The 55,035-nt window shown below is 70.9% G+C and carries 46 protein-coding genes and 2 pseudogenes; 18 read left to right on the top strand and 30 right to left on the bottom strand.

The window, feature by feature from the left end; translation table 11 throughout:
- From AB0F62_RS31660 to AB0F62_RS31630, 7 genes and pseudogenes are all read right to left on the bottom strand, one after another.
- Positions 1-1,299 (bottom strand): annotated as a pseudogene (locus tag AB0F62_RS31660) (hypothetical protein); the annotation flags it as partial.
- Between the two features lie 255 nt (positions 1,300-1,554).
- Complete coding sequence (locus AB0F62_RS31655; RefSeq protein ID WP_361807039.1) at positions 1,555-3,411, bottom strand: HtaA domain-containing protein; 1,857 nt, start codon at positions 3,409-3,411, stop codon at positions 1,555-1,557.
- Positions 3,408-4,361, bottom strand: a complete 954-nt coding sequence (locus AB0F62_RS31650; RefSeq protein ID WP_361807036.1) for a hypothetical protein — start codon at positions 4,359-4,361, stop codon at positions 3,408-3,410. The genes AB0F62_RS31655 and AB0F62_RS31650 overlap by 4 nt, the downstream gene beginning before the upstream one ends.
- A complete protein-coding gene (locus tag AB0F62_RS31645) occupies positions 4,358-5,221 on the bottom strand; it encodes a heme ABC transporter ATP-binding protein (protein ID WP_361807033.1) in 864 nt (287 codons plus the stop codon). Before AB0F62_RS31645 ends, AB0F62_RS31650 begins: the two co-directional genes overlap by 4 nt.
- Positions 5,218-6,345: an iron ABC transporter permease gene (locus AB0F62_RS31640; RefSeq protein ID WP_361807030.1), complete on the bottom strand. Its 1,128-nt coding sequence runs from the start codon at positions 6,343-6,345 to the stop codon at positions 5,218-5,220. Before AB0F62_RS31640 ends, AB0F62_RS31645 begins: the two co-directional genes overlap by 4 nt.
- Positions 6,342-7,499 carry an ABC transporter substrate-binding protein gene (locus AB0F62_RS31635; protein ID WP_361807027.1) on the bottom strand — a complete coding sequence of 386 codons (1,158 nt, stop codon included), beginning with the start codon at positions 7,497-7,499 and terminating at the stop codon, positions 6,342-6,344. Before AB0F62_RS31635 ends, AB0F62_RS31640 begins: the two co-directional genes overlap by 4 nt.
- Positions 7,500-7,772: 273 nt before the next feature.
- Positions 7,773-8,456: a biliverdin-producing heme oxygenase gene (locus AB0F62_RS31630; protein ID WP_361807024.1), complete on the bottom strand. Its 684-nt coding sequence runs from the start codon at positions 8,454-8,456 to the stop codon at positions 7,773-7,775.
- 464 nt (positions 8,457-8,920) lie between these two features.
- Between AB0F62_RS31630 and AB0F62_RS31625 the strand changes: the two genes are divergently transcribed.
- Positions 8,921-11,776 carry a hypothetical protein gene (locus tag AB0F62_RS31625; protein ID WP_361807021.1) on the top strand — a complete coding sequence of 952 codons (2,856 nt, stop codon included), beginning with the start codon at positions 8,921-8,923 and terminating at the stop codon, positions 11,774-11,776.
- A gap of 215 nt (positions 11,777-11,991) precedes the next feature.
- Complete coding sequence (locus AB0F62_RS31620) at positions 11,992-12,567, top strand: GNAT family N-acetyltransferase (protein ID WP_361807018.1); 576 nt, start codon at positions 11,992-11,994, stop codon at positions 12,565-12,567.
- Between the two features lie 115 nt (positions 12,568-12,682).
- Here AB0F62_RS31620 and AB0F62_RS31615 read toward each other — a convergent pair whose 3' ends face one another.
- A complete protein-coding gene (locus AB0F62_RS31615; protein WP_361807015.1) occupies positions 12,683-13,150 on the bottom strand; it encodes an NUDIX hydrolase in 468 nt (155 codons plus the stop codon).
- Positions 13,151-13,210: 60 nt separating this feature from the next.
- Here AB0F62_RS31615 and AB0F62_RS31610 point away from each other — a divergent pair, with 60 nt between their 5' ends.
- Both AB0F62_RS31610 and AB0F62_RS31605 read left to right on the top strand, forming a co-directional pair.
- Positions 13,211-13,456 carry a ribbon-helix-helix protein, CopG family gene (locus AB0F62_RS31610; protein ID WP_361807012.1) on the top strand — a complete coding sequence of 82 codons (246 nt, stop codon included), beginning with the start codon at positions 13,211-13,213 and terminating at the stop codon, positions 13,454-13,456.
- Positions 13,453-13,827 (top strand): fic family toxin-antitoxin system, toxin component, encoded by a 375-nt coding sequence (locus AB0F62_RS31605; RefSeq protein WP_361807009.1) that lies wholly within the window; start codon positions 13,453-13,455, stop codon positions 13,825-13,827. Before AB0F62_RS31610 ends, AB0F62_RS31605 begins: the two co-directional genes overlap by 4 nt.
- A 157-nt stretch (positions 13,828-13,984) precedes the next feature.
- Here the strand turns inward: AB0F62_RS31605 and AB0F62_RS31600 are convergent, their stop codons facing one another.
- The 4 genes from AB0F62_RS31600 to AB0F62_RS31585 all read right to left on the bottom strand — a co-directional run bounded on the left by AB0F62_RS31600 (position 13,985) and on the right by AB0F62_RS31585 (position 19,615).
- Positions 13,985-14,428, bottom strand: coding sequence for a hypothetical protein (locus tag AB0F62_RS31600; protein WP_361807006.1), 444 nt, complete (start codon positions 14,426-14,428; stop codon positions 13,985-13,987).
- Between the two features lie 186 nt (positions 14,429-14,614).
- Positions 14,615-17,638, bottom strand: coding sequence for a family 16 glycoside hydrolase (locus AB0F62_RS31595; protein ID WP_361807003.1), 3,024 nt, complete (start codon positions 17,636-17,638; stop codon positions 14,615-14,617).
- Positions 17,639-18,079: 441 nt separating this feature from the next.
- The gene (locus tag AB0F62_RS31590; RefSeq protein ID WP_361807000.1) at positions 18,080-18,673 is read right to left on the bottom strand and encodes a GNAT family protein; all 594 of its coding nucleotides are present in this window, start codon (positions 18,671-18,673) and stop codon (positions 18,080-18,082) included.
- Between the two features lie 342 nt (positions 18,674-19,015).
- The gene (locus AB0F62_RS31585) at positions 19,016-19,615 is read right to left on the bottom strand and encodes a hypothetical protein (RefSeq protein ID WP_361806997.1); all 600 of its coding nucleotides are present in this window, start codon (positions 19,613-19,615) and stop codon (positions 19,016-19,018) included.
- A 668-nt stretch (positions 19,616-20,283) separates the two neighbouring features.
- Between AB0F62_RS31585 and AB0F62_RS31580 the strand changes: the two genes are divergently transcribed.
- The 6 genes from AB0F62_RS31580 (at position 20,284) to AB0F62_RS31555 (ending at position 25,651) form a co-directional block, all read left to right on the top strand.
- Positions 20,284-20,625, top strand: coding sequence for a DUF5713 family protein (locus AB0F62_RS31580; RefSeq protein WP_361806994.1), 342 nt, complete (start codon positions 20,284-20,286; stop codon positions 20,623-20,625).
- A gap of 276 nt (positions 20,626-20,901) precedes the next feature.
- On the top strand, positions 20,902-21,519 hold the full coding sequence (locus AB0F62_RS31575; protein WP_361806991.1) for a hypothetical protein: 618 nt from the start codon (positions 20,902-20,904) through the stop codon (positions 21,517-21,519).
- Between the two features lie 219 nt (positions 21,520-21,738).
- A complete protein-coding gene (locus AB0F62_RS31570; protein WP_361806988.1) occupies positions 21,739-22,890 on the top strand; it encodes an SMI1/KNR4 family protein in 1,152 nt (383 codons plus the stop codon).
- Positions 22,891-23,142: 252 nt separating this feature from the next.
- A complete protein-coding gene (locus AB0F62_RS31565; protein WP_361806985.1) occupies positions 23,143-24,516 on the top strand; it encodes an MFS transporter in 1,374 nt (457 codons plus the stop codon).
- A gap of 92 nt (positions 24,517-24,608) precedes the next feature.
- A complete protein-coding gene (locus AB0F62_RS31560; RefSeq protein WP_361806982.1) occupies positions 24,609-25,169 on the top strand; it encodes a sigma-70 family RNA polymerase sigma factor in 561 nt (186 codons plus the stop codon).
- Positions 25,166-25,651, top strand: coding sequence for a transmembrane transport protein (locus AB0F62_RS31555; RefSeq protein WP_361806979.1), 486 nt, complete (start codon positions 25,166-25,168; stop codon positions 25,649-25,651). The genes AB0F62_RS31560 and AB0F62_RS31555 overlap by 4 nt, the downstream gene beginning before the upstream one ends.
- A 139-nt stretch (positions 25,652-25,790) precedes the next feature.
- On the opposite strand, the gene AB0F62_RS31550 is transcribed toward AB0F62_RS31555, so the two are convergent.
- The 7 genes from AB0F62_RS31550 to AB0F62_RS31520 form a co-directional block, all read right to left on the bottom strand.
- Positions 25,791-26,645, bottom strand: a complete 855-nt coding sequence (locus AB0F62_RS31550) for an enoyl-CoA hydratase/isomerase family protein (RefSeq protein WP_361806976.1) — start codon at positions 26,643-26,645, stop codon at positions 25,791-25,793.
- Positions 26,642-27,904: a cytochrome P450 gene (locus AB0F62_RS31545; RefSeq protein ID WP_361806973.1), complete on the bottom strand. Its 1,263-nt coding sequence runs from the start codon at positions 27,902-27,904 to the stop codon at positions 26,642-26,644. The genes AB0F62_RS31550 and AB0F62_RS31545 overlap by 4 nt, the downstream gene beginning before the upstream one ends.
- Before the next feature lie 100 nt (positions 27,905-28,004).
- Positions 28,005-29,357, bottom strand: coding sequence for a cytochrome P450 (locus AB0F62_RS31540; RefSeq protein WP_361806970.1), 1,353 nt, complete (start codon positions 29,355-29,357; stop codon positions 28,005-28,007).
- Between the two features lie 59 nt (positions 29,358-29,416).
- On the bottom strand, positions 29,417-30,007 hold the full coding sequence (locus tag AB0F62_RS31535) for an ATP/GTP-binding protein (protein WP_361806967.1): 591 nt from the start codon (positions 30,005-30,007) through the stop codon (positions 29,417-29,419).
- On the bottom strand, positions 29,982-30,356 hold the full coding sequence (locus AB0F62_RS31530; RefSeq protein WP_361806964.1) for a DUF742 domain-containing protein: 375 nt from the start codon (positions 30,354-30,356) through the stop codon (positions 29,982-29,984). Before AB0F62_RS31530 ends, AB0F62_RS31535 begins: the two co-directional genes overlap by 26 nt.
- Positions 30,353-30,754, bottom strand: coding sequence for a roadblock/LC7 domain-containing protein (locus AB0F62_RS31525; RefSeq protein ID WP_319659444.1), 402 nt, complete (start codon positions 30,752-30,754; stop codon positions 30,353-30,355). The genes AB0F62_RS31530 and AB0F62_RS31525 overlap by 4 nt, the downstream gene beginning before the upstream one ends.
- Positions 30,751-31,968: an ATP-binding protein gene (locus AB0F62_RS31520; RefSeq protein WP_361806961.1), complete on the bottom strand. Its 1,218-nt coding sequence runs from the start codon at positions 31,966-31,968 to the stop codon at positions 30,751-30,753. Before AB0F62_RS31520 ends, AB0F62_RS31525 begins: the two co-directional genes overlap by 4 nt.
- Before the next feature lie 517 nt (positions 31,969-32,485).
- Here AB0F62_RS31520 and AB0F62_RS31515 point away from each other — a divergent pair.
- From AB0F62_RS31515 to AB0F62_RS31505, 3 genes are all read left to right on the top strand, one after another.
- The gene (locus AB0F62_RS31515) at positions 32,486-32,845 is read left to right on the top strand and encodes a hypothetical protein (protein WP_361806958.1); all 360 of its coding nucleotides are present in this window, start codon (positions 32,486-32,488) and stop codon (positions 32,843-32,845) included.
- 585 nt (positions 32,846-33,430) lie between these two features.
- Positions 33,431-36,238, top strand: a complete 2,808-nt coding sequence (locus tag AB0F62_RS31510) for an AAA family ATPase (RefSeq protein ID WP_361806955.1) — start codon at positions 33,431-33,433, stop codon at positions 36,236-36,238.
- Positions 36,239-36,382: 144 nt separating this feature from the next.
- On the top strand, positions 36,383-36,973 hold the full coding sequence (locus tag AB0F62_RS31505; protein WP_361806952.1) for a sigma factor-like helix-turn-helix DNA-binding protein: 591 nt from the start codon (positions 36,383-36,385) through the stop codon (positions 36,971-36,973).
- Between the two features lie 545 nt (positions 36,974-37,518).
- Here the strand turns inward: AB0F62_RS31505 and AB0F62_RS31500 are convergent.
- A complete protein-coding gene (locus AB0F62_RS31500; RefSeq protein WP_361806949.1) occupies positions 37,519-38,106 on the bottom strand; it encodes a PadR family transcriptional regulator in 588 nt (195 codons plus the stop codon).
- A gap of 182 nt (positions 38,107-38,288) precedes the next feature.
- Between AB0F62_RS31500 and AB0F62_RS31495 the strand changes: the two genes are divergently transcribed.
- Both AB0F62_RS31495 and AB0F62_RS31490 read left to right on the top strand, forming a co-directional pair.
- Positions 38,289-39,350 carry an NADH:flavin oxidoreductase/NADH oxidase gene (locus AB0F62_RS31495; protein WP_361806946.1) on the top strand — a complete coding sequence of 354 codons (1,062 nt, stop codon included), beginning with the start codon at positions 38,289-38,291 and terminating at the stop codon, positions 39,348-39,350.
- A gap of 212 nt (positions 39,351-39,562) precedes the next feature.
- Positions 39,563-40,795, top strand: a complete 1,233-nt coding sequence (locus AB0F62_RS31490) for an alkene reductase (RefSeq protein WP_361806943.1) — start codon at positions 39,563-39,565, stop codon at positions 40,793-40,795.
- 31 nt (positions 40,796-40,826) lie between these two features.
- On the opposite strand, the gene AB0F62_RS31485 is transcribed toward AB0F62_RS31490, so the two are convergent.
- Complete coding sequence (locus AB0F62_RS31485) at positions 40,827-41,540, bottom strand: hypothetical protein (RefSeq protein ID WP_361806940.1); 714 nt, start codon at positions 41,538-41,540, stop codon at positions 40,827-40,829.
- A gap of 247 nt (positions 41,541-41,787) precedes the next feature.
- Here AB0F62_RS31485 and AB0F62_RS31480 point away from each other — a divergent pair, with 247 nt between their 5' ends.
- Positions 41,788-42,171: a hypothetical protein gene (locus tag AB0F62_RS31480; protein ID WP_361806937.1), complete on the top strand. Its 384-nt coding sequence runs from the start codon at positions 41,788-41,790 to the stop codon at positions 42,169-42,171.
- Between the two features lie 69 nt (positions 42,172-42,240).
- Here AB0F62_RS31480 and AB0F62_RS31475 read toward each other — a convergent pair whose 3' ends face one another.
- From AB0F62_RS31475 to AB0F62_RS31465, 3 genes are all read right to left on the bottom strand, one after another.
- On the bottom strand, positions 42,241-43,116 hold the full coding sequence (locus AB0F62_RS31475; RefSeq protein WP_361806933.1) for an alpha/beta hydrolase: 876 nt from the start codon (positions 43,114-43,116) through the stop codon (positions 42,241-42,243).
- A 223-nt stretch (positions 43,117-43,339) separates the two neighbouring features.
- A complete protein-coding gene (locus AB0F62_RS31470; RefSeq protein WP_361806930.1) occupies positions 43,340-44,704 on the bottom strand; it encodes a carotenoid oxygenase family protein in 1,365 nt (454 codons plus the stop codon).
- A complete protein-coding gene (locus tag AB0F62_RS31465) occupies positions 44,701-47,172 on the bottom strand; it encodes a SpoIIE family protein phosphatase (protein WP_361806927.1) in 2,472 nt (823 codons plus the stop codon). The genes AB0F62_RS31470 and AB0F62_RS31465 overlap by 4 nt, the downstream gene beginning before the upstream one ends.
- 228 nt (positions 47,173-47,400) lie before the next feature.
- Here AB0F62_RS31465 and AB0F62_RS31460 point away from each other — a divergent pair, with 228 nt between their 5' ends.
- The gene (locus AB0F62_RS31460) at positions 47,401-48,144 is read left to right on the top strand and encodes an SOS response-associated peptidase (protein ID WP_361806924.1); all 744 of its coding nucleotides are present in this window, start codon (positions 47,401-47,403) and stop codon (positions 48,142-48,144) included.
- 180 nt (positions 48,145-48,324) lie between these two features.
- On the opposite strand, the gene AB0F62_RS31455 is transcribed toward AB0F62_RS31460, so the two are convergent.
- Both AB0F62_RS31455 and sigJ read right to left on the bottom strand, forming a co-directional pair.
- A complete protein-coding gene (locus AB0F62_RS31455; protein WP_361806921.1) occupies positions 48,325-49,005 on the bottom strand; it encodes an alpha/beta hydrolase-fold protein in 681 nt (226 codons plus the stop codon).
- A gap of 342 nt (positions 49,006-49,347) precedes the next feature.
- Entirely contained in the window at positions 49,348-50,265 is a 918-nt protein-coding gene (sigJ, locus tag AB0F62_RS31450; protein WP_361806918.1) for an RNA polymerase sigma factor SigJ, read from the bottom strand.
- A 587-nt stretch (positions 50,266-50,852) separates the two neighbouring features.
- Here sigJ and AB0F62_RS31445 point away from each other — a divergent pair.
- A complete protein-coding gene (locus AB0F62_RS31445; protein WP_361806915.1) occupies positions 50,853-51,710 on the top strand; it encodes an arylamine N-acetyltransferase in 858 nt (285 codons plus the stop codon).
- Between the two features lie 63 nt (positions 51,711-51,773).
- Here AB0F62_RS31445 and AB0F62_RS31440 read toward each other — a convergent pair whose 3' ends face one another.
- The 4 genes and pseudogenes from AB0F62_RS31440 to AB0F62_RS31425 all read right to left on the bottom strand — a co-directional run.
- A complete protein-coding gene (locus AB0F62_RS31440) occupies positions 51,774-52,250 on the bottom strand; it encodes a VOC family protein (protein WP_361806912.1) in 477 nt (158 codons plus the stop codon).
- 115 nt (positions 52,251-52,365) lie between these two features.
- A complete protein-coding gene (locus AB0F62_RS31435) occupies positions 52,366-52,788 on the bottom strand; it encodes an Ohr family peroxiredoxin (protein WP_361806909.1) in 423 nt (140 codons plus the stop codon).
- 237 nt (positions 52,789-53,025) lie between these two features.
- A complete protein-coding gene (locus AB0F62_RS31430) occupies positions 53,026-53,706 on the bottom strand; it encodes an alpha/beta hydrolase-fold protein (RefSeq protein WP_361806906.1) in 681 nt (226 codons plus the stop codon).
- Positions 53,707-54,835: 1,129 nt separating this feature from the next.
- Positions 54,836-55,035 (bottom strand): annotated as a pseudogene (locus AB0F62_RS31425) (PepSY domain-containing protein); the annotation flags it as partial.

The raw sequence follows: 55,035 nt of genomic DNA, 5'->3' as shown, positions 1-55,035 counted from the left end.
GGTGGTGGGCAGGCGGAGGTCGAGGGCGGCGCCGAGGGTGCCGGTGCCCTTGGTGTGGCCGGTGGTGGCGGAGCCGAGGGTGGCGGAGGTGGTCAGTCCGTCGCCGCCGTCGATGCCGGGGGCTACGGCGGTGCCGGCCTGGGCTCCGGCGCCGTCGGTCAGGACGGAGGGGGTCCAGCCGAGGTACCTGCCGGACAGGCCGCCGGTGAAGTCGCCGACCTGGCCGGAGACCGACCAGGCGGGGGCGCCGGCGCGGGTGTCGGTGACCTTGACGGGCTTGAGGTCACCGGTCGACTGCAGATAGGCGCCCTTGTTGACCGCGTCGGACAGGGTGACGGCGCGGTCACCGGCGTCGATGGTCCAGGTGAACTCACCGGCCTGCTCCGGCACCGTCGCCGTGATCGTCTGCTCGTCCTCCGACGCCGGCGGATCCGTCGGCCCGGAGTCCTCGGTCGTGTAGGTGAGGGTGAGGGGGGTGGCGGGCTTGGCGGCGTCGCGGGCGCCGCCGGAGGTGAACCAGTAGGAGGACTGGCCGGTCAGTTGCTGGAAGTCGACGAAGTCCTGGGGGAAGGATCCCCAGTGGGCCTGGTTGGTGGGGGACTTGGCGGGCTGGCCGGTGGTGCCGGAGGGCACGGTCACGGATTGTCCGAGGTAGTCGGGGGTCACTGTGACCCCGTTGGCGCCCAGGTCGATGTTGTTGAACGTGGCGAGGGTGATGGTGGTGGTGGGGAGGGGGACCCATTTGCCGGGGTCGTTCATGTCGGCGCCGTAGCCGGTGGCGGTGGCGGTGAGGGTGCCGGTTCCGTCGGGGTTGACGGTCAGGGTGGGGTCGGTGGCCGACCAGTAGGTCAGGCCGCCGTAGAAGACGGAGGTGAAGGAGCCGGTCCAGTGGATCGACGCGGTGTGGGCGGCGGTGTCGATGGTGCCGGTGCCGTTGCTGAAGACCACCCGGTTGCGGGTCAGGGAGTTGGTCGAACCGGCTGAGACCGCGGTGCCGTTGGGGTCTTGGCACTTGGTGGCCCAGGTGGGTTCGGTGTAGTCGCCGGAGGTGTTGGGCTTTTCGACGGTGACGTTGCCGGAGTGGGTGGAGTAGAGGCCGTCGGCCTGGGTCCACAGTCGGGACGAGCCGGTGTTGCCGGCCTTGCCCGCGGACAGGAAGTTGCAGCCGCCGAAGAAGGCGCCGCCTCCCTGTTCCCCGCTCAGGCCCCAGGCGAAGGTGGCGTCCGTTACGGAGACGGAGGCCGCCGAGGCCGGAGCGCCGCCCGCGACCATCATGCCCGCCGCCGACACCACACCCACCGCGACAGCGGCAATGCCGCGCGATCTGAAAGCGGAGGTACGGGGGCGGGCCGCCGGGCCGGTTCGGCGCGCGGTGATTCGATACATTTGCTTCTTCTCTCCTGTAGAGAAATCGGTGGGACACGTCGTGTCCCGCTGGTCAGGGGGCTGGGCGGGCAGGCCCGGCCCCTTTGGCTCGTGTGGGCGTCCAGCCCTCGCGGACGGCCTCACCCCCCCTTGTGTCCGAGATGCCTGCGGCTGCTGCGGGGAGGAAGGTCAGCGCTGGACGCCGGTGGTGCGCCCGCGGCGTCGGGCCAGGAGGACCAGGGCCGCGCCTGCGCCGGTCGCGGCGGCGGCCAGGGCTCCGGTGGCGTGGGCGCCGATACCGGTGCTGGCCAGCGCGTCAGGCCGGAACCGGGTGTCGGGGACGAGCGCGGAGTCGTCGCCCGCGCCGCCGGTGTCCTGTCCGCCGGTGGTCTCGTCCGGGCCGGTGGTGGGCGCAGCTCCGGTGCCGGTGCAGCCGGACAGCAGGACGGTGGCGTCGTCGAGCTGCTGGCCCTTCTGGTAGAAGCTGCTCCCGTTGAAGGTGAAGGCCTTGGTGTCCTGGATCGCGGTGTGCACGGTGCGGGTGATGCCCGAGGCGCCGGTCTCCGCGGTGCCGCCGGACAGGTCGAGGGAGGCCAGGGCGACGTCGTTCCGCGCGTCGGTCGTGGGCTTGGTGTCCGGGGCGTTGACGGTCAGGCTGACGTCCGCGTACAGGGTGCCGGACGTGCCGTGGACGACGAGGCGGGGCTCGGCGATCACGATCTTGAAGTAGTGGGCCGGGTACGCGTAGGTGACGCGTCCGCCGTACTGGACGGTGAAGTCCTCGGGTGACGTGTAGGCGGAGCTGGACTCGAAGGGCCACTGGTAGGTGCCGGTGGTGTTCTTGCCCGCGACGGCCAGGTCCTGGGCGAGGATCTTCAGGCCCTTGTCCGCTGTGATGCTGTTGCCGGACGGGCCGCCGACGTACGAGCGGAAGCTCTTCTTGAAACCCCAGGTCAGGTTGCCCCCCTTGACGGCGTCGGTGACCTCGCAGCCCTCGGCGGTGCTCGTCGTGCCATCCGTCGGTGACGCACTGTCCGTGCCTGCGGGGGACGCCGGCGTGGCGGAGGCCGTGGGCGTGGTCCCGGCACCGCTGGGTGTGGGGGTGGCGGTGCCGTCCGGCCGGGTCGTGTAGGTGAGGGTGAGGGGGGTGGCGGGCTTGGCCGCGTCGCGGGCGCCGCCGGAGGTGAACCAGTAGGAGGACTGGCCGGTCAGTTGCTGGAAGTCGACGAAGTCCTGGGGGAAGGATCCCCAGTGGGCCTGGTTGGTGGGGGACTTGGCGGGCTGGCCGGTGGTGCCGGAGGGCACGGTCACGGATTGTCCGAGGTAGTCGGGGGTCACTGTGACCCCGTTCGGGCCCAGGTCGATGTTGTTGAACGTGGCGAGGGTGATGGTGGTTGTGGGGAGGGGGACCCATTTGCCGGGGTCGTTCATGTCGGCGCCGTAGCCGGTGGCGGTGGCGGTGAGGGTGCCGGTTCCGTCGGGGTTGACGGTCAGGGTGGGGTCGGTGGCGGACCAGTAGGTCAGGCCGCCGTAGAAGACGGAGGTGAAGGAGCCGGTCCAGTGGATCGACGCGGTGTGGGCGGTGGTGTCGATGGTGCCGGTGCCCTTGCTGAAGACCACCCGGTTGCGCGTCAGCGAACTCGTCGAACCCGCCGAGACGGGGGTGCCGTTGGGGTCCTGGCACTTGGTGGCCCAGGTCGGTTCGGTGTAGTCGCCGGAGTTGTTGGGCTTTTCGACGGTGACGTTGCCCGAGTGGGTGGAGTAGAGGCCGTCGGCCTGGGTCCACAGGCGGGACGAGCCGGTGTTGCCGGCCTTGCCCGCGGACAGGAAGTTGCAGCCGCCGAAGAAGGCGCCGCCTCCCTGTTCCCCGCTCAGGCCCCAGGCGAAGGTGGCGTCCGTCACGGAGACGGAGGCCGCCGAGGCCGGAGCGGCGCCCGCGACCATCATGCCCGCCGCCGACACCACACCCACCGCAAGAACGGCGAGAGCACGCCGGGGGATGGCGGTGCGGGTGCGCGCGCGGTTGCTGGATATCCGGGTTGTCACTTCTCTCCCGTTCCTGTGGACGTTGCGCTGCGCTTGCGTCGGCGCAGCAGAAGGAAGCTCGCCAGGATGACGACGGCGACGGCGGCGCCGAGCACCGCCAGACGGCCCGCCCCCGAGGTCGAGGTGGCGCTGACGACGGGGTCCGCCGCGACGGCGGTGGCCGGGGCGCCGGTCGCCGCCGGTGAGGCGGCGGGCGAAGCCGTGCTTCCCTGTACGGCCGCGGACGAGGGGTCCGCGGGGACGGGGCTCGCGGCGGGAGCGCTGCTCGGCGACTGCGACACGGCGGGCCGGGCGGACTTCGTGGCCGGAGCCTGCTTGCCCGGGGTGGTGAAGCGGACGGGCGTGAACGTCTCGTTGCTCGGGTTCGCCACGCCGTGCGCGCCGATGGTGATCACGCCGCACTGGACCTTGCGGCAGTCGATCCGGCGGATGCCGCCGTCGCGGCCCTTGGCCGGGAAGACCGCGCCGGGGATGACCAGGGTGGCGTCCCAGGTGCCGTCGGCCTTCACGGTGCCGCCGTTGGCGGCGTAGGCCGTCGGGTCTCCGGGGAAGGCCACGAACCGCTGGTAGCCGCGGTTGTCCTTGGTCTCGGAGTCCTGGACGTAGACGTAGTCCTCGCCGCTGGTGCCGCCCTGGCTGGGCCGCCAGCTGCCGCTGACGGTGCCGAACAGTACGTAGACGCCGCCGAATCCGTTCTTCACGGACTGGAAGCCGGCGCCGTGCAGACGCAGTTTGGTCGCGTAGTCGGGGTCGGCCGTGCCCGGGGACAGCGTGACCCGGGCGGCGGCGGTGGCCGGGGGCGCGGGCACCAGGAGCGTCGCGGCCACCGTCAGGGCGGCGGTGACGAGGGTCCACAGCAGGTGCCGTCCGCCGCTTTGCCGGGCGCCGCGCGGCCGGTGCTTTCCCGGTGGGGCGGGCGGTGCCGTGACGAGGGGGAGGGGTGTGGTCATGGTGTGGGTGTTCCTTTGCTGTGCCGTCGGGGTCCGACCATCACCGCGCCGGTGACGGGGTGCCGGTACACCTCGATGGGAAGCTGATAGACCTCTTCGAGCAGCGGCTCGGTGAGTACCGTCGCGGGCTCGCCCCGTTCGACCAGCCGGCCCGCGTGGAGCACCGCGATCTCGTCGGCGTAGGCGGCGGCCAGTTGCAGGTCGTGCAGGACGGCCAGCACCGCCACTCCGCTGTCGGCGCAGGCCCGGGCGGTCCGCATGAGCTGCTCCTGGTGACGCAGGTCGAGGGCGGCGGTCGGTTCGTCGAGCAGCAGCACCGAGGTGTCCTGGGCGAGGACCCGGGCGAAGGACGCGCGTGCCTGTTCCCCGCCCGACAGCGTCGGGTAGCGGCGCTGCGTGAAGCCGGTCATGCCGGCGGCGGTCAGCGCATGGGCGATCGCGTCCTCGTCGTCGTCCTCGGCGTCGGTGCCGCCCCACGGCGCCCGGCCCATCGCCACGACGTCGGCCACGGTGAACGGGAAGGACAGTACGGCGCGTTGGGGCAGGACCGCGCGGCGGCGCGCGAGGTCGGCCGGATGGGCCGTGGCGACGGAGAGACCGTCGACGCGGACGGTCCCGGTCGTGGGCGGCTGGTCACCGGCCAGCAGGGACAGCAGGGTCGACTTGCCCGCGCCGTTGGGGCCGACGACCGCCAGCAGGGAGCCCGCGGCCAGGTCGAGATCCACGTCCTTCAGCAGCCAGGTGCCGCCGATGCGCAGGCCCAGTTCCCGGGCGGACAGCGCCACCGTTCCCGGCGCCGGCGGCTGGGGCAGGGGAGCCCTGCGACCGGTGAGCCTTCCCAGCGCGGTGCGCGCGCTCATGTCCAACCTCCCGCTCGTGCGCGGGTGGTGCGCAGCAGCCAGAAGAAGAAGGGTCCGCCCACCAGGGCGGTGAGCATGCCGATCGGGAGGTCCGCGTAGGCGATGGCGGTCCTGGCGACGACGTCGGCGGTGGCGAGGAGAACGGCTCCGCCGAGCATGCTGGCGGGGATCAGGACCCGGTGGCCCGGACCGACCGCCATCCGCACCAGGTGCGGGACGACGAGCCCGACGAAGCCGATGATGCCGCTGAAGGCGACGGCTGCGGCGACCATGACGGCGATGAGCACGATCGAGATCACGCGGAGGCGTTCGACGTTGACCCCCAGGTGCCGGGCGGCCCGGTCGCCGAGGGAGAGCAGGTCGAGCCGGCGCGCCAGCAGGCAGGCGCCGAGCAGGCCGATCACGGCGAACGGCGCCACGCTGCCGACGTACGCCCAGCGGCTGCCGTTGAGGCTGCCGAGCTGCCAGAAGACGATCTGGTCGCGGGCGGTCTGGCTGCCGAAGAACATGCAGAACGCCAGTCCGGCGCCGGCCACCGCGTTGATGGCGATGCCGGTCAGCACCAGGGTGACCACCTCGGTGCGGCCGCCGGCCCGGGACAGCAGGTAGACCAGCAGCACCGCCACGAGCCCGGCCAGGAAGGCCGCCGCCGGGACGGTGAACTGGCCCAGGACGTTGAGGCCGGTGACGATGACCAAAGCGGCGCCGAACGCCGAGCCGGCCGACACTCCGACCACGCCGGGCTCGGCGAGCGGATTGCCGAAGACGCCCTGCATGAGCGCTCCGGCGGTCGCCAGGACGGCGCCCACGACGAGGGACATCACGACGCGCGGCATGCGGATCTGCCACAGGGTCGATTCGGCGAAGGGGTCGCCGATCGGGTGCCCGAGGCCGAGCGGGCCGGACAGGCGGTGCAGCACCGAGCCGGCGACGTCCCCGAACCCGATCCCGTACTGCCCCAGCGCGGCCGAACCGAGTCCGACCAGGACCAGGGCGACGCCGAGCGCGGTGAACAGGGCCACCCGCGCGGTGCGCCCCGCGGGGGCTGCCGTCTCCGCCGCGCCGGAGGGCTCCACCGCGGCGGGGCCGCTCTTGGCGTGGGTGGCCGTGCCGAGCGCGGTCATGACGCCGCTCCCGCGGGGGACGACGGGGCGAGCGAGTCGGGTGCGTAGACGGCGCGAGCGAGCGCGTCCAGCACCTGGGCGGTCAACGGCCCGAAGGACAGGACCTGGTAGTCGCTCATGTCCACGATCCGGCGGTGCTGCCCGGCCGGGGTCTGGGCGACGCCCGGCAGGCGCAGCGCCCCCTCGACGCCGCCGACGGAGCGCAGTCCCTCGCTCATCATCATGATGACGTCGGGCTTGGCCTTGGCCATCGCCTCGGCGTTCAGCGGTGTGAATCCGTTGATGCCGGCCTCACTGGCCACGTCGACGGCGCGCAGCGCCCTGATGAGGGAGTCGGCCCCGGACCCCTTGCCGAACAGGTAGTAGACACCGGCCTGACCGCGTGCGTAGAGGAACATCACGCGCGGTCGGCGCGCCGCCTCGGCCGGGGCGATCTTCGCGATCTGCGCCTGCTCGGCGGCGATCTCCTTGTCCAGCCGGTCGCGGAGCTCGCGGCCCTCGGCCTTCACCCCCAGCGCGGCGGAGACCTCGTCGACGAGGGCACCGACGGTGTCCAGGGAGCGCTTGGCGTCGACCACGACCACCGGCACGCCGGAGTCGCGCAATTGGAGGACGACGTCCCAGGGGCCCAGGGTGGTGTCGGTGATCAGCACGGTGGGGTGCAGCGCGAGGATCGCCTCGGCGTTCAGCTGGTGTCCGCCGCTGGTGACCAGCGGCAGCTTCGCGGCCGCCGGGAAGCCCGTCGACTGGTCCCGGCCGACCAGGCGGTCGCCCAGGCCGAGGCCGTACACCGTGGCGGCGAGGCTTCCGTACAGGTCCAGTGCCAGGATGCGGTCGGTGCTCTCGACGGTCACCTTGGTGCCCTGCACGTCGGTCACCGAGGCGGGGAGCACGGGGGCGGCCGAGCTGGTCACCGGGGTGATGTCCGCGTCCGCGACGGTGGCCGTCGTGGGACCGCTGTGGGAGCGGGGGTCGGACAGCGGGCGCACCTGGTCCCAGGGGACGGTGCGGCTCGCGCCCGGCTGTCCGGGACGACTCGCGCTCGTCGGCGAGCCGCAGCCGCCGATGAGCATCGGCACCACCAACAGCACCCCGAGCAGGGCCCGTTGGACGGTGCCCCGCCCGGATGCCATGAGGCGGGTCGCCCCGGACATCGGTTCGGGATACGGGGACTGGGGCCTTCTGTTGCCCGTCACAGGGCTGCCTCCAATGTGACGACGGGGCCGCCCGGGCCGCCGTCGGTATCGCCCCGCGGTCGGCCCGCGGACGAGGTTGTGCATCATCCGGGCATACGTGAACACCCGGGACCACCGGAATCGCTAGTTAGGTAAGCCTAACCTAAGTTTGATGCCGTCAGGGCTGGGGGTAGTGCGGGAGATTCCCCGCGGCTCACGGCGGAGAGGGGGCGTGTCCCCGGTGCCGGACGATCAGGCGCTGAGCGGGAAGAGGCCGCCGAGCTCGGCGAAGACCTCGCCGTTGAGGGCGAAGGCGTTCCGGCACTCCTCCACGACGCGCTGCTTCTCCAGTTCGCCCACGGGCAGGGCGTCCAGGAGGGCGCGGTACTGGCGCTTGAAGGCGGCGGGGTTGTCGATGCCGTCGAAAACGTAGAGACGGACACCGTCGCCCTTGTGCTCCAGGCCCCACGTCCGCTCCGCGATGCTCCGGATGACCTGACCGCCCGAGAGGTCGCCGAGGTAGCGGGTGTAGTGGTGCGCCACGTATCCGGCCGGCCAGGTCGCGGCCACCTCGGCGATCCGCTCCGTGTACCGGCGGGTCGCGGGCAGTGGTGCGACGCGGTCGCGCCACTCGTCGCCCAGCAGGTGGCGCAGGTCGCGTTCGAGGGCGTCGACCCTCATCAGTTCGGGCTTCAGGAAGGGGCCGGCGACCGGGTCCCGGGTCAGTTGCTCGGCGGCCTCTTCCAGGGCCCGGTACGCGAAGAAGAGTTGCTCGGTGTAGCGGGCGTAGGCGTCCACGCCGAAGCGGCCACCCAGGAGGCCGCCGATGAAGGGGGCGCTTTCGGTTTCGGTGTGCCGGTCCTGGCTCGCGATGCGAATGACCGCCGAGAAGGGGGGTGTTGACAACGGTGCCTCCCGAGTAGTGCGTGGCGCCATGCTGGCAACTTAGGGTGCCCTAAGTCAAGATGTTGCCGACGGCCTGTCGGCATAAAAGCTAGGTTAGGCTATCCTAAGCTGGCTGGCGCTCGACATCGACGGCCGCGGTGCGGACAACGGTGTCGAGGAGGCGCAGAGAGGGCCTGGGGGTGACACCCCCAGCAGTCAGCCCATCCCTCACGGGTGGGACAGCGATGTCGAAATCCACCCGACGGCGATGGCGGCGACCTTGGCGGCCCGACGCCGGCGATGTCGCACAACGGGGGTCGGGGCGAGCCGGTGGCTCGCCCTTCCATCAGCCATTTCCCCTTCGACGAGCGGACTTCATGGTGCGTTCCAGACCCTTCCCCGTACGGATGGCCATCGGGTGTGTGGCCGCTGCCGCAGCATTCGCGGTCGCCGCACCCTCACCGGCCCACCCCCGAGCGACAGCGGCAGCCCACGCAAGCCCTGCCGAGCACAAGGTGGCCGCTCTCAGCGCCCGCTCCGGCGTGGCCGCGGCATCCGATCCGGGCTTCGCGGTGCAACCGCGGCCGCAGACGGTTCCGGACGGCGGGTCGGTGACCTTCTCGGTCGACTTCCCCGGTGCCCGCATCTACACGTGGTACCGGACGGACGCCAAGGGCAGCCTCCCGCTGCCCAACAGCAACAGCGCGTCCTACACCTTCACCGCCAACTACGCGGACAACGGCGCCACATACTCGGTCAAGGTCTTCGACAGCACGTTCACCCAGCACACCTCCGACGGGGCCAAACTGACCGTCACCCCGGTGGCGGCCTCCGTCGTCGAGGCACCCCACGACACCTCGGTACAGGCCTACCAGACCGCGCGATTCACCGTCAGCGCCGGTGGCACCGGCCCGTTCACGTACCAGTGGCAGCGTCAGGACGCGGCAGGCGCGGCATGGTCGGACATCGCCAAGGCGACGGGCCCGGACTACGCCTTCAAGTCCCGCCCGGCCGACGACAACGCCCGGTTCCGGGTCGTCGTCGACAACGGCCACGGCCCGTCCGCGACCTCCGCGGCGGCCGGACTCAGTGTGATCTCGGGTGGCGGAAGCCTCGACCCCGTGAGCCACGCGAGCCTGGAATGGGGCGTCAACAACATCTACCAGGGCGGCAACCCCGCCAACGGCGGGTGCAACTACTTCTCCGCCGGAACGCAGAAGGACTTCCGCCCCTCGCAGGGCGACGTGCGGATCATCCACCGCGTCTCCGACGGCACCGCCCAGGGCATCTCCGACGCCACCAAGTGCATCCCGGCCACCGGGTCACGGCTGAACCAGCGCGTCCTGTTCACCGACGGCACCGGAACCGCGAACGCGACCACGGGCGAGGCGACGGTCCACTGGGACGGCGCGTTCACCGCCAACGCCTACTCCGGCCTGGTCACCTGGTACCTCAAGGACCCCACCCTGACCATCGCCGAGGACGGCACCGGCACCCTCACCGCCACCAGCGGCGGCATGGGATCCAGCAGGGACAACCCGGGCGAGCAGGAAGAGGTGCCGGCGCGCCGGGTCACCGTCGCGACCTTCGACCAGGTGCGGCTGGACACCACGGCCGGCGCGGGCGGCGGGGCGCAGATCTCGCCGGAGTTCTCCGGCGTGGACTACTTCCCGCTCGTCGACGGGGTCCGCTCCACCACCTCGGCGATCCCGGACCCGGTCAAGGAAGCGAAGCCCGAGTGGGGTTCGTGGCCCCAGTCGTTCGTGGACTTCCAGTACGAGACGGGGCTGTCCAGCTACTGGCACACCAGTGGCCTCGACGCCGATCCGGACAAGCCGCCCTTCGACCTGTCGGTGCGGTTCGACTCCGCCCCCGATGTCAAGGACGTCCCCGTCATCCTGGCGAACCCCTCGTCCGCGGCGGCCGCCCCCTACGTCGAGGGCCGGGACCTCACCGTCACCGCCGACGTCGACGGCGACGCCGACCTCCAGTGGGAACGCGCCGGCTCGGCGGGCGGCCCGTGGACGGCCGTCGACGGCGCGACCGGGGAGTCCCTGACCATCCCGGCCATTGACTCCTCCTGGAACAACACCTACGTACGCATCGTGGCGACCAACAGCGACGGCCGGGCGACGTCCACGGCCCTGCGGCTCACCACCGCCCCGTACTCGGCACCCACCTTCTCCGAACCGCCCCGGGACCTGGCCGCCATCCAGGGGACGAAGGCCGTCGTGCGGTTCAAGGTCACCGGCAACCCCGCCGTCGACCCGGACCAGGTCGTCCTGGAGCGCAGTGACGACCACGGCGCGACCTGGAAGCCCTGGACCGGCGCGGAGTACTCGGGAGCCGGCTCCCAGCAGTTCGCGATCCCCTCGATTCCCCTGGATGCCAACGGCGTGTCGGCGCGCGTCGTCGCGGCCAACACCGAGGGCACGCGCACCGTTTCCGACCCGTTCTCCGTACGCGTCTTCCGCAGCACGGGCAAGCCGCAGCTCGTGGCGGTGCCCGGCACCGCGGTGGACCCGGACGCGACGACCCGGCTGACCATCCTCGGCGCCGGCTTCGACGTGCCCGACTGGGCGAGCCCCACGCTCACCTACTCTCTGGACGTCGGCCTCTTCGACGCCGACGTCTGGCAGCCCGGCAAGCCGGGAAGCCGCAACTGGATCGCCACATCCTCCGACAGCAGCGGCGGACAGCTGTACTACGGCTCCATGCAGGCCAGCGGCGGCGCCTTCACCATCGGCCTCACCGTCCCGGCCGGGAAGCTCACCCCGGGTCACACCTACGGCGTCGGCGCCTTCCTGCGGCTCACCGACATCACGACATGGAAGGACACCTTCGACAACCGCTCCCTCGACGCCTGGACCCCGCTGTCCCTGACGACGGATCCGCCGGTGTCGGAGGACGAGCAGACGATCACGGCGACGGTGCCGGAGCAGGCCGGTGAGTTCACCTGGACCATCGACGCCGGCGACCGTGCCGTCACCCTGACCGAGGCCGTCAACAAGGGCGCCTACCTGCAGTCGACCGGTGACCTCAAGCCCGTCAAGGTCACCGACACCCGCGCCGGAGCCCCCGCCTGGTCGGTCTCCGGCCAGGTCGGCGACTTCACCGGCGGCCTGCCCGGCAAGTACCTCGGCTGGACCCCCTCCGTCCTGACCGACGGCGCCGGAGCCCAGGCCGGCACCACCGTCACCCCCGGCATCGACGGCGGCGACGGCTTGACCACCTCCGCCACCCTCGGCTCCGCCACCACCGGCCACACCAAGGGCACCGGCACCCTCGGCGCCGCCCTCGACCTCCGCCTGCCCACCACCACCGACCCCGGCACCTACACCACCACCCTCACCCTCACCGCACTCAGCTGAACCCAACCCGCACCACACCCCGGCACGGCCCCCAACCAACCAGGCCGTGCCGGGCCGGAGCGGCGCCCATGAGCACGTGCTGCTCGCGTCAGGCGACCGCACCCTACGCAGGACACCTCACCCACGCGTGGCTTCCGCGATGTCCGTGTGCCGCGTGGCGAACGCGACGGCAGCCGCAGACCGCATTCCCCCCAACGTGACGAGAGCGAGAAGGTATGACCACGGCTGCGCCCGACTCCGGCGGCCGCCTCGGCGGTCCGGCCGTGGTGCGGGCTGCCACCCCTGCCGACACCCTGGCTCTGTATCAGCTGTCCTCGGCGTTCGTCCCCAGTGGCGCGCTGCGCGGGCGCCCACTCGCCCACTACGCCCGTCACGCGGGTGATTTCCTCGTCGCGGAGACAGTGGCGGGGCAGGTCGAAGGCTGTGTCGCGGTGCGCTTCCACCAGGACCGATCATCCGGGCACGGGGGACTTCCGCGGACAGGTCCCTCGGGAACCGGTCGCGCCGCCGTGGTCCTCTACAACTTCTGCGTCGCATCCGGTAGCCAGGGCCGCGGCATCGGTTCGGCCCTGTTGCGGGCGGCGCTCTCCAAGACCGGAACACACCCCGTGTTCACCGCGACCACCGGTGACGGTGAACTGTTCCTGCGGCACGGCTTCCAATATTGCGACGCAAGCACGGCACCCGTCGCCTGGGCGGCCACGCTGGACCCACGTCGGGGGTCGAGGATCCTGACCCGATCCGCAGGGTCCCCTTGCCGGCCGGCAGAAGCGCCCGGACACCCGGACTGACCCCTCGCGGTCCTCGCCTTCGGCTCGAGATACCCGAGACGGGTATGCGCGGCCAAGGCCCCGATCGGATCGCATCGCTCACCGGCCGACGGCCCGGGCACCTTCCGGGTCGGCCTCAGGGGGCCGGCGGCAGCAGCCCGCGGGCCGTGGCCAGGCTCCACGCCGCCAGGGTGAACCCGTCGTGGATGTGCCCCTCGGCGAGCATGGCCCGCAGTTCCTCGGGGGTCACGGCGCGAAAGGCGTCGATTCCCTCCTCAAGCGCGTCGGGGCCGGGAGTCCCGGAGAACGAGGACGTGGCGAGCCGCGCGAGATACAGCTGGTCGCGGCCGCTGTGCATGCCCGTGTCGGTGGCGATCTCACCGAGGTGGATCATCTCGGCCACCTTGCCTCCGAGTTCCTCGAGCAGTTCGCGCCGTGCGGTGGTGGCGGTGCTCTCGTCGGGCGCACCGAAACCGCGGGGGATCTCCCAGTGCCAGTCGCGGTCGGACGTGCTCCCGAACGCCGTGGATTCGGCTGGTTCGAGGGAGGGCGCCCCGACGCTGGAGGCGCCGGGTGACCGGCGGCGGAGCGTTGGGGCGTCCAAGCGGAGAGCGAACGTGTGCCGAACGGCGTAGCGCATGGTATCCGCTGCTACGATGCGGGCATGAGCAGTCAGAAGCAGATCAACGTGCGGGTGGACGAGGCCACGGCTGCCGGAATCGAGGCGCGGGCCAAGGCCGCCGGCATGAGCGTGTCCGACTACGCCCGTCAGGTGCTGGCGGACGAGGCGAACGACCTGCGGCACCGGTTCCTCGGCGCGGGCGCGCACTTCGCGGATGCCTGGGGCGACACGTTCGCCGAGCACTTCGGGCACCCGAAGGCCGGCGACGGCGCGGGGGCCGCTGCGTGATCGTCCACATCGACAGGGCGTGGCTGCTCGACCTGGCTCACCGGAACATGCCCGGTGACCCGGACATCACCGACTTTGGGTCGGTGGCCGCCGCCGTGGCGCGGCACGCGGACAAGGTGATGGACACCCCCGTCTACACGGAGGTGCACCACCGTGCGGCCGCGCTGATGCACCAGCTGATCCGCGTGCCGGCCCTGGAGTACGCCAACGAGCTGTTCGGCGCGGTGGTGGCGGCGGCGTACCTGACGGCGAGCGGGGCGATCGTGACCGTGAGCGCGAAGGAAGCGGCGGAGCTGGCGGCACGGATCGACCGGGACGCGCTGGACGTCAGGGCGGTCGCGGAGGTCATCCGGGGGTGGGTGGCGACGTAGGCGCCCCCCTCGGCGGGCGCTGAGGACCCCGGTCGCAGGGCCGCCCCGCAGCGGCTGTCGCCCTGGCCCGCGGGCTCCCCGACAGCCCGGCGGGGAGGACAGGCGGATCCTCACCGACGAGAAGAGCACCGCCCGCCTCCTCGGACGGACCGTCTGGCTAGCCTGCGTTGACCAGCCCCTTGGCCGGTTCGTAGCGGAGAGCCGCCTGATACGCGACGGGATCGCATCCCGGGCCGTTCGGCTGGGTCCTGCGGAGCGTGACCCGCGTGCTCACATCCAGGCGGCGCGGCTTCGGGATGCCCCTGCTGAATTGCGGGGTGCCGGTCAGCCGCACCGTTACCTTCTTGGCGCCCACCGCGTCCGGCAGCCGTACCCGCAGCAGTGCCTCGCTGGTGTCGATCGGGGCGCCCTCGCCCTCGGTGCACACCGCTCCGACGCACAGCCGGTATGCCGTTCCGGGCTCAGGGTCGAACAGCACCGACACCCCTGACTCCGCCCCGATGTCCGTACATGCGCGCCCCTCGTTCCCGAAGGCGCCGCAGCCCGTGATCGCCAGCAGGGGCACGATCGCCCCGAGCTTTCCCCAAAGCCTCATCGTCATGCCGATGGGATGCGCGAGGGCCGTTCCCGGTTCCCGACGGGGCGCAGGCGGTTTGCCTGGCGACCGTCAGCGGCCGGATGCCGGGGGAGGCCCAGTGGCCGGTTGCGCCACTGGGCCGCCCGGTTCCGCGGAGACCCCGCCGGTGGGCCGTGGGGCCGGGCCGCGGTCCGCGTCTGCGTGCGCCTGTCAGTCGAGCGGTTCGATCCAGAGGTTCCTGAAGCGGACCTTGTTGCCGTGGTCCTGGAGCCGGATCGCGCCCGCCGCGGCCGATTCCGCGTCGCCGCCGCCGGTCGGGCCGTCGACGGCCACGTTGTCGTGGACCGTCCTGCCGTTCCACACCAGGGTGATCCTGGCGTCCTCGGTCTTGTTGCCCGCGGTGTCGAAACGGGCCGCCCGGAAGACGATGTCGTACGTCTGCCAGGTCTCGGGGGCGGTGGCGGCGTTGAGGTCGGCGGCCTTCTTGTTGTAGATGGACGCCGCCTCGTTCGCGGCGAGCCTCTCCACGCCGAAGGAGTCCAGGATCTGGAGTTCGTACCGGTCCTGGAGGTAGATGCCGCTGTTGCCGCGGTCCTGCCCGGTGACGTCGTCCGGGAGCTTCGGCACCCGGAACTCGGCGTGCAGCCTGAAGTCGCCGAAGGCCCGCTTGGTGCGGATGTCGCCGCAGCACACCTCGATGGAGTCCTCGGCGGTGTGCGGCCAGGCGACGGCGCGGCCGTCGGTGTGCTGCCATTCGCTGGAGGCGCCGCCGCCGGAGAACAGGTCGATACGGCTGCCGGGTCTGCGCACCTCGATCATGTCGAGGTTGACGTGCCCGGTGTCCTCGGGCCGGTAGGTGTAGGTGATGGTGTTGCGGCCCTTGCGCAGGTCGAGCCGCTCGGACCGGGTGGACCAGCGGTTCCAGGCGCCGGTGGAGGGCAGGCTCGTCTGCCGCTGCGCTTCGCCGTTGACGCTGACGCCGATCGTCTTGGTCCCGGTGAAGGGGTGCGGGCCGTTGGCGTACCGCAGTGCCACGTCGTAGGTGCCCTTCGCGGGGGCGTCGACGTCGAAGGCGGCGGTGGCGCCTTGGGTGCCGAAGCCGTCGACGAAGCCGCCGCCGGTGTAGCCGGCGTGCTCGGTGTCGATGTCCGCTCCGCCCGAGAGCCGGGCCGACTCGGCGTCGTACGCGGTAACGGGGGACTCGGGGCCCGGACGCGCGTTCAGCGTGTACCAGGCCTCCGTGGACCACAGCTGCTCGCCGTCGGAGGAGGCGAACGGGCGCGGCGAGCGGAGGTGCACCACCCGGTCGGTCCTCAGGCCGGGGACGGTGATCCTCACGGTGCGGCGGTCGCCGGATACGCGGGCCGCGGTGACGGGGAGCTTCTCCTCGTCGACCTTGGGGCCCCCGTATGCGGGGGTGGGGGCGTAGCGCCACTGTTCGACGGAGTAGGCGCCGGTCGTCAGCTTGGCGGCGGTCTCCTCCGACAGAGGCTTGGTATACCGGAGTTCGAAGCCGTCGCGGGTGGCGCGCATGGTCTTGATGTCGAAGACGCTCTTGCCGTTCGGCGTGAGTTTCTGGAGGCCGAAGCGGAGTTTGCCCTCCTGGCCCCAGTTGCCGTCTGCGCCGAGGCCGCCCGCGTAGATCGCACCGTCCGGTCCGGTGCTGATCCGGGTGATGCCCGCTTCCAGGCCCTGCGTGTGCCGGAACACCGCGCCCTGGTATTCGCCGTCGACCTTCTCCAGGTCGGCGCGCTGGATCCCGCCGTAGGTGACGTCGCCGAACAGCAGCTGCCCGGCGTAGGGCCCCTTCTTCAACAGCATCGGTGTGCTGGGCGAGTTGGCTATCTCGTTCTGCGGCAGCCACAGCACCGGCTTGGTGACCGTGCGGTCGTCGAACGGGCCGTCCGGGTTGGTGTAGTGGTTGAAGAACCGGTCCTGCTTGATGTGGACCAGCTTGGAGGCGGGCAGCCAGCCGCCCTGGTTGTCGGTGACGAACAGCTCGTCGCCGGGGCCCCGTCCGATCCCGTTCGGCGTGCGCAGGCCACCGGCCAGGTAACTGACCTTTCCGGTCTTCTTGTTCACCTTGATGGTCGTGCCGCGGTTCGCGGCCGGCTGCGGGTCGGTCGTCGCGCCGCCGTAGTTGATGGCGACGGACAGATTCAGATAGAAGTTCCCGTCCTCGTAGAGCAGGCCGAAGGCGAACTCGTGGAAGTTCCCTCCGTACGGCCACTCGGCGACCTTGCGGATCTCACCCGCGGTGTTGTCGCCCCCGAGGTCGGACAGCTCGGTCAGCTGGTGCTTCTCCGAGACGTACAGCTTTCCGTCGACGTACTTGATCCCCATCGGCTCCTTCAGACCGCCGGCGATCCTCCGGTACGTGACCCGCTCCGGGCCGCTGTCACCCGTGACGTGATCGAGGACGTACACCTCGCCCTCGTTCACGGAACTGCCGCCCCAGGTGGTCACGGCGAGCCGGCCGCCGGGCAGCCAGTCCATCGCGGAGACCTGCGGCTCGAAGCCGGCGGGGCGCAGGTCGGTGAGGGTGTAGCCGGGGTGGACCGAGGTCAGCGGGAGGCCGTCGCCGGGGGTGTCGTACGTGCCCTCGCACTCCTTGCGCCCGGGAGCGGTGACCCGGACGACGCCGGCGTCGGTACTGAGCACGGAGTTCGGGACGACGGTGAAGTCGGCCGCGCCCGGCGGCTTCCACTGCAGGGTGACCTGCTGGCCGCCGCCGCGGTCGAAGTGGTCGATGTGCAGGGCGTGGTAGCCGGGGGTGAGGGTGATCTCGCCGTCCTTGGGCTCGGCGCCGTGCAGTCCGTCGTGGTCGATGACCTGGCGGTCGCCGATGAAGAGGCGGGAGCCGTCGTCGCTGATCAGACGGAAGGTGTAGGAGCCGCTCTCGGGGACGTCGATGTTGCCGATGATCTGCGACACGAAGTTGTCGGTGAACCCGAAGCCGTCGGTGGAGGACCAGTCGGCGGTGGGGATCAGTCTGTCGACGTTGGGGGTCTGGGCCGGCTTGAGGTCGCAGAGTTCGCTCAGCGGGGACTGGATGTCGAAGACGCGGAGTGTGACGCCGGGCTCCTGGGGCGGCAGGTCCGCGAAGGGCCGCTCGTCCGCTCCGGCGGGGGCGGCGGTGAGGCCGCCGGCGACAAGCACAGAGAGGAGCAGTCCGGTGATTCTTCGAGCTCCGGGGCGATGACCGCGGAGGTTCGGGTACTTGCGTGGCGTCACTCTTCCTCCTGCTGGGCGCTGCGATGCGGCACGAGCGGGGCGGGGCCCGCGTCCGCGGAGTGGAGTTCCTGCACGTACGAGTGGGGCGGTGGCGCTGCGCGACGTTGATGCGTGCTTCCGCGTGAAATCGACGCCCAGCGTACGAAGTTTGCATCTGGCCGTCCATACTTTGTCCTCAACGCGGTAAAACTCGCGGGGAGTTGTCGTGTGCTCAGGGCTGCCACACCGACGACCGCGAGGGCTTCCGGGGCGGCCCGGAAGCGTCCGGGCAGGCGCGGGGTGGCTTCGGTTGCCGTCAGCCGGCGAGGGGAGGCCGCATGGATGCGCTGATGCCGGGCGATCCCCACACCGTGGGGCCTTGTCGGTTGCCGGGGCGACTGGGCTCCGGAGGGATGGGCGGGGTTTTCCCGGGATGTTCGGTGCAGGGACGAAGCGTGGCGGTCAAGTTTCAGGGGTGCCTGGCGTGCTCCCGTGGACGGCTGAGGTCCGCCACTCCCGCCGGAGCATGGAATACACCAGGTCGTCGCGCCATGCCCCCTTGAAGAACTCCGTTCCGATGAAACGCGCCTCCCGGCGCATGCCCAGCCGTTCGAGGAGCCCGGCGGAGGCGGCATTGTCCGCGTGGCAGCGGCCGATCACCCGGTGCAGCTCCAGTACGTCGAATGCCAGGTGCAGGACGGCGAAGGCCGCCTCGGTGGCGAAGCCCTTGCCCTGGTGGGCGGGGTGGAAGACATAGCCGAGCTCGCCCTGGCGGTGTTCCGCGCTGATCAGGACCAGTTCGACCTGCCCGACGACCGTCCCCGTGCCCGGCTCGACGACCGCCAGGCTGAGACAGTCCCCGTCCGAGCCCAGTTCGGTCTCCCGGGCCATTTGCTCCACCGCCACCCGGACGTCCTCCGGTCCGCGCGGCTCCCATCGCATGAAGCGGGCGACGTCGGGCCGGCGCTGGTACTCGCAAACGTCCTCCGTGTCCTCCGGCCGGAACGGGCGGAGTATCAGCCGGGCGGTGGCGATCGGATAGTCGATACACAGCATCGGTCGACTGTACTCAGGCCACTCCGCCGACCGGTCGCCGTGTCACCGGGTCGGTGGTGCGCACGGCCGTTTCCGCCGCGTTCGGAACATGGACGCCCCTGGCACCGTGACCGCGTGGGTTGGCTCGCCACGGCCACCAACCCGGCGAACCCATGCGGTCAGGGCACTGGCAGGGGGTTTGTCGCTCATTTCCCGGTGCGGGCCTGCACGTCGAGAGGGGACGGCCTACTGGCCTCGTCAGTCCGATGGCCGGTGGAACCCGCCGTAGATGACGGAGCCCCCTCCGGTGTGGAGGGGGCGTTGTGCCGCCGTCGGCGTGCCCGGTGGGCTGCCGCGGGCGGCTCAGATCGTCGGTGTCTCGTCGACGTGTTCCTGGTGCAGTTCGAGGACGAACTTCCACCCGGCGCTGGCCTCCATGAAGCGCACTCGGGTCGGGTAGATGTCCAAGGCGCGACGGTCGCGGTTCTGGCCACTCGTGCCCTTGCGCCCGCGGGCCGGTTCTTCGAAGAGGTCCACCTTGACGTCCGGCACGGCAACGATTTCCTCGCTCCACCGCTGGACGATTCCCGCGCCGAACGCTTCTCTGGCGGCGGTGTAGAGCGACTCGAGCGATTCCTTGTTGCCGTTGGGCACGAAAAGGGCGAGGTTGAGGAGGACCCCGGCACTTTGCAGTACCTCGATTTCCTCGCCCGCCTCGTCGGCGACCCATATACCGGGTTCTTCGGCATTGTCCGGGAGGATGTGGACCTCCTCACCGAAGATCGTCCTCGCGGTGAAGGATCCGCCCTCGAAGTTCTTGCCCGACTTCGTCAGGGTGGCCGGCGCGTAGCAGCCGAGCGAAAGCTCTTCCATGATGGCCGGGACGAAGATCTCGTCCTGGAGGCCCAGCTCCGAGACCTCCTCGGCGGTAAGACGTCGGGCCGTAGCCTTCTCGGTGTTCACACTGTTTCCTTTCTCGGTGTAGCCACGGTCAGTTCGGCGATCCGCTGATCGCGGCGCGGCCACGGTCCACCAGCCGGGCTGGTGGTGACGTCTCGTCATATGACGCAAGCGGCAGGCACGTCGTTCGACGCCGCCGCCTCCGGACGAGACCCCCGAGGCCTCGACCCCTGTGCCAGAGCGTGCAGCCGTGCGGAAGTGTGTCGTCTTCCGTGGCAGCGCGGTGAGCGGGAGGAGCCATGCGCGGTGAGTGTAGTGCGGAGGTCTGACAGCGCGGCGGCGTGGGCGTCCGCCGGCCCGGCGGCCACGCCGGGTGCCGTCGAAAGTCCGGCGAGCACGGGAACGAAGCTTCCACCGGCGTGCCGGGTCCGGGCGGCATGCGCGGTGTCCGCCGTGCCGTCATCGCCCCCACCGCCTGTCGACCACTTCGCCGGACAACAGCGACGCCGCCCGGAACCCACCCATCATGATCCCGAGTCAGCCGCGGTCGATGCGCCGGCCGTCGACTGCCCCACCGGGGAACGGGGCCGCAGGTGCGACGGAGTCCTACTCGGCTGGGCCCTGTTGTGAAAGTCCTGTTCACGAGGGGTCCGACATGCACAGGCGGCGTCGTTGTCAGTGGTGCCATGCATGATCGGCGCATCAGCTCTTCGCAGAGGTGGGGAAGTGCCATGCCGATCACAAACCAGCAGGTGGCGGGACGCGCGTTCCTGAGGCCGATGTACGACGACTCGTACTTTCCCGATCGTGTAGTCGACCGGGGCAGGGCGATCTTGCTGCGGCTGTGCGAGCGGATTGAGGCCGATCAGCCGTCGGATCTGGCGACCTTGTATGCGCTCACCCAGGACGCGACGCAGGAGTTCAACCTGCTGGACCAAGAGTTCGTGGCGGCCGGGAGCGAGATCGAGACGGTTGCACGTGAGTGGATCTGCGACGAGTTTTGCTTCCTCGCGTCGGCATACGGGTTCACGGCCGCGGATGCGGAGGAGCTGACCGCCGGCCGGGACTGGTGAACGAGCGGTGCAGGTAGGCACGGTGCTTCCGGGAGGCGTACGCCTTGTTCGCCCGCACGCGATCAGGGCGGACGTGCCGTCGTCCCGGCCTCTTGCCCGTTTGCCTGTAAAGCGGACCACGGTCAGAGCCGGAAATCCCGCACCGGCCGGAAGGCCGCGTTCGGACACAGGGCGCCGCGCTCGCCGCAGGTCCTCCCGACCAGGAAGCTCACGTGTGCGCAGGTCGTCGATGCGTTGCAGACGAAACCAGTTGACGGGGACGGCAGAATGCCTGGCATGGGTACAGACATCAGCGGCTTCCTCGAATATCGGGCGCCGCAGGACCATCAGGAGCCGACCTGGTACACCGCACACGACCTCGGCTCCCTTTACGGTGGCCGTGACTATGATGCGTTCGGTTGTCTCTTCGGGGTCCGCAACTACGCGAACTTCCGTCCCCTGGCCGCATGTCGGGGTCTGCCCGCCGACGCCTCGGCCACCGTGAGCGCGCGGATGGCGCAGCTGACCGAGTGGTACGGCGAGGATGGCTTTCACGGCACCACATGGATCACGTGGGCCGAGGTGAAGACGGTCGACTGGGACGAGTACGCAGAGAAGCCCGACAGTCGGCTTCATGAGTACCGCCGGACTCCGAACGGGCTCAGGATGACGGGCAAGGCCTCGTGGAGTCCCGCATTCGCCGAGGCCGTCGGCCTTGAAAGAGGCGAACACCGGGAATGGCCCGAAGGAAGTGAGTGGCTCGTCGGGGATACGCTCTACAGGTCAGTCACCATCCGCCGCAGAGACGCCGTCAGCGAAACCGGCGAGTGGCAACCCGTCTGGGAAGCCATGAAGGCGCTCGCGGCACAATACGGCGACGACAACGTGCGCCTCGTCGTGTGGTTCGACGACTGAGCAGGACGCTGTGACCGCCCATCACCGGGCGATCGGAAGGAAACGTCTTATTGACCGGAAACTCATAGTTCTCGCTCGTTGTGACTGACCGTTTCGCCTGGCGATTGAGCCTTCGAGTTGGCGAGCCGAGCGGCAGACCTGGCGGGCACGGCACCGAACGGGGCCGGCGGGTCGCCCCGCTACCGTCAAGCTGTCAGGGTCTGTCTCTAGGCTCAGCTCATGAGAAGAGACCTGGTCCGGGAGTCGTGGGACCGCATCGACGAGTGGCTGCGCGAGAACGCGCCTCGCACCTTCGCCACGCTTGGGCCGCCCGCGGAACATGAGGAGATAGCAGCAGCGGAGGAGGAACTGGGCGTCACCTTTCCTCCTGATCTGGTCGCGTCACTGCTCCGGCACAACGGGGCTCGGGACGGCGCGGAAGCCTTCCGGTTCAGCACACATGACCGGCTGCTCTCCGTGAGCGAGATCGTCGGGGACACCAGGTTCATGCGGGGCATCGCCGAGGGCCTGGACGAGGAGGAGGCCGAGCACTACTGGATCGACACCTACCTGAAGTTCGGTTCCTACGGAGCGACGGCCGACGGTCTCACGATCGACTGCCGCCGGGGGCAGGACTCCTACGGTGCGATCGGACGCTTCTTCGATGAGACCGGCACCGCCTTCGGACGGGCCGACTCGCTGGGCCCATATCTGGCAGAGCTGGCCGACCAGCTTGAACGCGGCCGGGACGGGGGTGCCATCACGTTCAACGGCCGACTGCTCTGGGAGCGGGCCGGGTCTCCCGGACGGGATTGGGGCAGCGCCGACGACCCCCTTCCCCGACCGGACGAGCAACTGCCGGAGCTGGACCTGTCCTGCAGTCCCACCGATGTTCTACATGTCGGCTTCCTCGACGGGCTTGAGGAACTCGGTGCGCTGCTCGCGATCCTGCCTCGTGAACAGGTGGCCGCGGCCGCACGGAAGCAGCTGCGCAGAGTGGCTGTGGAAACGGGCCTGAACAAGTACCCGGAGGTCAGGTCGGTCCTGGACGCGCTGGACCGGGGCGAAGCCCCACCAAGCCCGGAACAGGCCAGCCCGCTGGCCCTGCGACTGCGCACGGTGATCGCGCAGGCGAACACTCGCCGGGACGCTGCTCGTAGGTGGGCCGCGGAGAAGATGGTGCACGGGATCTGGGGCTCGCCCTACAGGTCCGTTTGCGAGAGCGTGAGCATCCGCGGCCACCTCACTGTCGACTGGCGTACGGATCTGCACGAGGACCTGGGCAGTCCGCCACTGCCATCGATCCCTGATGACCGCTTCTGGGGGACCCTGCGCAATCCCGCCATCGACTCCACCTGGTATGCGGCTCAATACGCCCAAGATCAGGCATGACCTCGGGGCTCCGGTTCCACCTGAGCGGTCCATTTGGCAGCCATGCGCCGGACACCCCCGCCACGTACCTCATCGCCCCTTGGCTGTTGCCGGCGAGCACCGAGGTCGTGGTGGGTGCTGGTACGGTCCAGGACATGTTCCTCCTTCGTGCGTAGACCGAAGACCGCAACCGCCTTCTGCGCGGATCAAGGCTCTGCCGTCTTCGACCTGTCTTCGGCGCGCATGCGCGCCACGCTCGACAAGGAACGTCACATGTCCTTCCCCCCTGCTTCAGGGACGCCTTCGTACGCTGCGGTGGTACGCCGGCCGTACGCGCTGCGGACCTTCGCCGCGGCCTCCGTCGGCCGCTTCTCCTACGGCATCGTTTTTCTGTCCCTGCTGGTGGCACTCAGCCAGACGGCCGGTTCCTATGCCCGGGCCGGTGCGGCCGTAGCGTGTTTCGGGCTCAGTTCCTCCTTCCTGGCCCCACTGCGCGCCCGTCTGCTCGACCGGCGAGGACCGCGACGGGTTCTGCCGGTCATGGCGGCCGTCTACGCGGCCTTGCTCGCGGTGCTGGCGGTCGCGACGTGGGGTCCGGGAACACCGTATGGGGCGCTGCTGGCCCTGTGCCTGTCGGCGGGCGCGTGCGCGCCTCCGCTCGGGCCGGTGATGCGGGCCGTGTGGAGTGATCTGATGCCCGACGAGGAACTGCGGCAGCGCGCCTTCTCGCTGGACACGGTTGTGGAGGAGCTGCTGTATGTGTTCGGCCCCTTGGTGGCCGGGCTGTTCATCGCTCTTGGTAACCCGGCCGTCGGCGTGGGTGTCAGCGCCGTCCTGATCCTGGCCGGCACACTCGTGCTGGCCGGCTCTCCTCTCCTGCGGAGCCAGGCCTCCGGAGCCGTGACGGGTGGTTCGGCCACGTCCCTGACAGGCACGCACGGGGAGGGCGCCGACGACCCCGAGACGTGCTCGGAGCAGGGACCTGCGGCAGATGGGGGAGTGGGTGGCCGGGGCCGGCTGACGGCACCGGTCTGTGTGGCAGGGGGAGTGGGCATGTCATTGGGCGCCCTGGAGCTGCTGGTGGTCGCTTTCGCCGAACGGCATCACCACATCGCGGCCGTGGCATGGGTCCAAGCCGCTCTGGCCGTGGGCAGCGTCATCGGGGGCATGGCGTACGGGGCCCGCACGTGGCGTCTGCCCGGCAGGCACCGCCTGCCTCTGCCGGCCTTCGCCCTGTCCGTGGTGCTGGCGGCCGCAGGGGCCGTCTCCGACCTCCGCCTGCTGATCGTCGCGGTCGGATGCGCCGGTCTGTTCGTCGCGCCCGCGCTGTCGACGGCCTACCTGGTCGCGGACGAGTGCGCCACGGAGAAGACCCGTATCCAGGCCGGCACATGGGTGAACAGCGCTTTCAACGCGGGAAACTCGGGAGGCACCACGACCGCGGGTCTGCTCCTGGGGCAGGTCCCGCTCTCCCTGTGTTTCGTCGCGGCGGCGGCTCCCACTCTGGCCTCCACGCTCACCGCGCTCGTGCGGCCCCGGAAGCCCCGGGAGGCTGTGCGCCCTGCCGTACCAACGGCGATCACTTCCGCCGTGAGCTCTGCGACGGAGACCCGCACCGTCACGGGCACCGATCGGGCGGATCTCTGACGGTCCCCGACCAGGTGGCTCGGGATCCTGCGAACCTTTCCGTCCCCGGTGCCGACTGTCCTGGTGAGGCGTGAACGGGAGCGGGAGGTGTGGTGGGCGACGACGGGGACGGCGGGCTCCTGGTGGTGCGCTGCCAGCTGGGGGATCGGGAGGCCATCGGCGAGTTGGTGCGTGTGTGGCATGCCCCTCTGTGGCGCTATGTGCGGGGCATGGCCGGATCCCCTCACCTCGCGGACGACCTCGCACAGGAGGTGTGGGTCGCCGTGATCCGGGGACTGCCACGCCTGCGGGAGCCGGGGAGGTTCGCCCCGTGGCTGTTCACCATCGCCCGGCGTACGGTGGCCGACCATCTGCGGAAGGTGTACACGGCGCGGGAGACGTCGGCGGCGCGGAGCGGCGCAGGCGCGGAGGAGTCCGTTGCGGAGTGCGATGACGCACTCGCCGGCGTGCTGACCTCGATGGCGATAGAGGCGGGTCTGAGTGGTCTGCCGCCTCAGGAGCGGGAGGTGCTGATCCTCTTCCATCTCCAGGATCTCCCCCTGGCCACGTGCGCGGAGGTGCTCGGCATCCCGGCCGGCACGGTCAAGAGCCGGCTGCACCGCGCGCGTCGCATGCTGCGGGACGTACTGGTCGAGAGGGGATACGAGGCATGAGCGAGCGGAACCACGAGGTCCCGGTGGAACTGGAGCGTGCGCTGGCGGCGGAGGCCTCGCTGCGATCGCGGATGCGGTACGCGGCCGTGGGGCTGTCGGGCGGGTGCGGGGCAGCGCTGATCGCGGTGTTGTGGGCCACCGAGCCGCAACCGCTGCCCGGTCGCACCCAAGCCGCCTTCGCCACGCTGATCGCCGTCGGGCTGGCCTGGGCCGGCGTCGCCGGATGGGTTCTGAGCAGGCGGCGGCCGCTGTTCGCCCGGGACCGGGTGCTGGCGGCCCGGCTCGCGCTGGCGGTCACCACGGTGACCGGCACCGCCGCGACGGTGCTGGCCGCGGTACGTGGCACCACGGCCGTGACCCTGGCCACGGCCCTGCTCGGGGCCGTTCTCATCGCGGTCGCGGCGATCGTCCTGGCACGGGCGAGCTCCCGCCGCCGCGAACTGCTCGCGCTGCGCGACGCCTTGCGACGGGATCCCTCCTGATCGGCCCCGTCCTGCCGCCCGTACGGCAGGACGCCCACCGCAGACGCGCGGAGGCTCGCCCTGGTGGCCAGGACGACGCCCGGAGCCGGGTCGACAACGGCGCCCCCGCGGATCTGCCCGAACGGTCGTACACGAGCGGTCAGCGCCGCGCGCGCAACGCCCTCACCGGCGCCGAACGCAGCGGTGGGGCCTTGGGCGGAGGCAGCCGGTCCGCGTGTACGTGATGCCTGGCCGCGACGATGGAGGCCATCAGTTCGGCGTCCAAGGCCGAGGCGTCGGCGAGCCGGGTGGGGGCCGCGTAGGCGTTGAACAGGGTCTTGGTGATGCGCAGGGCGTCCTCGGGCCGGCGGATGACGGGCCGTGCCCACTCGTCGACGGCCTTGTCGAGTTCGTTCTCGGGGACGACCTTTTGGAGGATGCCCAGGGAGCATGCCTCGCGGGCGTCGAATGCCCGTCCGGTGAGGACGAGTTCACGGACGCGGGGGGCGCCGACCTCGTTGAGCAGCCGGGGGAGGAGGCCGCCCCAGGCGGTGGGCAGGCCGAGGGCGAGTTCGGGGAGGCGGAAGGAGGCGGTTTCGGCGCCGACGCGCAGGTCGCAGGCGAGGGCCAGCCCCAGGCCCGCGCCGATGGCCTTGCCGTGGACCTTGGCGATGGTAACGGCGGCATTGGCGCTCAGCGCCTCACAGACGAGGCGCGCCTTGGCGGTCGAGGTTCGGACACCGCTGCCGGTGGGGTCGTGACGGAGTGAGGCGTCGTATTCGGTGCGGTCGCCGCCGAGGCAGAAGTCGTCGCCGGATCCGGAGAGCACGATGACGCGCACGGACGGGTCGGGGGTGCCGAGGACGGCGAGCAGGTCGTCGAGCATCGCCTCGGTGATGGCGTTTCCGTATCCGGGCTCGTGCAGTTCGACGTGGAGGATCGGGCCCCTGTGGAGGGTGCGGAGTGTCTTGAGTGTGGTTCCCGTGTCGGTGGGGAGGGGCTGTGGTGCGTTCATGCCGTCACCTTCATGGAGGTCACGCGGCGGAAGACCATGCGCGGGGCGTAGGAGGGCGGGGAGGCGAGGCGCAGGGTGGGGAAACGATTCAGCAATGCGGTCAGCAGGGCCCTGGCCTCGAGCCTGGCCAGTGCCGCGCCCAGGCAGTAGTGTGCGCCGCCTCCGAAGGTGAGGTGTGTGCCGCCGCGGAGCATGTCGTAGGCGTCGGGGTCGGGGTTGCGCCGCGGGTCGTGGTTGGCCGAGCCGTACATGACGTGCACCGTGGTGTCCCTGGCCATGGGCACGCCCGCCAGCACGGTGTCGTCGGCGGCGACCCGGCTGTTGAGGTGGATGGGAGGGTCGTAGCGCAGCGCCTCCTCGATGGCGTCGTCCACGTGCCCGGGGTTGTGGCGCAGCCACTGCCAGCGCACGGGTTCGTCGAGCAGCAGCGCGACCATGACCGAGAGCAGCGTGGCCGTCGTCTCCAGGGAGGCGATGGTGACGAACATGACCAGCTGGTAGACCATCTGATCCGCCGCGTGGCGGTCTCCGGCCAGCTGCTCGTCCCAGTGGCGGATCCACCGGGACACGACATCGTTGCCGGGCCGGGCACGCCGGCTGCGCACCAGTTCGGTGAAGTAGGCCCGCAGCTCCAGTGTGGCCTGCTCGGAGACGGCCAGTTCGGACTTGGTGGGCAGCAGTTCCTGCGCGTGCACTTGACGGTGCGTGAAGTCGAGGATGTGCGGGAAATCGGTCGCCGGGATGTCCAGCCAGCGGCCGATGGTGGCCAGTGGCAGCTGCTCGCTCACGATGCCGACGAAGTCGGCGACGCCGTTCGCCGCCAGTTCGCCGTCCAGCGCGTCGAGAAGCCGGGCGACGTGCTCCTCGATCTGCGGCCGCATGGCGGCGACGGTCGATCGGTCGAAGGGATTGCCCAGTCCGCGCCGTTGACTGGTGTGGACCGGTGCGTTGAGACGGGAGAGGGTCAGGCTCATCTCCCGGGTGGCCGGAGCCTGCCAGCGCTCGGTGTCCTGCTGCCGCTCCTGCCAGGCGAAGTCCGGCACGAGCCAGTTCCTGCCGCGCAGGACCTGGTCGCACACGTCGTAACCGGTGATGAAGTACCCGCCCCAGGGGGCGGGCACGACATCACCCATGGCGCGCAGTTCTTGGTAGAGGGGGAAGGGATCGGCCTGTCCTTCGGGGGTGCGCAGACGACGAAGGACGGATATGACGGCTCGACGGTCAATGGCTATCCGGCTTATGTCACCGACAGCGGTCACGCAGAGCTCCTCAAGCTGGGCGTAACGTACCGGCGGAACCTACCCCTCCTGCTGATGCCGTCATGCGTTCCCTGGTGTTGCTCCTGTCACATGCCTCTCGTCAGACCCGGAAGAGATCCAGGAACGTGCTCCAGAAACCCTTCCTCTGCTGCGGTGCCGCGGGCACGGGCTGCGCCGTCCCCTCCAGAAGGGCGACATCCTGCGCGGGGCCTTCGGCGGGCGGCAGCGGTTCGGCGAACCGGGTGGCCGGGATCGGGCTGAACCGTACCGGCAGTGCCACCAGGGCGCGGTGGAACGGGCCGGGACGCCACTGCAGTTGATCCACGGGCTCCGTGAGCGTCAGGTCGTGCAGCGTGTTGAGGATTTTCTCCACCGCCGTCAGGGCGATGAGCTGGGCGGGGGACTTGGCGGGGCAGGCGTGCGGGCCGGCGCCCCATGCGAGGTGCGCGCCCTTGCTGAGCATCTCGCGTTCCGCGGTGAGCGCGGGGTCGCTGTTGGCGGCGGCGAAGCTGATGACCAGCGGGGTGTTGGCCGCCACCTCGACGCCGTCGAGGTCCACGGTCTGCAAGGGGAAGTGGGTGGCGTAGTTGGCGATCGGCGGGTTGTTCCACAGGACGTCGTCCATGGCCTCCTCGACCAGCATGCCCGACTTGCGCCCCGAGGTGTCCTCGGACAGCAGCAGGAGCAGGGTGTTGCCGATGAGGTTTCGCTCGGGCTCCACACCGGCGCCCATGAGCATGACAAGCTGGTCCTTGAGCTCCTCGTCGTTCAGGCCCGCCGGGTGCGCGATCAGCCAGGAGGTGATGTCCTCTCCGGGCGTGCGGCGCTTGAGGGCGATCAGCTCCATCAGGCAGGCGGTGAGCTCCTCGTTGGCGCGCAACGCGTCCTTGCCGTCGAAGATGGCGCCCATCGAGGTGGTCAGACGGTCGCCGATGTCCGCGGGGCAGCCGAAGAGCTTGTTGAACAGCAGCAGCGGCAGCAGCTTCGCGTAGTCGTTCAGCAGGTCGGCGCGGCCGCGTTCGCTGAACTGGCCGATGAGGTAGTCGGCGATCTGCTCGACGTCCCGGGCGAGCCTGCTGACGTTGAGCTTGTCGAGGCTCTCCGTGACGGCCTTGCGCAGGCGCAGGTGCACCGTGCCGTCGGTGAACAGGCAGTTGGGCCGGTAGGCCATCATCGGCAGGATCGGGTTGTCCAGCGCGATACGGCCCTCGTTGAGGGCGGTCCAGCGGCGGGAGTCACGCGCGAAGAGGGTCGGGTTCTGCAGGACCCGGCGCGCGGTGTGGTGCTCGGTCACCAAGGTGGCGTCGACACCGGGCGACAGCTCCACGGGGGCCGCGGGGCCGAACTCCCGCAGCCGGTCGTAGATCCGGCCCGGGTCGGCCGCGAAGTCGGCACCGTGCATCGGGCATCTCGCCGGCGCGCCGGCGACGGGGGAGGAGTGCTGAGATTCCATGGGTTTCCTTGGGAAGGCCCGGAGCCCTTCCGTCCGGGGGCGGCGAAGGGCCCGGTCGGTCAGGCGGCGTGGGTGAGCAGGTGCTGGACGAGAGAGATCAGTGCCTGCGCGGACGAGGACTCGTCACGGGCGTCGCAGTACACGACGGGGGTGTGCGGGAACAGGTCGAGCGCTTCCCGGATTTCGTCCTCCTGGTAGCGGTGCTCGGGGTCGAAGTTGTTGACGGCCACGGCGTACTCCAAGCCGTACTTCTCGACGAGATCGATGACGGGGAAGGACTCGGCCAGCCGGGCGGGGTCCACCAGGAGCAGAGCCCCCAACGCCCCACGGGCCATGTCCTCCCACAACTGCATGAAGCGTTGCTGACCGGGTGTGCCGAACAGGTAGAGCACCAGCTCCTCGCTCAGCGTCAGCCGCCCGAAGTCCAGCGCCACCGTGGTCGTCCGCTTGTCCGGTGCTCCCCGGAGGTCGTCCACGTGGAGGGACGCCTGCGTCATCTTCTCTTCGGTGCGCAGAGGGGCGATCTCCGAGAGCGTGCCGATCAACGTCGTCTTGCCCACGGCGAAGTGCCCCACCACCAGGATCTTCGCGGCGGTGGTCACCCCCTCCGACACATATGCGCTGTCAGGCAAAGCGCCTTTGGAGTCCATGCAACACCTCTTCGAGGATTCTCTTGTCGACGGCCTGGGCGGGGGGCGGGGCTTCACGGCGCAGCAGATGCCCTTGCTCGGTTAAATCGGTCAGCAGCAGCCGCGCGACGCCCACCGGGAGTTCCAGGTGGGCGGCGACTTCGGCGACCGACAGGTAGCCACCGGAGCACAGCTCCCAGATGGCAGCCACCTCGGGACTGGCCCCGAGGGGGAGCTGCCGGCCGGGCGCGATCGTGACCAGTGTGAGAAGCGACAGGGCGTCCGCCGGGGGCAGGGCGCGCCCGCCGGCGATGACGTAGGAACGGACGAAGTCGCTGGCGACCGGTTCTTCCTTGCCGCGTGACGTCATGCTTCGGCACCGGCGTTCTGACGCGGCGGCGTGGTCATCGCCTTGCCGAGCGCGCCGACCTGTTGCTGCATGCGGAAACTCATGGCCTCCATGTCCACATCCGGCGCGGCCGACGCGGCCAGATACGCCCCGTCACCCGCGGCGATCAGGAAGATCCAGCCGTGCTCGTACTCCAGCAGCGTCTGCCGCCACGGACTCGCACCGCCTCCGGTGAACGGCGCCACGGCCCGCGACAACGACTGCATCGAACTCATGGCCGCCGCGTTGGTCTCCGCGTCGTCCCGGCCGATCTCGCTGGACTTCTCCAGCAGCAGACCGTCCGCCGAGACGAGGATGGCGTGCCGCGCACCGCGCACCTGGAGTACGTCGTTGAGCACCCACGACAGATCGGGGTTCATTGGTCCTGGAGTCCTTCCGTGTTCGTGGTGTCCCGACCGGACAGGGTTCCGCGCTGGAACGCCCCGATGCGTGAGGCCCTGGTACCGGTGTTGTCCTCCGGTGCCGGTCCTGCCGTCTCGTCGGGGGCCGACTCGGCGGAGGGCTGGGGGAGCACGGTCACCGTGTGACGGCGGCGCTTGGGCAGTCCGCCCGCCGTGGTGCCGTGGGCGCCCACAGAGACGGGAGCGCTCACGGGTGCCAGGCGCTTGGGGGGCGTGGTCTCGGCGGTGGTCCGGGCGTCGGCCGTCTCGGGCTGAGGTGCGGGGGCTTCGTTCGTCAGGAGTTTCTCCGGCAGAAGGATGACCGCCCGCACGCCGCCGTACGGGGACACGGAGTCGACCGAGACCTCGAAGCCGTAGCGGGCCGCGAGCATGCCGGCCACGGCGAATCCGAACTTCGGCGGATTGCCGAGAGCGGTGATCCCGACCGGCGTGGAGGGCGACAGGAGGGCCGCGGCCTGGTCCTTCTCCTCCTGGCTCATACCCAGGCCGGCATCGTCGACGATGACGCAGACGCCCTTGGGAACGGCCCGGATGTTGATCTCGACCGGGGTGTCGGGGGCGCTGTAGTTGGTGGCGTTCGCCAGCAGCTCGGCAAGCACCACCGCCACCGGCTCCACGGCCCGGCTGGCGACCGTGAAGTGCATCTGGGCGTGGATCTGGACGCGGTCGAACCGGCGAATGCGGCCCTGCGCACTGCGCGCCACGTCGTACACCGAGGCCACGGTCTCCCGTCGGCCGAGCCAGCCGCCGCACAGCACCGCGATGCCTTGCGCGCGCCTCCCGAACTGGCTGTTGGCGTGGTCGATGGCCATCAGGTCGGCGAGGATCTGCGGATCGTCGCCGTACTTCTTCTGGACTCGGTCGATGACGACCTGCTGCTCGTCGGCGAGCACCTGCAGCGTGCGCATCGCCGACTTCAAGACGGTCTTGGTGTCCTCCTCCGCGTCTTTGCGCACCTCCGCCAACTCGGCGGCGTGCTGCTCTCGTAGTCCGGCTTGGGCCCTGCGGACGGCATCCGCGTCGGACCGCGCCGAGTCGCCCTCACCCTGCAGCCGGGCATTGTTGCTCCGCAGGATCATGTTCGTCCTACGAGCGCGCAGGACGACCATGACGGCGACACAAAACACAACTATGGAGATCCACAGGAATGGATCGCCCCAAATTGACGTCATCAGGCTCTCTTCAAGTCGCATCGCGACAGAAGTGACCATCCGGACTGCGGCTCAGGGCTACTCCGGACGCCCGAAGGGCGTGCCATCATGCCGAACCCAGCCCAGCGGTGCTCCTCCGCGATGGTGCCCTGGAGACTGTCCCCCGCGCGCACGCGCGCCATCAGCCTTCTAGAAACCTGATCACCCTAACAGCAGTGGATCACCAATTGGTGAAGCCTGACTGCGACTTGATGGTTTGCACACGGTCATCACAACCCTCCTCGCGGGCGACCGCGCGATACGACCGCGGAAGCGGCTTCCGGGCTGTCCTCCTGTGGGGCGATTCCGGACGGGTCGCGGGCCGCGGCGGCGTCCGCGTGGAGCCGCGCGAGGGGAACGGCCGCGCCGTGGCCAGGGGGCGGATTCCCGCCGCTCGAGGCTGTCACAAACGAGGACGCCGCCCTGTCCTTACTGCCTACCTCCTTGGTCCGCTCGGGCGGAGGTTTCACCGTGAAGACCGGCAAGAGAAAGAGATGACGTGCCCGGAGAGATGAGCGAGCAGGACGCGGCCGTACGGCTGATGCGGGACGCGTATGAGCGCTGGGAAGGGCTCCCCGCGATCGAGCTCGCCATGACGCGGCAGGACGCGTGGGTCCTCATGGTGGGTCTGCAGACCGCCGTGGCCCATCCGCTGCTCGCGGGCGGCCCGATGGCCAAGAGCATGGAGGTGGTCGGCCGGCGGATCCAGGACGCCGTCTGCGACGATCCCGAGGTGTACACCCTGGCCGAAAGCGCATGGAACCGTGCCTTCCACGTCACACCGGACCGAGGCCATGAGGTGGTCGATGATCCGGGCCGACGCGACGAATCCCGCCGGGACGGCTCGGGGACGTGGTGACCGCCACGGTGCGCGGGCCGGCCGGCGGGCAGCTCACCCGCAAGGTGCCGGCCGCAGGGCGCTCCCGCGTCCCGGCGGGGTGGGCCGGCTCCGGCGCCGGGTGGGTACCATCCCGATGCCGTGACGATGTGGGCATCGTCGCTGGTCACACGGTCACACCGTGTGGCGCGGTCGACATCCCGCGGGACGCGGTGGAGCCGGGCGTCCGTCCGCTGTGATGGCGACGACATCGACCCCTCGGTCTTCGAGGGCACTTCGGGGGCCTGACCCGCTGGTTCCCGCCATGAACAAGGACGTGGCGACACGTGGCGACCGGCCGGACGGCGGCGCCTTTCGTGGCGACCCCGAAGCATTTCTTCGGTGTGCATTCGGTCACACCTGTTGTGATGTCACTGTGTTTGCGCGGTTTGTGGTCACTGGCTATTTTGAGTGTCCGCCCCGCCCTGCTTGGTCCGGAAGGGCTCATTCGTCCCATGCCTCACAGTGGTCCCACACCGTGGGCAGGGAGCGGTCCCGGGCACCTGTCCACGATCTTCCCGACAACCTTCCCGGGGCCGCCCTGGGAACCTCTAGGAGCCGCCTCGCATGACCACCAGTTCGCTTCCCGTCCTGGTCGGCCGGCATCACGAGTGTGCGGCGCTCGACGACCTGCTGGCCGGCCTGCGCAAAGGTGAGTCCCGGGTCTGCGTGATCCGTGGCGAGGCGGGCATCGGGAAGTCGGTGCTCCTGGAGTACGCGGCCGCCCGGGCGTCACGGGTGACGATCACCCGGGCGCGGGGCATCGAGGCCGACATGGAGCTGCCGTACGCGAGCCTGCACCAGCTGTGTGCGCCGTTCCTGGCCGAGGTCGACGCTTTGCCGGGACCCCAGCGCGACGCCCTCCGCGTGGCATTCGGGATGGCGGCCGGCGACCCGCCCGACCGCTTCCTCGTCGGCCTCGCCGTGCTGACCCTGTTCACCCGGGTCTCGGAGACCCGACCGGTGCTCGTCGTGGTCGACGACGCCCAGTGGCTGGACCAGGTGTCCTTGCAGACACTGGAGTTCGTGGCCCGACGGCTGCTCGCCGAGGCGGTCGCGATGACCTTCGCGGTACGCGTCCCCGAGGGAGAGGCCGCACTCGCCGGCCTGCCGGAGATGCGGATCGGCGGTCTCGACGCCGCCGCGGCCGGGGAGCTCCTCGAGGCCGCCGTCGGCGGGCGGCTGGAGAAGCGGGTCCGGGACCGGTTCGTGGCCGAGATGCACGGCAACCCCCTGGCGCTGATCGAGTTCTCCCGCGGCCGTAGCGCCGCCGAACTGGCCTACGGCGTGGACTCGAGTACCCCGGGTGTCCAGGGGACGGTGTCGAGCCGCGTCGAACGGGACTTCGCGAGCCGGCTCGGTTCACTGCCGGCGCCGACCCGGACGCTGCTGCTGATCGCCGCGGCGGAACCGGTCGGTGACCCGCGCCTGCTGGTGCGCGCCGCCGCCCTGCTGGAGATCACTCCCGATGTCGCACCGGCCAAGGCGGCCGGCCTGATCGAGTTCGGCGAGTCGGTTCGGTTTCGGCATCCGCTGGTCCGTTCGGCGGTCTACCACCAGGCCGACCCCGAAGAGCGCCGAGCGGTGCACCGGGCGCTGGCCGCGGCCACGGACCCGGTCATGGATCCCGACCGGCGCGCCTGGCATGCCGCGCAGGCCGTCGACGGGCCGGACGAAGAGGTCGCCTCGGGGCTGGAGCAGGCCGCCGGCCGGGCGCGGCAGCGCGGCGGCATGGCCGCCGAGGCGGTCCTGCTGGAACGCGCGGCCGAGGTGACGCCGGACCCCTGGTCGCGGGGGCGCCGAGCTCTCGCGGCCGCGGAGGCGCACTTCTCGGCCGCCTCGCCCGACCGCGCCACGGAGCTGGCGACACTGGCCGAACTGAGTCCCCTCGGCCCCCTGGACCGAGCCCGGTTGGCGCGCCTGCGGGCCAGGATTCTCTTCGCCCGCAGCCGCAGCGACGAGGCGGCGCCCCTGCTCCTCGGCGCCGCCGCGCAGTTCACCGCCGCCGGCTCGCCCCTGGCGCGGGAGACCTACCTCGAGGCGATCAGCGCGACCGTGTTCGCGGGCAGGGTCCACGGGCCGGCAGGCGCCCGCGCCGCGGCGATCGCGGCCCGCGGCTCCGGGGCGCCCCCCTCGGGCTCCAAGGCCGCCGACATGCTTCTGGACGGTGTGGCCACGCTCCTCTCGGACGACTACGAGACCGGTGGCCCGGCACTGTGCCGCGCGCTGGAGCCTCTCGTGCACGAGGACGTCGGCACCCGGGAGGCGACCATGCGCTGGCTCCTCCTGGCCCCGGTCGCCCTGGAGGCGTTCATCCACTACGCCTGGGACCTGACCGCGTGGGACGCGCTGGCGACCCGTGCGGTGCGCCTGGCCCGCGACATCGGAGCGCTCGGCGCGCTGCCACCGGCACTGATCTACGCCGGCGGGGTGCACATCCACACCGGCGACTTCGCCGAGGCGGAGCGGATGATCGACGAAGCCGACGCGATCGCCACCGCGACCGGCCACGCACCCCACAAATACGCGACGCTCGTCCTGTCCGCGTGGCGAGGCGACGAGGACGTCGCGGCCGGCTTCATCGAAGAGGCCAAGGAGAGGGCGGCACAGCGGGGCGAGGTGTCCCTCCTGGGCGTCACGGGCTACATCCAAGGTGTGCTGTTCAACGGCCTGGCCCGCTACGACCAGGCCCTGGTGGCCGCTCGTTCGGGCATCGAGCACGACGGGTTCAACTTCACCGGCCTGTCGCTGGTCGAACACATCGAGGCCGCGACCCGGTGCGGCGAACTCGACCAGGCCCGCGCCTCGCTCGCCCGGCTGGTCCAACTCACCCGCGCGGCCGATTCCGGATGGGCTCGTGGCGTGACGGCGCGCAGCCGGGCTCTTCTCACCGACGGTGACGAGGCCGACGGACTGTACCGGACCGCGATCGAGGCGTTCGGCCGTGATCGCGTGGTCGTGGCGGTGGAGGTGGCACGCACGCACCTGCTGTACGGCGAGTGGCTGCGCCGGAGCCGCCGCCGTTCGCTGGCCCGGGAGCACCTTCGCGCGGCCCACGAGATGTTCGACGGAATGGGGGCGCGCGCCTTCGCCGAGCGGGCCCGCCGCGAACTGCTCGCCTGTGGCGAGCGCGTCCGGGTGCGGGAAGCCGATCCGGCGAGCGCCCTGACCCCGCAGGAGTCGCAGATCGCGACCCTGGCCGCCGGCGGCATGACGAACCCGAAGATCGGCGCGGAGCTGTTCATCAGCCCCCACACCGTGGAGTGGCACCTGCGGAAGGTGTACACGAAGCTCGGCATCAGCTCTCGCCGTGCGCTGCAGGGTGCCCTCGCGATCGCCCCGGCCGCGGACGCCAAGGACGCGGACACGGTCTGATCCGGCCGAGACCCGGTGCGGGAGATCCGCCCCGGGGGGCACTACGGACTCGACTACGGACTTCAGGGGCGCGGTAGGCGGCGTCGCGCAGCGAGGGTGGAACCATCGCCCTCCATGGGTGCCGTCCACGAAGAGGAGTCCCTGATGTCCGCGCCCAGCCTGGAGACGACGACGCCGACCCCGACCCCGGTCGCCCGGTCGGCCGAGGACGGCCAGGACCTGGCCCCCGAGGACCTCCGCGAGGCGGAGGCCGTGTTCGAGGACGCCCGCAGGCTCATGTTCGGGATCGCCTACCGGATGCTCGGCAGTGCCGGCGAAGCCGAGGAGGTCCTCCGGGACGTCCGGACGCGCTGGCGGAACGGCGACCGGCCCGGGGCGCAGGACGCGCAGGCGTCCCTCGTCACGATGGTGACCCGGCTGGCGATCGACGCGCTGCGATCCGCGAGAGCCCGCCGGGGGAACTATGTCGGCTTCTGGCTGCCGGAGCCGGTCGCGACCACGGGCGACCCCGCGGTGGGCGCCGTGAACGGGGAGGCTCTGGAGGTCGCGGTGCTGGCGCTGATGGACGGTCTCACGCCGACGGAGCGGGCGGCGTATGTGCTCCGGGAGGCGTTCGGCTTCCCGCACGCGCGGATCGCCGGGATCATCGGCCTGTCCCAGGCCGACGTACGCGCCCTGGTCGTGCGGGCGCGGGAGTTCCTGGCGGAGGTTCCCCCCGGGAGTGGGGAAGGGTGAAGGTGACGGCGGGGCGGCGGGGACGTGGAACTCCTTACGAAATGATCACCGAGGGGGTCGGATCACTCTCGGACCGTTGACCGGGTGTACCGGTGGCTCGGACGAAGCCGTGAGGGGCCGACGCCGAGTCGCATCCGCAACGCTAGACGCCGGATGGGGCGGAGATGCGGTCCAATCGCGAGGAGGGTTCCCGGACCAATTGCGGGGCCATGCCTTCCGGGAGGGGCGGGAGGAGGCCCGCTGCGTCAGGTACCGTGCCGGGCGGGCAGCCGCCGGGGGCGCGCCGTGCGCCGCCGAACCCCCGGACCTGACCGCTCTGCAACTCCGCGTCCGCCCACCGGGGTTGACACTGTTACCCCGGGTTGCGGCAGAGTGTGCGTTCAGCGGGCCGGGCCCCGTGGCCCCGGGCGGCGAAACCATCCCCCCACACTCCGCCTTCTGGTGCGGCAGCGGTGTGGTCCGGCCCGCCGCGGCGGGGACGTGGGTGGTGGTCGGGGCCGGCGCGGTGCGGAGCGCGTCCGGCGATCGGTCACGGGATGCCCCGGTCACACCTCGTCGCCGGTCTCCCCGACGAGGTGCGCCGGCGAGGCGGCGATCTCACGCCAGAAGTCGATGAGCATGCGCTCGAACCGCAATCCCACCTCCACGGTGGCCCGTTGGGGCGAACCCGCCGGCAGGGTTCCGGAGGCGACCAGGAGCCGGTATTCCGCCAGTTGGCCTTCATGGGCCCGGATCTGTTCCGTGGCGAGCCGGGTGATCGCGTCGATCGTGTCCGCGGCGCCGGTCGCGTCGGCGTCACAGGTCTGAGGCTGGAAGTAGAGCCTCAGCAGCCCTTCGTCGTGGATCTCGGTGATCGCCCGCGTCGGCGCGGCGAGCCATCGACACAGCTCGCGCCGTCCCTCCTCGGTGAGCGACAGGGTCCGCCGGTGACGGCCGCCCTCTTCCTGGCGCTCGACGACCAGTCCGCGCCGGACCAACCGTCCGGCCTCCGCGTACAGCTGTGAGCGCGGGAAGACCCAGAAGTGCCCGATGCTCCGGCGGATTCGCTGATCGAGCTGGTAGGGGGTCGCTCCTTCGTGCCTGCTCAGCAGGCCGAGGACCACATAGGCACTGACCGGCAGTGCGGTCGGCATCGCTGTCTCCCGATCCGGACCATCTGAATCTCAATATTCCGGACATAACCGTCCACACCGTACCGTGGATTTCGACGGTTGAGAGGGATCAACACGACCGGCGCAAGCCGTCCCGACGGACGCCTTGTCGGGCGCGTGACCACGGCCGCCCGCCCCTTCCCCATCCGACAGGAGGCAGCCTCGTGAGTACCACCTTGTTCGAGCCCATCACTCTCCGCTCACTGACCGTTCCGAACCGCATATGGATGGACGCCATGTGCCAGGCCGGCGCCGCCCCGGAGGGCGAACGGGCGGGCGTGCCCGACGACTGGCACTTCGCACACCTGGCGGCGCGGGCCACCGGCGGCGCCGGACTGATCCTCTCCAAGGCCACCGCGGTCAGCCCGGAGAACCGGCTGGGCCCGTACGACCTCGGCATCTGGAACGACACCCAGGTCGAGGCCTTCCGGCGGATCACCGCGTTCCTGAAGTCCCAGGGCACCGTGCCGGGTGTCCAACTGGCCGCGGGACGCGGGGAACCCGCCGGGGGAGGCTGGGTCGATCGCAGGTTCCCGGTCACCCCGGGCAAGCGGTACGGCTGGGCGCCCGGCGGTTCCGGCACCGTCCCGTTCGCCGCGGGCTCCACCGCGGTCGAGGAACTGGGCACCGAGCAGATCGGCCGGGTCGTGGCGGACTTCGCCGACGCCGCCGGGCGCGCCCTGGACGCCGGGTTCCAGGTCGCCGAGATCCACGGCGTCCACGGCTACCTCGTCAACCAGTTCCTGTCCCCGCACTCCAACCACCGCACCGACGGCTACGGCGGCGACTTCATGGGCCGTACCCGCTTCGCCCTGGAGGTCGTCGAGGCCGTCCGCGCGGTGTGGCCGCAGGACCTGCCGGTCTTCTTCCGCATGTCGTCCGCCGACGGGCCGGGCGAGAGCGGCGGCGACTGCGAGGGCTGGACCGCCGACGACACCGTTCGCCTCGCCAAGGAGCTTCAGGCCCGGGGCGTGGATCTGATGGACGTTCCGGCCCCGCGTCACCGGGTGCCCGTCGCCGAGCGCGTCCGCGACGAGACCGGCATGCCCGTCGCCGCCGTCGGCCCGCTCACCGGACCCGCGCGGGCACAGGCCCTCCTCCGTTCCGGCGGCGCCGACGCCGTCCTGCTCGGCCAGGAGTTGCTGCGGGACCCGTACTGGCCGCTCCACGCGGCCTCCGCGCTGGGCGGGAGGGTCAACACCCCGGTCCTGTACCACGTCGCGTAGGCCGACGCCGATGCGGCCTCCGCGCTGGGCGGGAGGGTCAACACCCCGGTCCTGTACCACGTCGCGTAGGCCGACGCCGATGTCCGGACCACGCACTGCCGCGCGGAGCCCGACCTTCACGCCGACGTCCAGGTCCGGCGCCGGCTGGCCTGCCCTCCGACCTGCCTGACCCCCACTTCCCTCATTTCCCCTCACGATTTCGGAGAAGAACCATGCACAACAGCCCCCTCTTCGACCCTGTCCGGCTTGGCGCACTGTCGCTGTCCAACCGCTTCGTCATGCCCCCGATGACGCGCAGCCGGGCCCTGCCCGACGGCAGCCCCGGACCCTCCGCGCCGCTCTACTACACCCAGCGCGCCTCGGCCGGACTGATCATCACGGAGGGCACCGTCGTCTCCGCCGAAGGCGTCGGCGGCCCCGGCATCCCGGGCCTGTGGAGTGACGCGCAGGTCCAGGGGTGGAAGCGGGTGACGGACGCGGTGCACGCCGCGGGCGGCACCATCGTCACGCAGCTGTGGCACACCGGCCGCGCCTCCCACCCGGTCTTCCAGCCCGGCGGCAAGACCCCGGTCGGGCCCTCGCCCATCGCCATCGACGGCCTGGTCTTCACCGACGAGGGCCGCGTTCCCTTCGTCACCCCGCGACCGCTGGAGATCGACGAGATCCACGCCGTCGTCGCCCAGTTCGCCAAGGCCGGTGAGAACGCCCTGGCGGCCGGGTTCGACGGTGTGGAGGTGCACGCGGCCAACGGCTACCTGATCGACCAGTTCCTCCAGGACAGCGCCAACCGGCGCACGGACCAGTACGGCGGCGGCATCGAGAACCGCGCGCGCCTGCTGCTGGAGGTGGTCGACGCGCTGATCCGGGCGGTGGGCGCGGACCGCGTCGGCGTCCGCATCTCCCCGAGCAGCGTCTTCCAGGACATGACCGACTCCGACCCGGAGGCGCTGTTCGGCTACGTCGTGGGCGAGCTGGCCGCCCGTGACCTCGCGTATCTGCACCTGGTGGAGCCGGGCATCCTCGGCAACGACGACCACACAGCCGAACACCGGCCGGCCGACACCATCGACAGCGCGTGGGCCCGCAAGCGTTACCCGGGCCGCCTGATCGCGACCGGCGGCTACGGACGCGACCAGGCACTGCGCGCCGTGGAGAGCGGGACCGTCGACGCCGTGGGCTTCGGGCGTGACTTCATCGCCAACCCCGACCTGCCCGAGCGGCTGGCCCGTGACGCGGAGGTCCGCGAGGCGCTGCGACCGACCTTCTTCGGCGGTGACGACCGAGGCTACCTGGACTACCCCTCCCTCGAGGCCGAGCGCCTTCTCGCCGAACTGCGCGAGGGACGCCTCGCACCGGTGCCGGGCCTGGAGCTGAACTCCGCGACGCCGCTGGACACATGGCACATGGCCTGGGCCCAGCAGCAGCACGGCGCCGCCCGGGACTGACCCGGGCGGATCCCGCACCCGTACGGGACCCTCAGCCTCGCGACGCCCGGCTCAGCTTCTTGAGCTGGGCGTCGATGAGGTGCCGGGGGACGTCGGTGGGTTTGTTGTTCACGCCCAAGAGGTTCGAGGTGAACGTCGCCACGGTGGTTCCGCTCCGGACGACCACGTAGGTGAAGACGACGGACTGCGCGGGGCCCACGTCGTCGGCGGCCATGTTCAGCGTCATGCGGTACGAGAGTGCGTCGTCCCCCAGCGAAGGGTCCGGCAGCTCGCGGATCTGCGAGTACGTCCAGCCGGTGGTCGCAGACGCGGGTGGCGCGAACTCCGTGCAGGTGTCGAGCGCACCGCGCAGTTCCGTCATCACCTTGGTCGAGTCCTGCTGCCGGTAGGAGTTGAGCGCCACCGTCGTGGACGATCTGTTGGCCTCATCGGACGTGCGGCCGACGGTCTTCGCGACCTGCCACACGGGCTGGTACCTGCCGACGAACGCGGTCATGTCGTTGATCGGCTTGCACCGCGCGGGAGCGGGGGAAACCTGACTCACCACCGGCTGCCCGGCCCCCACGTCGCCCACCATGGGCCCGATGCTGAATCCGTCGACGTCCTTCGACTCCAAAGCGGTCCGCTCCAGCTCCTGATGACTCAGGATCTTCGCAGGTGCCGCGGCCCGCTTCTCGGGGTGCGAGGCCCCCGCGCCGTCCCCGCCCCCGTCACCGTACCCGCAACCGGCGACGGTCACGGTCAACACGCACACCGCCGCGGCTGCCCGCGACACCCCTGTACCCACGTTCCCCACCCGGTTCCGAAGTCCCACCGGTACGGAGCGGCAGTCCCGCGGCACCGGCGATGAAGGGCGCATCCTCCCATGCGGGTAGCGCCCGAGCAACAAGATCCACACCGGCAATAGAAAGACCGTTCTATACTGCGGTCATGTCGAAGGCTACGCACGCACCCGCACCGGTTCGCCGGCCTCCGAGGCGCGTGAACGGTTGTTGAGCACGGCGAGCAGGCTCTTCTACGGCGAGGGCATCCGGGGCGTCGGGGTGGATCGCGTCATGGCGGAGGCCGACGTCGCCCACGGCATCGGCGAGGAGGTGTGCGGCACCGGGTTCCGGGGCTGTCCGTTCATCAACGCCACCGCCGAGTACCCGGACCGCGAAAGTGCCGTCCATCAGGCGGTGCTGCGGCACCGCGCCTGGTTCCGTGAGGTGCTGCGGGGTGCCTTCGGGCGGCTCGGGGCAGCCGATCCCTCGCAGTCCGCCGACGCCATGGTGGCCATGCGGGACGGTGCGATGGTGGCCGGCTACCTCGGCGACGCCCGGGCCGCGCGTGCCGTCCTCGAGCACGGCGTCGCCGTGCTCGTGGCCGCCGCCTGACTCCGGCACCGCGCCGGGCGTCGGCCCCCGCCCACCGGTGGTGGGAGGGGGCCCGGGACGGGGGGCGGGTCAGCGGGTGCTCGCCGCGGCCTTCTCGATGAGGCGCGTCACGGCCTGGGGGTCGGTCACGTGGACGGCGTGCGGAGCGTCGACCTCGGTGGTGTGGGCGTGCGCGCGCGAGGCCATGAACCGCTCGGCGGCCGCGGGTATCGTCCGGTCGCCGCGGGCGACGAGGTACCAGGAGGGGATGGTCTTCCAGGCCGGGCTTTTCGCGGAGGGCTCGCCGACCGCCTGCGCGGTGACGGGGCGCTGTGTGGCGGCGAGTGCGGCGGCCTTGCCCCTGCTGACGCGGTTGCTCATGAAGACGTCGCGGAACTTGTCGGGCTTGATGTAGAGGTCGACGCCGGTGCTGCCGTCGGCCTGGGTGAAGGGGACGGCGTTCAGGGCCGTGGGCACGGGGGCTTCGGGGTCGTCGCTGAGGTGGCTGCCGGGGAACCTGCCCACCAGGTCCGCGATGTTCTCGCCCTTGTCGGGGGCGAAGGCGGCGACGTAGACGAGTGCCTTGACGTTGGGGTTGCCCGTGGCGGCGTTGGTGATGACGGCGCCGCCGTAGGAGTGGCCCACCAGGACGACCGGGCCGTTGACGGTCTTGAGGTAGTCGGCGAGGTAGGCGGCGTCGCTGTTCAGGCCGCGCAGCGGGTTCGCGGGGGCCGTGACCCGGTAGCCGTCGGCCTGCAGGCGCTTGGCGACGCCGGTCCAGCCGGCGGAGTCCGCCCAGGCGCCGTGGACGAGGACGACGGTCGGCTTGGGCGCCGGCTTGCCGGCCCGCTCGGCGTGATGGTCCTGGCCGGCGGAAGCGGTCGTGGTCAGTCCGGCGGCCAGGGCGAGGCCGGCCGCGCCGACGACGGCGAGGCGGACGCGGCGAACGGGGCGACGGTGGGACATCTTTTCTCCATCGGTGATGTGTGCAGCGGGCCCGTCGTCTCAGGGACCGGGTCGGCTTGCGGAGCAGTGAAGGTAGATAGAACGTTCTGTCCAACCCGAACCTAAGGGGGAGACCACGCCGCGGGCAACGCCGAACGGCGAGCGGTAGGTCACATCACGGAGAGTGCGCGATTCTCCGCGCAGGGAGATCGGCGAAGCGGTGTCACCCGCGGCCGGCGACCTGTCACGGAGGGCCGATCTCGTCGTCGGCGATCCAGTTCCCGTGGAAGCCGAAGGGCACGCGACGGGGCAGGTGCACCCTGGCGACCGGGGCGGCGGTGATGTCGGAGGCGTCGAGGACGACCAGTTCGGCCCGGTTCACGCCCGCGTCGTGGACGACCGAGAGGATCCAGCCGTCGTCCTCGCCCGCGGCGTCCGGTCGCGGCACGAAGGCGGGCTCCATGGTGACCCGGCCCGGCCCGTGGTCATGGGTCGTGGTCTGCCCGCTGCGGGTGTCCACCTTGACCAGCGGTCCCGCGCCGAACCCTTCGGTACGGCTGCGCTCCACGTCGTCGGTGATCATCAGTCCGTGGGCGCCGAATCCGGCGAACCATCCGTAGCGGTGCGGACGACCGGTCAACGCGCGGTCGATACGAGGGAATTCGACACGGTACGGGCTGATCGCCTCCTCGTTGACGGTGCCGAGGGCGGGGTTCACCGTCCAGCGCACCAGCGTCGGCTCGGCGTCTCCGGGTCCCAGCACATCCCGGGCGAACATCTCGTCGTACCGGATGACGTCCATGGTCAGCGAGCCGTCGGCGTTGTCGAAGGCGTTGAGGACGTGGAAGACGAAGCACAGCGGCGCCTCGACCCACCGCACCTGCTCGGCCGTCCCCCCGACGGGCAGGATCCCGACCCGCGGAGGGTGGCTGTCGTCCCAGGTGTACGGCAGGTTGGAGACCGGTTCACCGGCCCGCGCGCGCCGCTCGGCGGCGGCCACGGTGACCGGGAGGTCGAGCACCACGACGCGGGTCTCGGTCAGCGCCATGTCGTGGACCATGGGCCCGTCGGCGGCCTCGATGTCGGCGCGGTGCCTGGCCTCGCCGTCCGCGCCAATTACGACGTACCGGACGGACCTGAAGCGCGGGTTGTAGGTCATGGCGTGCATGTCACCGGTCGCTGGGTCGGTCTTCGGATGGGCGGTGAAGCCCCGGCTGAGGGCACCGTCGCAGTCCCAGACGGCCATGCGGGCGAGGTCGGGGCAGATCTGCACCGGCGGCTTGCCGGCTTCCACGAGGGTCAGGATGCGTCCGGCGTGGCTCACGACGTTGGTGTTCGGCGAACCGCGGTCGCTGGTGACGAACCGGCTGCGATACCACTCGGCCTCGCCGTCGCGGAGCCGGATGCCGTGCACCAGCCCGGCTCCGGTGAACCAGTGGTGGGTGGCCGGGTCGGCGTCGCCGCGCGGGTTCGGCCCGATGCGCAGGTAGCGGCCGTTCAGATCGCGCGGCAGCTCACCTGTGACGGGCAGGTCGGTGGTGCTCACCTCCTCGGCCATGGGCGCGTAGTTGCCCTCGAGGTAACGGTTCGCCGGATCTGCGCCGCTCATCTCGCAGCCTTTCCGTCGGGGCCGCGGTGCCCAGCGGCGGCGGCCTTGAGAGGTTGCTCGGACCACACCGTCTTGCCGCACTTCGCGTAGCGGGCGCCCCACCGTTCGGCGACCTGGGCGATCAGGAAGAGGCCGCGGCCGCCTTCGTCGGTCGTCCGGGCGTGCCGCAGGTGGGGCGAGGTGCTGCTGCCGTCGAAGACCTCGCAGATGAGGGTGCGGTCGCGGATGAGACGGAGCCGGACGGGGTCCGAGCCGTAACGGATGGCGTTGGTGACCAGCTCGCTGACGACCAGCTCCGTGGTGAAGGTGAGGTCCTCCAGTCCCCAGGCGGCCAGCTGCCGGGCCGCCCGGGACCGGGCCGACGCGACGACCGCGGGGTCCTTGGGGAATTCCCAGCACGCGACCTGTTCCGCCCCCAGGGCCCGTGTCCGCGCCAGGAGCAGCGCCACGTCGTCCGCCGGCCTGCCGTTCGTGAGGCCGGTGACGGCGGCCTCGCACTGCTCCTCCAACGGGATGCCCGGGTTCGCGAGCGCGTCGACCAGGTGCCGCAGTCCGCGATCCGTGTCGAGGGAGGGGCTCTGGATCAGGCCGTCGGTGTAGAGGGCGAGCACGCTCCCCTCCGGTAGCGGGATGCAGAGGGATTCGAAGGGCAGGCCCCCCAGCCCCAGGGGTGGGCCGCTGGGGAGGTCGACGAGCCGGGCGTCGCCGTCGGGGGTGACCAGCACGGGCGCCGGGTGCCCGGCGCGCGCGAGGGTGCAGTGCCGGGAGACCGGGTCGTAGGTGGCGTACAGGCAGGTCGCGCCCATGACGCCGGAGGAATCGGCGGCTTCCTGGGCGATCCGGCTGACCATGTCGTCCAGGTGGGCCAGAATCTCCTCCGGGGCGAGGTCGATGTCCGCCAGGGTCTGAACGGCGGCGCGCAGGCGTCCCATGGTGGCGGCGGCGTGGATGCCGTGGCCGACGACGTCACCGACCACGAGGGCGACTCGCGCTCCGGAGAGCGGCAGGACGTCGAACCAGTCGCCGCCCACGCCGGCCTCCGCGTCGGCGGGCAGGTAGCGGTAGGCCGCCTCGACGGCGTTCTGCGCCGGGAGGTCCATCGGGAGCAGGCTGCACTGGAGGGTCAGTGCCGCGGCATGCTCGTGGGTGTAGCGGCGGGCGTTGTCGATGCAGACGGCGGCGTGCGCGGTCAGCTCCTCCGCGATGTCGACGTCGCCGGGCAGGAACGGCCCGGAGTCGCGTGAGCGCTCGAAGGTGGCCGCTCCCACGGTGGTGCCGCGCGAGCGGATGGGCACGATCATCAGGGAGTGCACGCCGAGGCGGCGCTCGTGGGCGCCGCGGACCGGGTCGTCGGCGTTCCGCGCGGGATCGGTGGGGTCCACGTGGGGGACGAGCGACGGCACTCCACGGGTGATCGCACGCGCGGCCGGCGACCGCCGGGGATACGAGCAGGGCCCGCCCGTCGGGACGGGCGGGGCGACGTCGCCGCGGGTGGAGCGGTACCCGGCCGTGCGCAGGGTGGCGACGGCGGCGGCGTCGGCCGGGCCCGGCCGAGCCTCCTCGCCGCGGAGCACCGCATCGAGGAGGTCGACGGTGACGTGGTCGGCGAGCCCGGGGACGGCGGCGTCGGCCAACTCCTGCGCGGCGTCGGCGACGTCGAGCGTGTTGCCCATGTGCTTGCGGGCCTCGTTCAGGAGCGTGAGCTTCTGCTGGGCGCGGTGCTGGTCGGTGGTGGACAGGACGATGTAGCAGGCGCCGAGCGGGCGCCCGTCCTCGGTCTCCAGGCGAAAGCACGAGGTGGAGTAGGCCACTTGGCCCGGGTCCGCCAGGACACGTCCGAAGCGCTTGCGGCCCGATGTGGGGATCCCGCTCTCCAGGACCCGGCAGATCTCGGCTTGGGTACTCGCCACGTCCAGCCCGGGCAGGACGTCCGCCGGGCGCCGGCCGAGGAACCTCTCGCGGGGAACCCCGCACAGTTCCTGCATGGCGTCGTTCACCCAGGTGAAGCGCAGCCGGGTGTCGAGTACCGCCATGCCCACCGGAGCGGTGGTGGTGATCCCCTCCAGCAGGGAACGACTGGCCCTGGCCCACCAGGTGCGCGTGGTGTCGGCCGCGAGGACCAGGCGCATGGGCGGCCCGCTCGAGATGTGGACGGGCAGGATCTTGACCTCCAGGTCCAGGCGGCGCCCGTCCCCACGACGTACGACCTGCCGGCCCTCCCATTCCCGCTCCGATCCGAGCCGCGCGGTGGCATCGGGCACATCCGCCTCGGGCGTATCCGTCCCCGTGGACGGGAGGACATCCGCCAGGGGCCTGCCCACCGCTTCCCGGGCCGAGCAGCCGAGGAGTGCCGCGGCCCCTTCGTCCCACCCGCGGACGACCGCGGCATCGTCGATCACGATCAGGGCCGTCGCCGCGCCCAGAGGGGAACCTGCCGCTGCGGACGGATTTCTCGTGGGAGCACCCATGCCGGACATCCCTTACCGCTGTGGTCCCGGTTCGGACACATCGCTCCCATCCGGATACCGGGCTGTTTCCACCCTAACCGGGACAAGGTGCTCCGATCTGCGTCCTGTCGGCTCCGCGGTCGCGGGCCGCCGTCTCCCCGGTCGGGAGCCGCCGCCTCCGGGCATCCTGTCCGGCCGCCGGGACGAGGCCCCGGACGGCTGTCGGTGCGGCGTGGCAGTCTGGTGGGCATGTGCGGTCGCTATGTCTCCACCCGACGTCCCGAGGACCTGGTGCGGCAGTTCCGGGTCACCGAATGGAACCCGGAGACCCTTGTCGCGCCGAACTGGAACGTGGCGCCCACCGACTCCGTGTGGTCGATCATGGAGGGCGTCGACCGGGAGACCGGCGCGCTGGAACGGCAGCTGCGGCCGCTGCGGTGGGGCCTGGTCCCGTCCTGGGCCAAGGACCCGGCGATCGGCTCGAGAATGATCAACGCGCGGATGGAGACGGTCCACGAGAAGCCCGCCTACCGCCGCGCCTTCTCCAGGCGCCGCTGCCTGTTGCCGGCCGACGGCTACTACGAGTGGGTCGCCGTCCCGGCCACCGAGGACAGGAAGGCCCACAAGCAGCCCTACTTCATCAGCCCCGAGCAGGCCGACCAGTGCATGGCCTTCGCGGGCCTGTACGAATGGTGGCGGAACAAGGAGATCGCCGGCGATGACGACCCGGGCGCCTGGCTGGCCACCTGCACGATCATCACCACCGAAGCCACCGATGCCGCCGGACGAGTCCACCCCCGGATGCCGCTGACCATCGCGGCCGCCGACTACGACGCCTGGCTCGACCCCGAGCACCAGAACGCCGACGAACTCCGCGCCCTGCTCACTGCCCCCGCCGACGGCCACCTGTCGGTCCGGCCCGTGTCCTTGGCGGTCAACAGCGTCCGCAACAACGGCCCCCACCTGTTGGACGCCGCCGGACCGGAGCGCTGACCGCCGGCGCAGAACGGTCAGGGCACTGGCTGCCGCCCCGCAGGGGCCCTCCCAGTGACTGCACCGGACTGACCGACCCGCGGATGCGTCCGGTCGTTCAGAACCGGGGGAACACACGTGGATGAGTGCACTTCACCGTGCGTACGGGAACGCCTCACCGACGACGGAGGTCGTCGAGCCTCAGCCCAGCAGTTCGGTCGAGGCCGTCACGACGTCCTGGGGGACATGGTGACCGAAGTCGTGCTCGAGGTAGTCGACGTGGTAGCCGGCGTCCTCGAGGGCGGGAACGATGCGGCGGCTGGTGCGCGTGACGGGCAGGACGGTGTCGCGTCGGCCGTGGGAGACGAAGATGGTCGGGCGCCCGGTTCGGCACCCGGGTGGCACCCGCCCGGGGGAGTAGGCCAGCACGCGGCTGAACAGGTCCCCGTTGGCCAAACCCAGACCGAGGGCGTAGGAAGCGCCGTCGGAGAACCCGGCGACGGCGATGCGGTCGCGGTCGACCGGGAACTGACCGAAGACGGCGGCCATGGCGTGCTGGACGCTGACCGCGTCTTTGCCGAACCGCCTGCCTACGACGGCATCCCAGGTCACCCGATGGGCGCGGGGGGCGAGGAGCAGGAACTTGCGCCGCTCGGCCTCCGCGCGCAGGAGGGCGAGCATGTCATCGGGCGCGCCCCCGGCTTTGTGGAAGGCGACCAGGAGGGGAACCGGCCGGAGCGGAAGGTGGATCGGCACATGGAGGACGGCGGGCTTGGTGGGGGTGTCCAACTCGTGCAGACCGGGCGCAAGCGGGGCGTGGAACGGGGCTTGCGGGTGGACATCGAGTACACCGTGGGGGAGGTCACGGGAAGCGGTGCGCATGGTTCCTCCATCGGACGAGGCCGTGGTCGCTGGTGCTGGTGTGTGGCGAGGGAGGGGCGGTGGCGCACGGCGGATTCTCTTGGGCTGTGTACGGTGCCGTCGGTCATGCGTGTTCATCGCAGGCCGAGACGTGGATCTGCCTCAGCGCAGGATGCGGAGCCCATGTCTGTGGGGCTCGGCGCCGGTGAGGTGCGTCTGCCTCGTCCGCGGCCGGGTCGCCGCTTCGGTCGCGGACGGCAGGGCCGGGTACGGACCTTCTGAAGCCGGCGAGCAGGCGGTGATGACGACGCGGCCTGACAGCGGCGGCGACTGTGGCCGGCCCGGTCTACCGCCGTCTTGTCATCAGGGAGACGAGGCGGCCCGCGCGGTTGTGACAGCTGAGAGGTGCGCGAGTTTCTCCGGGTTGAGGACCCTGCGGCACACGGTGATCAGGCCGTCCTCGATCTGCACCGTGTCGACGGCGTGGACGCGGCCTTCACGGCGGATCAGGAGAGCCGGTTCGCCGCCGACCTCTACGATGTCGATGCGGTCCGGATGCCACCGGCGTCCCACCCGCACCATCATCATGGCGATGCGCGCAGCGCCGTACACCAGCTTGCGAGCCGCGGGGATGCGGCCGCCACCGTCGGCGACGAACACGGCCTTCGGGTGGAGGATCCGCACCAGCCCGGCCATGTCCCCGGCCTCGTAGGCGGCACGGAACGCGGCGAGCAGCCGGTCCTGCTCCGCCCGTGGCGCCCGCGCCGTGTGCTGCCGCGCCCCGGCCACCTTCCGTCGCGCCCGCGAGGCGAGTTGGCGGGCAGCCGGCACGGAGGAGCTCAGCACTTCGGCGATCCGGCTGAACTCGATGCCGAAGACGTCGTGGAGGATGAAGGCCACGCGTTCCGGCGGGCTCAGCTCTTCCATGATCAGGAGCATCGCCGAGCCGACGGATTCGTCAACGAGTACCGCCTCCGACGCGTCCGGCCCGGTCAGCAACGGGGCGGGCAGCCACGGCCCCACGTAGGTCTCCCTGCGGGCCCGCGCGGACTTCAGGACGTCGTACGAGCGTCGCGCCGCGACCGTGACCAGCCAAGCCCGAAGATCGCTGATGTCGCGCAGATCGGCTCCGGCCGCCCGAAGCCATACGTCCTGGGCGACGTCCTCGGCATCGGCCACGCTTCCCAGCAAGCGATAGGCCACCCCGAAGACGGCGGGTCGGTGCGTCTCCCACTCGGCTTCGAGCACCGCCGGCGGCCTGGACACACGCGTCGTACTCATGCGGACGCAACCTCCTTCATCCCGTCGCCGCCCCGGCGGGCGACCACGTTCCTGACAGCTTTGATCCGCCACGGGCACTTCGGCGGGTGCCTCCCCGGGCCGCCCGGGAACCCGTTGAGTCGTTGTTTTCCCCGGGGTACGACTGCTCTGGATTCCGGAGAACGGCCCATCCGGCAACGGAGAGCATGCGTTGACGCGCGCGTATGCGCAGGAGGGACGTACGTGGGGGGACCTGCCGTCCCGACCCCTTGGGGCTGCTGTCAGCCCCACTTATGAGCATATGCTCCTAGTGTGAGGCTCGCAAAGTCGGGAGGTGTGGCGGAGTGATGGCCGGTCGAACCGGGAGGGCCTTGCCCCGCTTCCTATAGGGGCATATGCTCTTAATTGAGAGTCCCCGTTTCCATTGCGATTGCCGTCTGCTCGCCGATCCCTGCCGCGCATGATCGAAATCACTCCGCCAGGCCGACGCCGTCGGCATTCCCGCATGCCCGGCAGTGGCGTCGTCCGGCCATACAACCCCGCCCGCCGGGGCCTCTCGGGCCGCTCGTGAAACGTTGATGCAATCAGCCTGAGGTCACATTTCCGCCATGCCTTCCGAATCCTTCGTCGCACCCTATTTGCTGCGCCTCGGCGTCACTCCCGACAGGCACCGCAAACCCTCGGCCGCCGAACTGCGGGCTCTGCACAGGGCCCATGTGGAGCGGGTGCCCTGGGAGACCCTGGAGATCCACCTGGGCCGGCCGACGACCGTCGACCCCCACGAGTCGATAGCCAGGATCCTGCGTGGGCGCGGCGGGTACTGCTTCCACCTCAACGGCGCCTTCGCCACTCTGTTGACGGCACTGGGCTACGACGTCACCTGGCATCGTGGCGGGGTCCATTCGGACGCCGGCTCGCAGCCGCCCGGTGCCACCGGCGGCCACCTCGCGCTCACCGTGGACTGCGAGGGCCAGACCTGGGTCGCCGACGTCGGCTTCGGTGAGGCCCCGTACGAGCCGATTCCCCTGCGTGCGGGCAGCTACCGGCAGGGGCCCTTCACCTACCATCTGCGGCCGTCGCAGGTTGAGCCTGGCGGCTGGCGGTTCGACAACGACGAGCGTGGGGCGTTCGTGGGCATGGACTTCACCTTGGCGCCCGCCGCACCGGGGGACTTCGCCGAGTGCCATGCGGTGATGTCCACTTCGCCGGACTCGCAGTTCGTCCGGACCGCCGCGGTGGTACGCCGGCGTGCGGACGGTTTCGACCAGCTTCGGGGCTGCCTGCTGAGCACCACCGACGGCACCGGCCGCGTGCAGCGGGAACTCGGCACCGCCGACGAGTGGTTCGGCGTCCTGGCCGATACCTTCGGCATCACCTTGGCCGAGATCGAGCCCGCGGAACGCACCGCCCTGTGGGAGAGAGTGCGCGCCGCGCACTCGGCTCGGCAGGCCGGTAGGGCCGGATAGGCCACGTCGCCGTCCAACTCCCGGGAGCGGGCATCGTGCCGCAGAAGGCCCACTGGCGGGGTGTCAACTCCCGGGGGCACGGTTGTTGACCTCCTCCAGTACCCAGCCATTGCCGTCCGGGTCGCTGAAGGTGGCGTAGGAGCCGTAGGCGGCGCGGGTGGCCGGGCGCAGTCCGGCCCCCCGGCTGCGGCCGGCGCCGTGGTGGACCACTTCACCGGCCTTGTGACCGTGGAAGAGGCGTCCTTCGGTGTCGTGGAACACCTCGCTCACCTCGATGCCCCGGCCGACGAGCTTCGCACGGGCCCTCTCGATATCGGAGACGACGAGATACAGGTCCCGGAATGAGCCGGGCGCGGCGGAGGCCGTTCCCCGGCCGAGGATGACGGAGCATGTGGAGCCCGGCGCTGTGAAGTGGACGGACCGGAGCCCGTCACCGTGCATGCGGTCGACGTCCAGCCGGAATCCCAGCGCCTGGTAGAAGGCCTTGGCGCGGTCGACGTCGGAGACGGGCAGTGCGATGAGTTCCGACCCGGAATCCACGGGTACTCCATTCCTTGCTGATGCGTGGGTGACCGGCCCACGGGCAGCCGTCCGGGCCCCATCCGACAGGTGGCCGTCCATGGGGCCCTGACTGCCGGCGCCCGCTCGGGCGGGCTCAGACGGCGGTGGCGTTGATGGTGACGGGGATGTTGCCGCGGGTGGCCTTGGAGTAGGGGCAGAGCCGGTGCGCGGCGTTGGCGAGCTCGGTGGCCATGTCCTGGTCGACGCCGCCCAGTTCGAGGTTGAGGACGGCGGCGAGGGAGTACTCGCCGTCGCTGTGGCTGAGGGTGATCTCGGCGTTGATCTCCGTGCTGGACAGCTTGACCTCGCGCTCGGCGGCGGCACGACGAACGGCGCCGAGGAAGCAGGCGGCCCAGCCCGCGGCGAAGAGCTGTTCGGGGTTGGTGGCGGTGCCGGCACCGCCGAATTCCTTGGGGAGGGACAGCGAGGTCTCCAGCAGGTGGTCGTCGGACCGGACACGGCCGCCGTTGCGGCCCTCGCCGGTGACGTTCACGACGGCGGTATAGCTGTTCGGCATGGGGTGTCCTTCATGGGGATGGGGAATGTCGCGGGTCTCTTGAGCCGCAGGACCTTCTGGCGGAGTGCACTTGGGTGCGTCACCCGCCAAGGAGGTGATCGAATGATCGCAATGCGATCATCACCTGTCAAGGTGGTGATGATGAGGCGTCGGCGGCGGACGGGTCGGCTGTCGGCGCCGAAGGAGCGCATGGGCAGGTCCCGTTGAGGTGTGGAAGGCACGGCGAGTCATCGGTGTTCAGCCCAGCAGTTCGGCCGACGTGGACACGATGTCGTCGGGGACGAGGTGGCCCAGGTCGTGCTCGATGTAGTCGACGTGGTAGCCGGCGTCCTCGAGGGCGGGAACGATGCGGCGGCTGGTGCGGGTGACGGGCAGGGTCGTGTCGCGCCGGCCGTGGGAGACGAAGATGGTCGGGCGCCCGGTTCGGCACCCGGGTGGGATGTGTCCGGGGGAGTGGGCCAGCACGCGGGTGAACAGGTTGCCGTTGGCCAAACCCAGGCCGAGGGCGTAGGAAGCGCCTTCGGAGAACCCGGTGATGGCGATGCGGTCGCGGTCGACCGGGAAGTGACCGAAGACGGCGGCCATGGCGTACTGGAGGCCGGCCGCGTCGTCGCCGAAGTGCCCTTCCCCGACGGCATCCCAGGTCACCTGGTCGGCGTGGGGTGCGAGGAGCAGGACCTTGCGCCGTTCGGCCTCCGCGCGCAGCAGGCTGAGCATGTCGCCGGGCGCGCCCCCGGCCTCGTGGCAGGCGACCAGGAGGGGAACCGGCCGGAAGGGAAGGCGGGTCGGTACGTGGAGGAGGGCGGGCTTGGTGGGGGTGGCCAGTTCGTGCAGGCCGGCCCTCAGTGGGGCGTGGCACGGGGGTACCGGGTGGACGGTCAACGCGCCCTGGGTGAGGTCGGGACAGGCGGTGCGCACGGTTCCTCCGTGAGACGGGGCATTGTTCGCTGCGGGTGCGGCACGTGCGGGTGCGGGTGCGGTGGCGTGCAAGGGAGCGCGGCGCGTTCCGGATGCCAGTTGTGGGCTGGGGGCTGGAGGCGCGCCATCGGTCATGTGGCGGTCCGTCACTCTCGCTGTGTGGGGCACTGGCCGTACTCATGTCGGGGTCGGTGGTTCCGGTGTTTCAACACGGGTGAGGGGTGTCTGCCGTGGCTGCTTCCCGGGCCGCGTGTCGGCCGTCGACGACGGGGTCCAGGGTGGGTGTGGTGGTGTGCCAGCGGGCGGGTGGTTCGGGTGTCCCGCCGTCCCGCTCCCTTCGGTCGCAAAGCGGCCGGCTGCGGACGGGAGGGTGGGGGCGGCGCTCCTCGGCGGTGTGCGGGCCGGTGGGTGGCGGGGGTTCAGGCTCCGGAGCGGGTTCCCTCTCCGGCGGCGCGGGTCTCGTCGCCGTCCGCGCGTATAGATGGCCGCTTCCACGCCTACTCCCGGTGGTGGGCGCGCCCGCCGTGACCGGCGTCTGCGACTGATTCGGGGTGCTGGCGGGGCGTGGGAGATCGGGCTCGCTTTCACCGACATATATGGCGGAAGAGCCCGTTCTCTGGGCTGGGAGAGATCGGGTCCGCTTTCGCTGAATATGTCGGCGGAACAGAGCCCGATCTTTGGGCTGGGGGACATCGGGCCCGCTTTCGCCGAATATTTCGGTGAAACAGAGCCCGATCTCGGCAGACCACCCGCCTGGCCCGTGTCCTGTCGGGGAATTACCCGCAGACGCCGGTTACGGCGGGTGCGCCATCCACGAAGGGTGGGCGTGGCCACCGGCCATCTATACGCGCGGACGGCGACGAGACCGGCACCCCATGAACAACCGGCCCCGCTCCGGAGCCTGAACCCCCGCCACCCTCCGGCCCGCACACCGCCGAGGAGCGCCGCCCCCACCCTCCCGTCCGCAGCCGGCGTCTTTGCGACCGAAGGGAGCGAGACGAACCCGCGCCCTTCCACCTATCCGCGCGAGGACGACCCACCGCTCTCGGCCATGGGCCTGACGGTGAAACGGGTTCGGGCCGCGTGTCGGCCGTCGACCACGAAATCCGCATGGGCCGGCCTTCCCCGGTCAGGCGGTTCGGGCCCGTCGGACGAGCCCGACGGCGATGTCCAGGAGCAGGAAGCCGAGGAGGGTGATGCCCAGGATGGGCAGTGCCCAGCCCAGGGCGGCGATGGCGGGGATGCCGAGGATGAGGGCCGGTCGTGGCAGGCGGCGCCATGTGCCGCGTGCGGGGGCCTTGCCCATCGGTGCGGTGCGGCCGTCGCGGG

The organism is Streptomyces sp. NPDC026673 (assembly GCF_040638135.1).
Lineage (GTDB): Bacteria > Actinomycetota > Actinomycetes > Streptomycetales > Streptomycetaceae > Actinacidiphila.
This window is presented reverse-complemented; position numbering and strand designations above follow the sequence as displayed.

What these genes read in the sequence shown, in the direction of transcription:
- AB0F62_RS31650 (WP_361807036.1), bottom strand. Translation starts at nt 4,361, where the DNA reads ATGACCACACCCCTCCCCCTCGTCACGGCACCGCCCGCCCCACCGGGA.
- AB0F62_RS31645 (WP_361807033.1), bottom strand. Translation starts at nt 5,221, where the DNA reads ATGAGCGCGCGCACCGCGCTGGGAAGGCTCACCGGTCGCAGGGCTCCC.
- AB0F62_RS31640 (WP_361807030.1), bottom strand. Translation starts at nt 6,345, where the DNA reads ATGACCGCGCTCGGCACGGCCACCCACGCCAAGAGCGGCCCCGCCGCG.
- AB0F62_RS31635 (WP_361807027.1), bottom strand. Translation starts at nt 7,499, where the DNA reads ATGTCCGGGGCGACCCGCCTCATGGCATCCGGGCGGGGCACCGTCCAA.
- AB0F62_RS31630 (WP_361807024.1), bottom strand. Translation starts at nt 8,456, where the DNA reads ATGGCGCCACGCACTACTCGGGAGGCACCGTTGTCAACACCCCCCTTC.
- AB0F62_RS31620 (WP_361807018.1), top strand. Translation starts at nt 11,992, where the DNA reads ATGACCACGGCTGCGCCCGACTCCGGCGGCCGCCTCGGCGGTCCGGCC.
- AB0F62_RS31610 (WP_361807012.1), top strand. Translation starts at nt 13,211, where the DNA reads ATGAGCAGTCAGAAGCAGATCAACGTGCGGGTGGACGAGGCCACGGCT.
- AB0F62_RS31600 (WP_361807006.1), bottom strand. Translation starts at nt 14,428, where the DNA reads ATGACGATGAGGCTTTGGGGAAAGCTCGGGGCGATCGTGCCCCTGCTG.
- AB0F62_RS31590 (WP_361807000.1), bottom strand. Translation starts at nt 18,673, where the DNA reads ATGCTGTGTATCGACTATCCGATCGCCACCGCCCGGCTGATACTCCGC.
- AB0F62_RS31580 (WP_361806994.1), top strand. Translation starts at nt 20,284, where the DNA reads ATGCCGATCACAAACCAGCAGGTGGCGGGACGCGCGTTCCTGAGGCCG.
- AB0F62_RS31575 (WP_361806991.1), top strand. Translation starts at nt 20,902, where the DNA reads ATGGGTACAGACATCAGCGGCTTCCTCGAATATCGGGCGCCGCAGGAC.
- AB0F62_RS31570 (WP_361806988.1), top strand. Translation starts at nt 21,739, where the DNA reads ATGAGAAGAGACCTGGTCCGGGAGTCGTGGGACCGCATCGACGAGTGG.
- AB0F62_RS31565 (WP_361806985.1), top strand. Translation starts at nt 23,143, where the DNA reads ATGTCCTTCCCCCCTGCTTCAGGGACGCCTTCGTACGCTGCGGTGGTA.
- AB0F62_RS31555 (WP_361806979.1), top strand. Translation starts at nt 25,166, where the DNA reads ATGAGCGAGCGGAACCACGAGGTCCCGGTGGAACTGGAGCGTGCGCTG.
- AB0F62_RS31550 (WP_361806976.1), bottom strand. Translation starts at nt 26,645, where the DNA reads ATGAACGCACCACAGCCCCTCCCCACCGACACGGGAACCACACTCAAG.
- AB0F62_RS31540 (WP_361806970.1), bottom strand. Translation starts at nt 29,357, where the DNA reads ATGGAATCTCAGCACTCCTCCCCCGTCGCCGGCGCGCCGGCGAGATGC.
- AB0F62_RS31535 (WP_361806967.1), bottom strand. Translation starts at nt 30,007, where the DNA reads ATGGACTCCAAAGGCGCTTTGCCTGACAGCGCATATGTGTCGGAGGGG.
- AB0F62_RS31530 (WP_361806964.1), bottom strand. Translation starts at nt 30,356, where the DNA reads ATGACGTCACGCGGCAAGGAAGAACCGGTCGCCAGCGACTTCGTCCGT.
- AB0F62_RS31525 (WP_319659444.1), bottom strand. Translation starts at nt 30,754, where the DNA reads ATGAACCCCGATCTGTCGTGGGTGCTCAACGACGTACTCCAGGTGCGC.
- AB0F62_RS31520 (WP_361806961.1), bottom strand. Translation starts at nt 31,968, where the DNA reads ATGACGTCAATTTGGGGCGATCCATTCCTGTGGATCTCCATAGTTGTG.
- AB0F62_RS31510 (WP_361806955.1), top strand. Translation starts at nt 33,431, where the DNA reads ATGACCACCAGTTCGCTTCCCGTCCTGGTCGGCCGGCATCACGAGTGT.
- AB0F62_RS31505 (WP_361806952.1), top strand. Translation starts at nt 36,383, where the DNA reads ATGTCCGCGCCCAGCCTGGAGACGACGACGCCGACCCCGACCCCGGTC.
- AB0F62_RS31500 (WP_361806949.1), bottom strand. Translation starts at nt 38,106, where the DNA reads ATGCCGACCGCACTGCCGGTCAGTGCCTATGTGGTCCTCGGCCTGCTG.
- AB0F62_RS31490 (WP_361806943.1), top strand. Translation starts at nt 39,563, where the DNA reads ATGCACAACAGCCCCCTCTTCGACCCTGTCCGGCTTGGCGCACTGTCG.
- AB0F62_RS31475 (WP_361806933.1), bottom strand. Translation starts at nt 43,116, where the DNA reads ATGTCCCACCGTCGCCCCGTTCGCCGCGTCCGCCTCGCCGTCGTCGGC.
- AB0F62_RS31470 (WP_361806930.1), bottom strand. Translation starts at nt 44,704, where the DNA reads ATGAGCGGCGCAGATCCGGCGAACCGTTACCTCGAGGGCAACTACGCG.
- AB0F62_RS31465 (WP_361806927.1), bottom strand. Translation starts at nt 47,172, where the DNA reads ATGGGTGCTCCCACGAGAAATCCGTCCGCAGCGGCAGGTTCCCCTCTG.
- AB0F62_RS31460 (WP_361806924.1), top strand. Translation starts at nt 47,401, where the DNA reads ATGTGCGGTCGCTATGTCTCCACCCGACGTCCCGAGGACCTGGTGCGG.
- AB0F62_RS31455 (WP_361806921.1), bottom strand. Translation starts at nt 49,005, where the DNA reads ATGCGCACCGCTTCCCGTGACCTCCCCCACGGTGTACTCGATGTCCAC.
- sigJ (WP_361806918.1), bottom strand. Translation starts at nt 50,265, where the DNA reads ATGAGTACGACGCGTGTGTCCAGGCCGCCGGCGGTGCTCGAAGCCGAG.
- AB0F62_RS31445 (WP_361806915.1), top strand. Translation starts at nt 50,853, where the DNA reads ATGCCTTCCGAATCCTTCGTCGCACCCTATTTGCTGCGCCTCGGCGTC.
- AB0F62_RS31435 (WP_361806909.1), bottom strand. Translation starts at nt 52,788, where the DNA reads ATGCCGAACAGCTATACCGCCGTCGTGAACGTCACCGGCGAGGGCCGC.